The 56,385-nt window shown below is 44.2% G+C and carries 49 protein-coding genes, 2 tRNA genes and 1 pseudogene (1 of these 52 cut by a window edge); 26 read left to right on the plus strand and 26 right to left on the minus strand.

The features are described 5' to 3' along the window. Positions 1 to 979, plus strand: the 3' portion of a protein-coding gene (locus RT422_RS09165; protein WP_313422034.1) for a bifunctional nicotinamide-nucleotide adenylyltransferase/Nudix hydroxylase. The gene continues 125 nt to the left of window position 1, outside the view; 979 of the gene's 1,104 nt are visible here — the last part of the coding sequence; its start codon lies beyond the left edge, outside the window; the stop codon is at positions 977 to 979. 68 nt (positions 980 to 1,047) lie between these two features. Then, the gene (locus tag RT422_RS09170; RefSeq protein ID WP_313422035.1) at positions 1,048 to 2,454 is read left to right on the plus strand and encodes a nicotinate phosphoribosyltransferase; all 1,407 of its coding nucleotides are present in this window, start codon (positions 1,048 to 1,050) and stop codon (positions 2,452 to 2,454) included. Between the two features lie 57 nt (positions 2,455 to 2,511). Here the strand turns inward: RT422_RS09170 and coaE are convergent, their stop codons facing one another. The 4 genes from coaE to pilB are packed head-to-tail and all read right to left on the minus strand — an operon-like array spanning position 2,512 to position 7,030. Further along, positions 2,512 to 3,168, minus strand: a complete 657-nt coding sequence (coaE, locus tag RT422_RS09175) for a dephospho-CoA kinase (RefSeq protein ID WP_313422036.1) — start codon at positions 3,166 to 3,168, stop codon at positions 2,512 to 2,514. Then, on the minus strand, positions 3,165 to 4,040 hold the full coding sequence (locus tag RT422_RS09180; protein WP_313422037.1) for an A24 family peptidase: 876 nt from the start codon (positions 4,038 to 4,040) through the stop codon (positions 3,165 to 3,167). The genes coaE and RT422_RS09180 overlap by 4 nt, the downstream gene beginning before the upstream one ends. A 5-nt stretch (positions 4,041 to 4,045) precedes the next feature. After that, positions 4,046 to 5,269, minus strand: coding sequence for a type II secretion system F family protein (locus RT422_RS09185; RefSeq protein ID WP_160001006.1), 1,224 nt, complete (start codon positions 5,267 to 5,269; stop codon positions 4,046 to 4,048). A 54-nt stretch (positions 5,270 to 5,323) separates the two neighbouring features. Continuing rightward, positions 5,324 to 7,030, minus strand: a complete 1,707-nt coding sequence (gene pilB, locus RT422_RS09190) for a type IV-A pilus assembly ATPase PilB (RefSeq protein WP_313422038.1) — start codon at positions 7,028 to 7,030, stop codon at positions 5,324 to 5,326. A 422-nt stretch (positions 7,031 to 7,452) separates the two neighbouring features. Between pilB and tpiA the strand changes: the two genes are divergently transcribed. The 14 genes from tpiA to pnp all read left to right on the plus strand — a co-directional run bounded on the left by tpiA (position 7,453) and on the right by pnp (position 20,802). Then, the gene (gene tpiA, locus RT422_RS09195; RefSeq protein WP_313422039.1) at positions 7,453 to 8,292 is read left to right on the plus strand and encodes a triose-phosphate isomerase; all 840 of its coding nucleotides are present in this window, start codon (positions 7,453 to 7,455) and stop codon (positions 8,290 to 8,292) included. A 91-nt stretch (positions 8,293 to 8,383) separates the two neighbouring features. Next, positions 8,384 to 8,689: a preprotein translocase subunit SecG gene (gene secG, locus RT422_RS09200; protein ID WP_128680793.1), complete on the plus strand. Its 306-nt coding sequence runs from the start codon at positions 8,384 to 8,386 to the stop codon at positions 8,687 to 8,689. A 110-nt stretch (positions 8,690 to 8,799) separates the two neighbouring features. Continuing rightward, positions 8,800 to 8,884: transfer RNA gene (locus RT422_RS09205), tRNA-Leu, on the plus strand. Positions 8,885 to 8,952: 68 nt separating this feature from the next. Continuing rightward, positions 8,953 to 9,029, plus strand: a tRNA-Met gene (locus RT422_RS09210). Positions 9,030 to 9,254: 225 nt separating this feature from the next. Beyond that, positions 9,255 to 9,764 (plus strand): ribosome maturation factor RimP, encoded by a 510-nt coding sequence (gene rimP, locus RT422_RS09215; RefSeq protein ID WP_313422040.1) that lies wholly within the window; start codon positions 9,255 to 9,257, stop codon positions 9,762 to 9,764. 117 nt (positions 9,765 to 9,881) lie between these two features. Beyond that, complete coding sequence (gene nusA, locus RT422_RS09220) at positions 9,882 to 11,363, plus strand: transcription termination factor NusA (RefSeq protein ID WP_203172425.1); 1,482 nt, start codon at positions 9,882 to 9,884, stop codon at positions 11,361 to 11,363. Between the two features lie 13 nt (positions 11,364 to 11,376). Then, complete coding sequence (gene infB / locus RT422_RS09225) at positions 11,377 to 14,106, plus strand: translation initiation factor IF-2 (protein WP_076775868.1); 2,730 nt, start codon at positions 11,377 to 11,379, stop codon at positions 14,104 to 14,106. Positions 14,107 to 14,211: 105 nt separating this feature from the next. Further along, positions 14,212 to 14,601 carry a ribosome-binding factor A gene (locus RT422_RS09230; RefSeq protein ID WP_007115084.1) on the plus strand — a complete coding sequence of 130 codons (390 nt, stop codon included), beginning with the start codon at positions 14,212 to 14,214 and terminating at the stop codon, positions 14,599 to 14,601. A gap of 58 nt (positions 14,602 to 14,659) precedes the next feature. Then, positions 14,660 to 15,676 (plus strand): DUF4105 domain-containing protein, encoded by a 1,017-nt coding sequence (locus RT422_RS09235; protein ID WP_313422041.1) that lies wholly within the window; start codon positions 14,660 to 14,662, stop codon positions 15,674 to 15,676. A 20-nt stretch (positions 15,677 to 15,696) separates the two neighbouring features. Continuing rightward, positions 15,697 to 16,647, plus strand: coding sequence for a tRNA pseudouridine(55) synthase TruB (gene truB / locus RT422_RS09240; RefSeq protein ID WP_313422042.1), 951 nt, complete (start codon positions 15,697 to 15,699; stop codon positions 16,645 to 16,647). Between the two features lie 388 nt (positions 16,648 to 17,035). Continuing rightward, the gene (locus RT422_RS09245; RefSeq protein ID WP_204155403.1) at positions 17,036 to 17,560 is read left to right on the plus strand and encodes a type 1 glutamine amidotransferase domain-containing protein; all 525 of its coding nucleotides are present in this window, start codon (positions 17,036 to 17,038) and stop codon (positions 17,558 to 17,560) included. Between the two features lie 40 nt (positions 17,561 to 17,600). After that, positions 17,601 to 17,786 (plus strand): hypothetical protein, encoded by a 186-nt coding sequence (locus RT422_RS09250; RefSeq protein ID WP_076775876.1) that lies wholly within the window; start codon positions 17,601 to 17,603, stop codon positions 17,784 to 17,786. A gap of 211 nt (positions 17,787 to 17,997) precedes the next feature. Next, positions 17,998 to 18,264, plus strand: a complete 267-nt coding sequence (gene rpsO, locus RT422_RS09255) for a 30S ribosomal protein S15 (protein ID WP_082168269.1) — start codon at positions 17,998 to 18,000, stop codon at positions 18,262 to 18,264. A gap of 396 nt (positions 18,265 to 18,660) precedes the next feature. Next, positions 18,661 to 20,802: a polyribonucleotide nucleotidyltransferase gene (gene pnp / locus RT422_RS09260; RefSeq protein WP_312276162.1), complete on the plus strand. Its 2,142-nt coding sequence runs from the start codon at positions 18,661 to 18,663 to the stop codon at positions 20,800 to 20,802. 115 nt (positions 20,803 to 20,917) lie between these two features. Here the strand turns inward: pnp and RT422_RS09265 are convergent, their stop codons facing one another. From RT422_RS09265 to RT422_RS09285, 5 genes are all read right to left on the minus strand, one after another. After that, complete coding sequence (locus RT422_RS09265; RefSeq protein ID WP_313422043.1) at positions 20,918 to 21,220, minus strand: hypothetical protein; 303 nt, start codon at positions 21,218 to 21,220, stop codon at positions 20,918 to 20,920. 36 nt (positions 21,221 to 21,256) lie between these two features. Next, positions 21,257 to 21,757: a hypothetical protein gene (locus RT422_RS09270; protein WP_313422044.1), complete on the minus strand. Its 501-nt coding sequence runs from the start codon at positions 21,755 to 21,757 to the stop codon at positions 21,257 to 21,259. Between the two features lie 43 nt (positions 21,758 to 21,800). Then, the gene (locus RT422_RS09275; RefSeq protein ID WP_313422045.1) at positions 21,801 to 23,039 is read right to left on the minus strand and encodes a hypothetical protein; all 1,239 of its coding nucleotides are present in this window, start codon (positions 23,037 to 23,039) and stop codon (positions 21,801 to 21,803) included. Positions 23,040 to 23,295: 256 nt separating this feature from the next. Next, entirely contained in the window at positions 23,296 to 23,547 is a 252-nt protein-coding gene (locus RT422_RS09280) for a YheV family putative metal-binding protein (protein ID WP_007115096.1), read from the minus strand. 39 nt (positions 23,548 to 23,586) lie between these two features. Next, on the minus strand, positions 23,587 to 25,806 hold the full coding sequence (locus tag RT422_RS09285; RefSeq protein WP_313422046.1) for a M3 family metallopeptidase: 2,220 nt from the start codon (positions 25,804 to 25,806) through the stop codon (positions 23,587 to 23,589). A 297-nt stretch (positions 25,807 to 26,103) separates the two neighbouring features. Here RT422_RS09285 and RT422_RS09290 point away from each other — a divergent pair, with 297 nt between their 5' ends. Further along, entirely contained in the window at positions 26,104 to 26,892 is a 789-nt protein-coding gene (locus RT422_RS09290) for an endonuclease/exonuclease/phosphatase family protein (protein ID WP_313422047.1), read from the plus strand. A gap of 182 nt (positions 26,893 to 27,074) precedes the next feature. Further along, on the plus strand, positions 27,075 to 27,347 hold the full coding sequence (locus tag RT422_RS09295) for a hypothetical protein (RefSeq protein ID WP_050324861.1): 273 nt from the start codon (positions 27,075 to 27,077) through the stop codon (positions 27,345 to 27,347). Positions 27,348 to 27,511: 164 nt separating this feature from the next. Here the strand turns inward: RT422_RS09295 and rnr are convergent, their stop codons facing one another. Next, complete coding sequence (rnr, locus tag RT422_RS09300) at positions 27,512 to 29,887, minus strand: ribonuclease R (RefSeq protein ID WP_050324860.1); 2,376 nt, start codon at positions 29,885 to 29,887, stop codon at positions 27,512 to 27,514. A 381-nt stretch (positions 29,888 to 30,268) separates the two neighbouring features. Here rnr and rlmH point away from each other — a divergent pair, with 381 nt between their 5' ends. Further along, entirely contained in the window at positions 30,269 to 30,775 is a 507-nt protein-coding gene (gene rlmH / locus RT422_RS09305) for a 23S rRNA (pseudouridine(1915)-N(3))-methyltransferase RlmH (RefSeq protein ID WP_284035076.1), read from the plus strand. Between the two features lie 157 nt (positions 30,776 to 30,932). Continuing rightward, entirely contained in the window at positions 30,933 to 31,757 is an 825-nt protein-coding gene (locus RT422_RS09310) for a DODA-type extradiol aromatic ring-opening family dioxygenase (RefSeq protein ID WP_284035075.1), read from the plus strand. Between the two features lie 3 nt (positions 31,758 to 31,760). On the opposite strand, the gene RT422_RS09315 is transcribed toward RT422_RS09310, so the two are convergent. Together RT422_RS09315 and asd are read right to left on the minus strand one after the other, a co-directional pair. Then, the gene (locus RT422_RS09315; protein ID WP_128680778.1) at positions 31,761 to 33,002 is read right to left on the minus strand and encodes a multidrug effflux MFS transporter; all 1,242 of its coding nucleotides are present in this window, start codon (positions 33,000 to 33,002) and stop codon (positions 31,761 to 31,763) included. A gap of 197 nt (positions 33,003 to 33,199) precedes the next feature. Next, entirely contained in the window at positions 33,200 to 34,033 is an 834-nt protein-coding gene (gene asd, locus RT422_RS09320) for an archaetidylserine decarboxylase (RefSeq protein WP_313422048.1), read from the minus strand. Between the two features lie 151 nt (positions 34,034 to 34,184). On the opposite strand from asd, the gene dtd reads away from it, so the two are divergent. The 3 genes from dtd (at position 34,185) to phoR (ending at position 36,924) form a co-directional block, all read left to right on the plus strand. Continuing rightward, positions 34,185 to 34,637, plus strand: coding sequence for a D-aminoacyl-tRNA deacylase (gene dtd, locus RT422_RS09325; protein ID WP_284035074.1), 453 nt, complete (start codon positions 34,185 to 34,187; stop codon positions 34,635 to 34,637). 190 nt (positions 34,638 to 34,827) lie between these two features. Next, a complete protein-coding gene (gene phoB, locus RT422_RS09330) occupies positions 34,828 to 35,526 on the plus strand; it encodes a phosphate regulon transcriptional regulator PhoB (protein WP_007115106.1) in 699 nt (232 codons plus the stop codon). 69 nt (positions 35,527 to 35,595) lie between these two features. Further along, complete coding sequence (gene phoR / locus RT422_RS09335) at positions 35,596 to 36,924, plus strand: phosphate regulon sensor histidine kinase PhoR (protein WP_284035073.1); 1,329 nt, start codon at positions 35,596 to 35,598, stop codon at positions 36,922 to 36,924. On the opposite strand, the gene RT422_RS09340 is transcribed toward phoR, so the two are convergent. The 4 genes from RT422_RS09340 to RT422_RS09355 form a co-directional block, all read right to left on the minus strand. Further along, positions 36,899 to 38,248, minus strand: a complete 1,350-nt coding sequence (locus RT422_RS09340) for a D-amino acid dehydrogenase (protein ID WP_284035072.1) — start codon at positions 38,246 to 38,248, stop codon at positions 36,899 to 36,901. The two genes, phoR and RT422_RS09340, sit on opposite strands and share 26 nt — an antisense overlap. A 153-nt stretch (positions 38,249 to 38,401) precedes the next feature. Continuing rightward, a complete protein-coding gene (gene mscL, locus RT422_RS09345) occupies positions 38,402 to 38,833 on the minus strand; it encodes a large conductance mechanosensitive channel protein MscL (protein ID WP_036595296.1) in 432 nt (143 codons plus the stop codon). Between the two features lie 194 nt (positions 38,834 to 39,027). After that, positions 39,028 to 40,866 carry a translational GTPase TypA gene (gene typA, locus RT422_RS09350; protein ID WP_188875403.1) on the minus strand — a complete coding sequence of 613 codons (1,839 nt, stop codon included), beginning with the start codon at positions 40,864 to 40,866 and terminating at the stop codon, positions 39,028 to 39,030. 166 nt (positions 40,867 to 41,032) lie between these two features. After that, positions 41,033 to 42,190, minus strand: a complete 1,158-nt coding sequence (locus tag RT422_RS09355) for an OmpA family protein (RefSeq protein ID WP_313422049.1) — start codon at positions 42,188 to 42,190, stop codon at positions 41,033 to 41,035. A 679-nt stretch (positions 42,191 to 42,869) separates the two neighbouring features. Here RT422_RS09355 and RT422_RS09360 point away from each other — a divergent pair. Continuing rightward, positions 42,870 to 43,433: a GspH/FimT family pseudopilin gene (locus tag RT422_RS09360; RefSeq protein ID WP_188875405.1), complete on the plus strand. Its 564-nt coding sequence runs from the start codon at positions 42,870 to 42,872 to the stop codon at positions 43,431 to 43,433. 3 nt (positions 43,434 to 43,436) lie between these two features. Here RT422_RS09360 and pdxJ read toward each other — a convergent pair whose 3' ends face one another. The 8 genes from pdxJ to RT422_RS09400 all read right to left on the minus strand — a co-directional run bounded on the left by pdxJ (position 43,437) and on the right by RT422_RS09400 (position 50,820). Next, positions 43,437 to 44,186, minus strand: a complete 750-nt coding sequence (gene pdxJ, locus RT422_RS09365; protein ID WP_313422050.1) for a pyridoxine 5'-phosphate synthase — start codon at positions 44,184 to 44,186, stop codon at positions 43,437 to 43,439. Positions 44,187 to 44,225: 39 nt separating this feature from the next. Next, complete coding sequence (locus RT422_RS09370; protein ID WP_313422051.1) at positions 44,226 to 44,981, minus strand: DNA repair protein RecO C-terminal domain-containing protein; 756 nt, start codon at positions 44,979 to 44,981, stop codon at positions 44,226 to 44,228. Between the two features lie 13 nt (positions 44,982 to 44,994). After that, positions 44,995 to 46,044 carry a GTPase Era gene (era, locus tag RT422_RS09375; RefSeq protein WP_313422052.1) on the minus strand — a complete coding sequence of 350 codons (1,050 nt, stop codon included), beginning with the start codon at positions 46,042 to 46,044 and terminating at the stop codon, positions 44,995 to 44,997. A gap of 115 nt (positions 46,045 to 46,159) precedes the next feature. Further along, positions 46,160 to 46,945, minus strand: coding sequence for a ribonuclease III (gene rnc / locus RT422_RS09380; RefSeq protein WP_313422053.1), 786 nt, complete (start codon positions 46,943 to 46,945; stop codon positions 46,160 to 46,162). 100 nt (positions 46,946 to 47,045) lie between these two features. Further along, positions 47,046 to 47,438 carry a DUF4845 domain-containing protein gene (locus tag RT422_RS09385; protein WP_313422054.1) on the minus strand — a complete coding sequence of 131 codons (393 nt, stop codon included), beginning with the start codon at positions 47,436 to 47,438 and terminating at the stop codon, positions 47,046 to 47,048. A 107-nt stretch (positions 47,439 to 47,545) separates the two neighbouring features. After that, positions 47,546 to 48,451: a signal peptidase I gene (lepB, locus tag RT422_RS09390; RefSeq protein ID WP_309596598.1), complete on the minus strand. Its 906-nt coding sequence runs from the start codon at positions 48,449 to 48,451 to the stop codon at positions 47,546 to 47,548. An 8-nt stretch (positions 48,452 to 48,459) separates the two neighbouring features. Next, a complete protein-coding gene (lepA, locus tag RT422_RS09395) occupies positions 48,460 to 50,265 on the minus strand; it encodes a translation elongation factor 4 (RefSeq protein ID WP_076774812.1) in 1,806 nt (601 codons plus the stop codon). Positions 50,266 to 50,454: 189 nt separating this feature from the next. Beyond that, positions 50,455 to 50,820 carry a zinc ribbon domain-containing protein YjdM gene (locus RT422_RS09400; protein WP_100274163.1) on the minus strand — a complete coding sequence of 122 codons (366 nt, stop codon included), beginning with the start codon at positions 50,818 to 50,820 and terminating at the stop codon, positions 50,455 to 50,457. A gap of 227 nt (positions 50,821 to 51,047) precedes the next feature. Between RT422_RS09400 and RT422_RS09405 the strand changes: the two genes are divergently transcribed. Further along, complete coding sequence (locus RT422_RS09405) at positions 51,048 to 51,776, plus strand: folate-binding Fe/S cluster repair protein (RefSeq protein WP_313422055.1); 729 nt, start codon at positions 51,048 to 51,050, stop codon at positions 51,774 to 51,776. A 139-nt stretch (positions 51,777 to 51,915) separates the two neighbouring features. Here the strand turns inward: RT422_RS09405 and RT422_RS09410 are convergent, their stop codons facing one another. Then, entirely contained in the window at positions 51,916 to 53,268 is a 1,353-nt protein-coding gene (locus tag RT422_RS09410) for an NAD(P)/FAD-dependent oxidoreductase (RefSeq protein ID WP_313422056.1), read from the minus strand. Positions 53,269 to 53,644: 376 nt separating this feature from the next. Here RT422_RS09410 and acs point away from each other — a divergent pair, with 376 nt between their 5' ends. After that, positions 53,645 to 55,594, plus strand: a complete 1,950-nt coding sequence (gene acs / locus RT422_RS09415; RefSeq protein WP_282841692.1) for an acetate--CoA ligase — start codon at positions 53,645 to 53,647, stop codon at positions 55,592 to 55,594. Between the two features lie 243 nt (positions 55,595 to 55,837). Here acs and RT422_RS09420 read toward each other — a convergent pair. Continuing rightward, a pseudogene (locus RT422_RS09420) lies at positions 55,838 to 56,385 on the minus strand (transposase); the annotation flags it as partial.

Raw genomic sequence — 56,385 nt, forward strand, 5'->3', positions numbered from 1 at the left:
TTTTCAGCCGTTTCATTTAGGTCATAAATCGGTTGTCGATGAAGCATTAAAGCTTGCTGAAAATGTGATTATGCTCATTGGCTCTGCCAATTTGCCAAGTAGTATCCGCAATAGCTTTAGTGTCGAAGCGCGTAGCCAAATGATTTTGGGCGCCTTTGACAAAAAAGATGCCAAACGCATACATTGTGTCGGTTTGGATGATGCCTTATACAATGACACCAAGTGGCTTCAATACGTGCAGCAGTGCGTTAAGTCGGTTACCGGTGATTTAAACGCCAATATTGGTCTGATTGGACATTCAAAAGACAGCTCATCGTATTACTTGTCACTTTTTCCAAATTGGCAGTCGGTGGCAGTGCCCAATTTTCATGAGTTGTCTGCCACGCCAATCCGTGAAGGCTTTTTGCTGGGTGCCGATCCGTTAACCGATACGGTACCGCAATCGACAACTGATGTCATGAAGGCATTTAAAAAGACCGAAGCATATAAACGCCTACACGAAGAGGCTGGCTTTATCGATAAATACAAAAAACAATGGGAATCAAGCCCCTACCCGCCCACCTTTATGACGGTTGATGCCGTGGTCATTCAATCAGGACACATCTTATTGGTTGAGCGTCGTAGTATGCCAGGTCAAGGGCTATGGGCATTGCCTGGTGGTTTTATTGACCCTAAAGAGACACTATTTGACGCCTGTATTCGTGAGCTACGTGAAGAGACTCGGTTAAAAGTGCCTGAAGCGGTTCTGCGCGGTTCGCGCCATAGTCAACACACCTTTGATGACCCGTATCGCTCGGCTCGTGGTCGTACCATCACCCAAGCGTTTTACTTTATGCTCAAAAACGACCCCAAAGGCTTACCATCAGTGAAAGGTGGCGATGATGCCAAAAAAGCGTTTTGGCTACCCTTGGCTGAATTAAGAGCCGATAAACTGTTTGAAGACCATTATGCCATTATTTGTAAAATGGTCGGTCTCTGATTTTTTCCCGCCAAACTGATAGACGGTTTGGTTTAACCTGCGCAAGCAATCACCAGAGGAGTTCTGTGATGTTTAGTCAAAATTTTGACAATTTTATTTTAAATACCGATAGCTATAAGACGTCGCATTGGCTGCAATATCCGCCAAATACCGAGTACGTATCTAGCTATATTGAAGCGCGTGGCGGCAATAGCAACTTTGAAAATGTGCTGTTTTTTGGACTACAAGCTTTTTTAAAACAGTATCTTACCAAACCGATTACCGACGCTGATATAGAAGAAGCCAAAGTGCTACTTGCGGCTCATGGCGTACCGTTTAATGAAGCAGGCTGGCGACAATTAGTCGCCAAACATGGCGGTCTTTTACCACTTCGCATTCAAGCGATACCCGAAGGCATGGTGGTACCAACGGGTCAAGTATTGTGTCAGGTGGTAAATACCGACCCTGAGTTTTACTGGTTGACGAGCTATATCGAGACCACACTATTGCGCGCTATTTGGTATCCTAGCACTGTGGCAAGCCTTTCTTATTATTGTAAACAAATCATCAAAGCAGGCTTGGAAAAATCGGCTGATAACTTAAATAATCTACCGTTTAAATTGCATGATTTTGGCGCCCGTGGGGTGTCTAGCCTTGAGTCAGCTGCACTCGGCGCTCTTGCGCACTTGGTAAACTTTTCCGGTACGGATACCTTAAGTGCGATTGTGGCTGCCAATCGTTGGTATGGTATGCAAAATGACATGACGGCTTTTTCCATTCCTGCAGCAGAACATAGCACTATGACCACTTGGGGACGTGAGCATGAAGCAGATGCCTATGGCAATATGATTGCCAAATTTGGCGGTGAAGGTAAAACTTTTGCGGTAGTGAGTGATAGCTACGACTTATGGAATGCCATTGATAATATTTGGGGTGGTGAGCTAAAAGAAAAAGTGGCACAAACAGGTGGCACGTTAGTCATTCGCCCTGATAGTGGCGATCCGATTAAAGTGGTGCGTGAAGCCCTGCAGCGCCTTGCAGCAAAATTTGGCACCACCACCAACTCAAAAGGCTACAAATTACTGCCGAGCTATGTGCGACTCATCCAAGGGGATGGTATTAATCCCACCAGCATGGGTAAAATAATTGATGCGGTGATTAAAGCCGGATTTAGTAGTGACAATATCACCTTCGGGATGGGTGGCGGGCTACTGCAACAAGTCAACCGCGATACTTTGAATTTTGCCATGAAGACCAGCAGCGCACGGGTAGACGGTTTTTGGCGAGACGTGTATAAAGACCCAATTACCAGTGTGAGCAAACGCAGCAAACGCGGGCGTTTAGCCTTGGTCAAACATCAGGGTAGTTATATGACGCTGCGTGAAGATGAGCTTGCTGAGCAAAATAATTTGTTGCAAGATGTATTTTTGAACGGTGATTTATTAGTTGATGATACACTGACTGCGATTCGTCAACGCTCGTCCGTAAAATCATAATTTAACTTGTCGCAGTCTCAACAGCCGTCTTTATCAGACGGCTCTTTATCGTTAAAGCTAATTAACCCCTGCCATTGCCAAATATTTTTGGTGCAACTGTTCAAGTTTTAAATACAAATCGTCTAAGCTACCATTGTTGTCAACAATGTCATCGGCTTGTCTGAGCCTGTCATGACGCGACAGTTGATTTGCCATGATATTTTGAATACGTTCAGGTGTTTGACCATCACGTTGACTGGCGCGCTCAATCTGCAAGGACTGATGACTATCGACCACCAATACTCGCTCACACAGATTGGCTAATCCTGCTTCAGAGGCTTCTAACAGTAAGGGTGCTACCAAAATTACATAGGGCGACTGGGCAGTTGCTAGTAATTCTTTGGCACGGCTGCGAATGGCAGGATGGGTAATTTGTTCCAAATCCATTAACGCTTGCGCACTGCCAAACACATGCTCTCGCATGGCACGGCGATTAAGCTCACCTGCCTCATCAATCACCCAGTCACCAAATTTGGCGACAATTTTTTTTAGCGTTGGTGAACCTTTGGCAACGACTTCACGTGCCAATACGTCTGCATCAATAATGACAATTCCATGCTCAGCAAACCAACGGCTCACTTGTGATTTGCCGCTACCGATACCACCTGTAAGCCCCACTACCAACATCGCAACCCCTCCTTGATTCACACATAATTGACCCATAAATGACGTCATGACATTTTGCCTAGATACCACGACATTATTGATTGTCCATACAAGAATGCTATCATGCCTGCAATGGCGATATAGGGTCCAAATGCAAAAGGTTTACTCTCACCTGAGCGCTTCATTAATATCACACCCACAACCGAGCCGACAAACGCAGATAAAAGCACAATTAAGGGTAGCATCAAAGGCCCTAGCCAAGCCCCCAAAGCCGCTAATAATTTAAAATCGCCATGCCCCATCCCGTGCTTGCCCGTAATCAGCAAAAACAGTTGATACACAATCCACAGGCATAAAAACCCAAACACATAGCCAAAAATAGCCGCTGTGGGACTGACAAACAAGCCAAAGGCATTGACGAATAATCCTAATCCCGCTAACGGCAATGTAAATCGGTCAGGCAACAATTGGGTATCAAAATCAATGCCTGTTAAAGCGACTAATGTCCATGTGAGTGCTAATCCTGCCAGCGCTTGCCAAGTAACACCAAATTTCATCACCACCAACACAGACAAAATAGCGGTGATGATTTCTACAAGCGGATAGCGATAACTAATGGCGTTATGACACTCACTACATTTCCCTTTTAGCAGTAGCCAGCTAATAACAGGCATATTTTCAAACCAACGTATTGGATGCCCACAATGCGGGCAACAAGAGGCAGGACGGCTTAAGGTCATGGATTCATGATTGTCAATAACGGTTTCTGGATGGAGCAATAGCTGGCATTCGTTCTTCCACTGCTGCTCCATCATCAAAGGCGTGCGATAAATCACCACATTGAGAAAACTACCCACACACAAGCCCAAGATTGATACCATAATCAACGTCAGCCATTGCGACTGTTGTAGTAACAAAATAAAATCTGAAAAAATCCCCATCGTATTTAGCCCACCACCGAGCCCATTTGGAAAATTGGTAGATACATGGCAATCACCAGACCCCCTACCAGCACCCCCAAAATAGCCATAATCATCGGTTCCATCAGACTTGTTAACCCGTCTACGGCGTTATCCACTTCGTTTTCATAATAAGTCGCCACTTTATCAAGCATCTCCTCTAGACTACCTGACTCTTCACCAATACCAACCATTTGGATCGCCATACTCGGAAAAAGATTGGTAGAACGCATCGAAAACTGCAATTGTTGACCCGTCGCAACATCGCCTTTGATTTTTTGCGTGGCATTATAAAATACCACATTATTGGTTGCCCCAGCGGTTGAATCTAACGCATCAATCAGCGGCACACCTGCGGCAAAAGTGGTAGATAAAGTGCGGGAAAAACGCGCAACCACCGCTTGGTAAGCAATATTGCCAAAGATTGGTAATTTTAAGGTCAGTCGGTCTAAAAAATCATTAAAGGGCTTGCTACGTTTTTTAGCTTCAGAAAAGCCAACAACAGCGCCTGCAATGCTAAATAGCAATAACCACCACCATTTTTGCATCCACTCGGACATACTGACGACCATCCGGGTAAACGCGGGTAACTCTGCACCAAATGAATTGAATAAATCAGCAAACACCGGTACCACTTTGACCAGCAAAATAATGGTAACGATAATCGCAACCACGATAACCGCAATCGGGTATTTCAAGGCTTTTTTAATCTTTGCTTTTAGTAGCTCGCTTTTTTCTTTGTACGTCGCGACACGCTCAAGCATAGTTTCAAGTGCCCCTGATTGCTCACCTGCCTCTACTAATGAACAAAACAAGTCATCAAAATATCTAGGATGTTTGCGCAGCGCAGCAGCAAAGGTGCTCCCTGATTCCACTTCTGATTTGACACTAAGCACCAACTCTTTCATTGAGGGGTTATCAAGCGCATCTGCAACAATTTCAAACGACTGAGTAAGGGGAACGCCCGCTTTCATCATTGTAGCCAACTGCCGCACAAAGATAGCAATATCGATTGCCTTGATGCTTTTTTTCATTTGAAAAATAGGCTTGGGTTTTTTCTTAATCGTCTTGACTTTGATGCCTTGCTTGCGTAGTTGCGCTTTTGCCAGCTCAATATTGCGGCTGGTGGTTTCGCCTTTGACTTTTTCGCCACGGCGATTGACCCCATCATAGACAAAGTCTAATAACATTTCTGTTTGGACTTTTGCCATACCCTTCCCCTTAATATCTCAACTAATCTTCAACAAAGACGGATGAAAAATGCACTATTCGCTAGTAACACGATACATCTCTTGGATACTGGTCGTGCCTTTTAGAACCTTTAAAATGCCAGAGCGCCTTAAATCCCTAAACCCTTGCTTTAAGGCCGCGTCTTTAATCTCAATAGCGTTGCCGTCTTCCATAATAATTCGGGCAATCTCTGGTGTTACTTTCATCACTTCATAAATACCAACACGTCCTTTATAGCCATCGCGGCATTCAGAGCAGCCAACAGGCTCATAAATTACATTGCTGGTATCTGCCAAATCTTCTTCCGTAAAACCCATTTCAAGCAAGCTATTTTTTGGTACATCTGTCGGTTTCTTACAAGCTTTACACAGGCGACGGGCTAAGCGCTGTGCGATTACCAAATTGACTGAGGTGGCAATGTTAAAGGATGCCACCCCCATATTCCGCAGGCGCGTTAAGGTTTCTGGCGCTGAGTTGGTATGTAAGGTTGACAGCACCATATGCCCTGTTTGTGCAGCTTTAACAGCAATTTCCGCCGTTTCCAAGTCACGAATCTCACCGACCATCACAATATCAGGGTCTTGACGCAAGAATGATTTGAGCGCACTGGCAAAGGTCAAGCCAACTTTATTATTCACGTTGACCTGATTGATGCCTTCGAGGTTAATTTCAACGGGATCTTCTGCGGTGGATATATTGGTCTCAACTGTGTTTAAGATATTAAGACCCGTGTACAAGGAGACGGTTTTACCCGAACCAGTAGGGCCGGTAATCAATAACATCCCTTGCGGTTTTGCCAGCGCATCCATAAATAGCTGCTTTTGGTCAGGCTCATAGCCGAGTGCATCAATGCCTAGCATCGCTGATGATGGGTCTAAAATACGCAATACGATTTTTTCACCAAATAAGGTTGGCAGTGAATTGACACGAAAATCAATCGCCTTATCCTTGGAAATTTTTAATTTGATACGACCATCTTGCGGCACGCGGCGTTCAGAGATGTCCATTTGTGACATGACTTTCAGGCGGGCAGCAATTTTACCCGCTAGCTGCGTCGGTGGATTTGCCATTTTTTGTAACACCCCATCAATACGAAAACGCACGCGATAAGATTTTTCATAGGGTTCAAAGTGTAAGTCTGAGGCGCCCATGGTAATGGCTTTGATAAGCATCCCATTAACGAACTTGACGACAGGCGCTTCATCATTGACATCTAAATGACTGGTGGCACTACTGTCGTCATCGGCACGGGTTTCATCAAACTCCACCGCTTCCATATCATCAAAATCAGCTAAATTGGTGGTAGTAAAGATTTTTTCGATGAGTGATTTGATTTTGTGGTGCTCGGCAACGACTGTTTCAACGTTAAACCTTGTACCAAATCGCAGCGCATCTAAAGCATCTACCCTTGTTGGGTCACTCATGGCAACAAATAAGCGGCTACCTCGTTGGAAAATCGGCAGAATATTAAATTCGCGAATAATTTTTTCATCAACCGCTTCTTTTGGAATATAGTTGACATTGATGGCATCCAAATCAATGAGGGGATCGCCAAATTCTCGCGAAATCACCCACGCTACCGCGTCTGGTTGCGCCAATTTATTGTCAACCACATAGGCGATTAAATTTGTTTTTTGTTGCTGCGATTCTGCCAATACTTTTTGCATTGACGCTTCGCTAATTAGTCCTTCATGCACTAATCGCGATGCAATGCCACCAAAACCAGGAAGTGATGCTGCCATTGTTTTTCTCGTTCCCTCAATATTGATTCAAATGGGCTAATGTTTGCTAGTGTAAACTATTCATTTATATATTAACAAATCATTCTCGACAAATCCGTGAATTCAACGATAAATAATTTGTTATCGAATTTTATCTCTATCCATCAACCTTCATAAAACTGTTTTATACTTTATCCCTTCTTTAAACACCTCACTTGCGTGACCCAATAATTTATTCGGCAAATCGCGGCAATTGCTTATATAATACCTACCATTTTACGCCTAGTATTTTAAATATTCCTATTTTCATATCTTGATATCTTTAAATGGTGATGTTTTACATCATGATATGTTAAATAGCGTTACTTATATTTTAATGTTATCTTGACATTTATACGTGACAAATTCATAGATAACCATTTACCTCAATTGACAGGGACATTATGAAAGCATCTGATTATATAGCAAATTGGCAGAATTCTTGGGTGATTGCTAATTGGAAAATGAATCCTAGCACACAGCTGACTGTCACAGCCCTCATGACCGATTTACAGCAGCAGATACCTGCAGATGCACTGCAAAGCTGTAACGTGGTTGTCGCCCCGAGTTTTATACATTTATCGACCACACAACAAGCCATCCAACATGGGTCATGCAACATCGGGTTAGCTGCGCAAAACTTATGCGCACAACACGCTGATAAAGGCGCGTTTACTGGGGAGGTTTCGGGTGCTCAGCTCAAGGACGCTCAGGTAAATTATGTTTTAGTCGGACATTCAGAACGCCGTCAATATTTTAATGAAGATGACGCTTGCTTAATCCAAAAAATTCGCAATGCCTTTGCACACGATTTAACCGTTGTTTTTTGTATCGGTGAAACACAAGACCAGTATGAGCAAAATCAGACCCATGATGTGCTAGCAGCGCAATTAATGGTAGTTAAACAACTAGCCGCCGAATTTGCTAACGCCAAATTTGAAGGCGCCCAATTGGGTAACTTAGCATCGCGATTGATTATTGCTTATGAACCCGTTTGGGCAATTGGTACAGGTAAAATCCCAACCATACAAGAAGTACAAAACATTCATGCCTTTATCAACACCACCTTAACCGACATCGATGCCTCTTTAGCGACCACACCAATATTGTATGGCGGCAGTGTGAAAGCGGATAATGCTGCAGAGATCGCCCAATGCCCAAATGTAAATGGGGTGTTGGTAGGTGGGGCATCACTTGACGCGACTGGCTTTACACAAATTATTCAAGCATTTGCCCAAATTTAAGGTAAAATATCACCCATTTAAAAATTTTTACTTTTGCCACTGACAGCCTTCTTGTTGGGCATCAGTGCTATCAAGTTTTGTAGAGATAAGTATGTATAATGCAATTTTAGTGGTTCATATCATTGTCGCGATTTCAATGATTGGTCTGATTTTGGTCCAACATGGTAAAGGTGCCGATGCCGGGGCTTCATTTGGTGCAGGGGGTTCGGCAACCGTATTTGGTGCGTCTGGCTCTGCCAATTTTTTGACGCGCTTGACGGCGGTTTTAACAGCAATCTTCTTTATTACCAGTATGACACTGGCAGTATTTGCTAAACAGCAATCACTATCTAGTCGTACCCTTGATACTAGCCTAGCGACTAATACTGCGCCTGCAAGCCCTACACCTGCCAAGTAAGTTATTAAAAAAATTGTTGCGTTATTGGTAGTTTTGACCTAGAATACAGCGTCTATTTTAGAGTGTTGTTATTTAAAAAAAACAGCTTGGTTAAAGTAGTTTGGTTTTTTGCGATTGTGGTGGAATTGGTAGACACGCTACCTTGAGGTGGTAGTGCCGCAAGGTGTGAGGGTTCGAGTCCCTCCATTCGCACCAACTAAATTAATTTTAAATAACTGTTGACAAGGTTAATATCTCACTCTATAATACGCTCTCTAAATTGTTGCGGGGTGGAGCAGTCTGGTAGCTCGTCGGGCTCATAACCCGAAGGTCGTTGGTTCAAATCCAGCCCCCGCTACCACTTTTCTAGTAGCATTGCTTTGGTATCATTACTAGAAAAATCAATTTAGACACACTTTTATTGATTTAAAAGCCCACCAATTAGTTTGTGGGTTTTTTTGTATCTGTTGGTTTCGAAAAAACTTAAGTTTTGCTAAATTAGCGGTTGCGTTTTAGTAATGTGCCAATTTTTAAAATTAGCTTTTAAAATCAACAAAGATGTTAATAATCAACTCTAAAGGATATCATGAAACTATCAACGAAAGTTGCTGAACTGACCCAAATCATTGAGCCAGCAGTAACTGCCTGTGATGTGAGCTTGTGGGGTATTGAGTTTGTACCACAAGGTCGACGCTCTCTTCTTCGTATTTATATTGAAGCCCTACCTGAAGACCGTGCCGAAGGCAAACAAGTCACCATTGAAGACTGTGCTGCGGTCACCCACCAAGTCGGTGGTGTGTTAGACTTACACGACCCGATTGCAGGCGAGTATCTACTTGAGGTGTCTTCACCCGGTTTGGACCGCGCGTTTTTTTCTGCTGAGCAGCTGCATGACTATGTGGGGCAAACCCTCAGCTTACGATTGATTCATGCGATTGGACAAGGTAGTGATAAGCGCCGTAAAGTAACAGGCGAATTGGTCAATATTGACGAGCGCCAGTTGACGGTCAAAACCGAAAATGGTCAAGTCAATGACCAACTTTTAACCATCGAGCTTGATAATATTGATAAAGCCAATTTGGTCTACCAATTTTAGCTTTTAAATTTGGGGTTAACGCCTTTTTTACGCTATGTCTTCTAGCTAACTTTTTTCTAGCTAAAAGCAAGATTTTAAAGAATAAAGTCTAGAATGACTTAAATTATAGGTGATTACATGAATCGAGAAATTTTAACGGTCGTTGAAACCGTCAGTAATGAAAAAGGCTTAAATCCTGAAGATATTTTTGAAGCGATTGAGCAAGCCTTGGTGGTATCGACCAAAAAGAAAGTTTATAGTGAGCAGCCTGAAGTTGCCGTGCGCGTGCATATCAATCGCAAAACAGGTGACTATGACACTTACCGTTATTGGACAGTAGTGGCAGATGAAGATCATGAAATGCCTGCCTGTCAGCTAGCGATTAGTGATTTGGATGAAAACGAGTGGAAAATCGGCGACGTCAAAGAAGAACAAATCGAGTCCATTGAATTTGGTCGTATTGCCGCTACCCAAGCCAAACAAGTCATCATTCAAAAAATCCGTGAAGCTGAACGTTCACTGGTGGCAGATGCGTTTGAACATCGTATCGGCGAGATGATTACGGGTGAAGTCAAAAAACCGGCGCGCGATGGTTATATCATTGATTTGGGCGATAATGTCGAAGGCTATCTACCCCGCGATAAAATGTTGCCGCGTGAGCAGTTACGCATTAAAGGTCGTATCAATGCGATTTTAGAGCAAGTCAATCGTGATAACCGTGGTGCTCAGCTCGTATTGTCTCGTACCTCACCACAAATGCTGACAGCACTGATGCAAAAAGAAGTACCAGAGATTGCTGAGCAAATCATTGAAATTCGTGATGTTGCGCGTCAGCCTGGCTTACGTGCTAAGATTTCAGTCAAAACCAATGACCATCGTATCGACCCTGTCGGTGCTTGTATTGGTATGCGCGGCACCCGTATTCAAGCCGTTCAACAAGAGCTTGAGGGCGAGCGTATCGACGTAGTGGTATGGTCGGATGATGCAGTGCAATACATTATCAGCGCATTGGAACCTGCGGATGTTGATCGTATTATTCTTGATGAAGATACCAAAACTGCAGATATCATCTTTGCCACTAACGATCAGTTAGCCCGTGCGATTGGCTCACAAGGTCAAAACGTGCGCCTTGCATCAGAATTAACAGGCTATCGTCTTAACATGATGCTCGAAGAAGAGTACAATGCTCAACAAGAATCAGAAACCAAAGTGTATCGCGACCTATTCTACACACGTCTTGAAGTCGATGAAGATTTGGCACAAGCCTTGGTGGATATAGGATTTACCTCACTTGAAGAAGTTGCGTATGTCCCTGCTGAGACTTTCTATGACATCGATGGGCTAGATGATGACGCTATCGACGCAATCCAAGAACGTGCCAAAGAGGCGGTGATCGCCGATGAATTGGTCAAACAACAAAATATTAAAGAGCCAAGCCAAGAGCTTCTAAACCTTGAAGGCATGACTCAAGCATGGGCCTACAAGCTTGCCGAACGTGATGTCATCACCGTCGACGACCTTGCCGAACAAGCCATCTTTGATATCCAAGATATCGAAGGTCTTGATGAAAAGACCGCTGGTGAGCTCATTATGAAAGCCCGTGAATCATGGTTTAATTAAAAAAGGTGTATGAATGGCAGATAAAACCGTAAAAGAACTTGCAGCAATGACCAAAAAGACCGTTGAAGCAATTAATAATCAACTGGTCAAGGCAGGGCTGTCTGCGCGCGGTGACAATGACATCGTCACCGATAGCGAACAACAAAAACTGGTCAGCTTTTTACAACAAAGTCATGGTCAAAATGACAAACCTCGCATTAGCTTAAAAAGCAAAACCACTTCTACTGCGCGGGTGACAGGCACTTCTGGTAAAGCCAAAAGTGTCAATGTTGAAGTACGCAAAAAAATGGTATTTGATAAACCAAATCCCAATAAAATCGCTGAAGAACTAGCGTTGCGTGAAGCAGCGGCCAAAGAAGCTGAAGAAAAAGCGCGTTTGGCAAAAGAAAAAGCCGCCCAAGAACAAGCTGAAAAAGACAAAGCCAAACAAGCCGCTGAAGCGCGTCAACAAGCCACCCTTGCAGCAATGCGTGCTAACCTAGGTGGCGGTAGTCAAGCTGCCAAAGAGCACACAACCACCAGTGTGGTAGTGAAAAAAGGCAACAAAACCGCGGCAATCGAAGTCAAAAAAGCTGACAAAAAACCTGCGCCGAAAAAAGAATCGGATAGTGAACGCAAAGCGCGTGAAGCAGAAGAAGAACGCTTACGTCAAATCGAATCAGAAAATCGCCGTAAAGCCGCTGAAGAAGCTCAGCAGCGTACCCTTGAGCAAATGCGCCAAATGGCGAGTAAATATAGCGAAACCGATACTGAAACTACGATGGTTGTCAAAAAAGATGAACCATTGGCAGAAGGTTTGGTGGGCGCAGCGCTTGAAGACTCATTTGAACAAGAACGCCGTGAAATTAAACGCGGCACCGCAAGCACTGCCAACAAAAACCGTCGTCGTCGCCGTGACGATGAAGGTGAGCAAGAGATTAAGAACCGTAGTCGCGGCTTAAAATCATCGCAAGCCAATAGACACAAATTTGAAAAACCGGTTGAGAAAATCGTGCATAACGTTGAAATCGGTGAGACCATCGTGGTGTCTGAACTTGCCCAAAAAATGGCAATCAAAGTACGCGAAGTCGTCAAAATGTTAATGAAAATGGGCGAGTTGGTCCGTGAAAACGAATCCATCGACCAAGAAACCGCTGCCCTACTTGTTGAAGAAATGGGTCATAACCCAGTGCTTGTCAGCTCAACGCAAGTTGAAGATTCACTACGTGAAGCGGTTGGCGAGAAAAGTAGCAACGTCCAAGCGCGTCCGCCTGTGGTTACCATCATGGGTCACGTTGACCATGGTAAAACGTCCCTGCTGGATAAAATCCGTTCAAGTAAAGTGGCATCGGGCGAAGCAGGTGGTATTACTCAGCATATCGGTGCTTATCATGTGCAGACTGACCAAGGCGTTATTACTTTCTTAGACACCCCAGGTCACGCCGCATTTACCGCGATGCGTTCTCGTGGTGCCAAAGCGACGGATATCGTGGTGTTAGTGGTCGCAGCCGATGATGGTATGATGCCACAGACCGCTGAGGCGATTGACCATGCGCGTGCCGCAGGTACCCCGATTATCGTGGCTATCAACAAGATGGATAAAGACAGTGCCGATCCAGACCGCGTCCTCAACGAACTGACCACCAAAGAAGTCGTTCCTGAAGAATGGGGCGGTGACACACCGGTAGTCAAAGTCTCTGCGTTAACAGGTCAAGGTATTGATGAACTGCTTGAAGTGATTAACCTACAGGCAGAAGTGATGGAACTTGAAGTCGCTACTGACGGTGCAGCACAAGGTGTGGTGATTGAATCACGTCTTGAAAAAGGACGCGGTGCAGTGGTCAGCCTACTGGTCAAACAAGGTACTTTAAACCAAGGTGATTTGGTACTTGCTGGTGAATATTATGGTCGTGTCCGTGCTATGACCAATGAAAACGGTCAAAAAATTACCTCAGCGGGTCCTTCTATCCCTGTTGAAATCCTAGGTCTGCCTGATACGCCAGCGGCTGGTAGCGAGTTTATGGTGGTCTCAGATGAGAAACGTGCGCGCGAAGTTGCAGAATATCGCGCAGATCGTGAGCGTGAAAAAGTGCTTGAACGTCAAGCCAAATCACGCTTAGAAAACTTGTTTGACCAAATGAGCGATGCCAAACTGCCTTCCGTTAATTTGATTCTCAAAACTGACGTTCGAGGTTCACTAGAAGCCTTGTTAACCGCGCTTGATGAGTTATCTACCGATGAAGTTAAAGTTAAAGTCATCTCATCGGGTGTCGGTCCAATCACCGAATCGGATGTGGTACTCGCCGAATCAAGTGAAGCGGTATTATTAGGCTTCAACGTTCGTGCTGATAGCGCCGCCAAACGCAAAGCGGATGAAGCAGGCCTAGATATTCGCTACTATAGTGTTATCTATGGGTTGATTGATGATGTGAAAGCAGCAATGAGCGGTTTACTTGCGCCAGAACATCGTGAGCAAATCTTGGGTATCGCTGAAGTACGTGAAGTCTTCCACTCTAGTCGCTTTGGTTATGCAGCCGGTTGTATGGTGACAGAAGGTAATATCATCCGTAACAAGCCAATTCGGGTATTGCGTGATGACCAAGTTATTTTCACCGGTCAATTACAATCATTACGTCGCTTCAAAGAGGATGTTAATGAGGTGCGCGCTGGTATGGAGTGTGGTCTAGCGGTGAAAGGTTATGAAGTAAAAGAAGGCGATAAGATTGAAGTCTTCGAAATTCATGAAGTCAAACGTACCTTATAAGTTAAGCTGACAACCTAATACTGCCAGCTTGCTATTAGCAACCTTTCCAGGGGTCTAATTAATCTAGGTTAATTAGACCTTTTTTTACTATAAAAAGGATTACCAATGAATCAACGTTTACAACGTCTTGCCGATCAAATTCAGCGCGACCTAGCGGTTTTGATTCGTGACGAGATTAACGACCCACGCTTGACTGGGTTTGTGACCATTTCTAGTGTCAAAATCAGCCCGGACTTGGGTTATGCTGATATTTATGTCACCATCATGGAAAAGTCGATGGATGATGCCATGGCAAAAGATTATCATACCGAGAGCTTAGAAGTGCTGAACAAAGCATCAGGTTTTTTGCGTACTGAGCTCAGTCATTTGCTAAAAACCCGCACTACCCCACGTCTGCGCTTTCACTATGATGAAGTGACAGCTAACGCTAACTATATGATGAACCTCATTTCTAAAGCGGTACAAAGTAGCGAAGGTCAGCCATCAGACGACTGATGCGTTGCAGGCTATAATAAGCTTATTTGTCACTTTGAGTCATTAACAGGGATGTTGAATGCAGTTACTTTGGGGTATCATTAAGTTTATCGTCATTATTCTCTCAAGCCTGTGGGTCGGGGTATTTGTATGGACGCATCAGCCCTTAGGCAGATATGTCAGTCTGGCACTGATTAGCGTATGGGTATTTTTTACCCTCGCTGTTTTGGTCAGTATCATCAAACCGACCCTATTTTCATCCCTACTTTCTCATCAGTCTTTATTACTGATTTTTTTTGCGGTGGTGGCGATTGCCATTGTCAGTTTTTTTTCGATGTCAGCTAGCAATGAGCGTGATTGGAACCCCGAAGTTGCCCAAATGTTAGACTATCGGCTTGACAGTGATGGCAACACACTCACCATTAGCAATGTTAGAAATTTTGATTGGCAAGATAAAACCCATTTTCAGCCGCGCTGGGAAACTAGGCAATACGACTTGGCAAAGCTGCAAACTGTCGATTTTATTGCCTCTTATTGGATGGGCGATGCCATTGCCCATACGCTAGTGAGTTTTGGGTTTAGTGATGGAAAGCAGCTTGCGTTATCTATCGAGATTCGCAAAGAAGTCAATGAACAATTTAGTACGCTGGGTGGATTTTTTCGCAAGTTTGAATTGGTGATTATCGCTGCGGATGAAAAAGATATTATTTATACCCGTAGTAATATCCGTCATGAAGATGTTTATATTTATCCCATCAATATGCCAAAAGACCATATTCAAGCGCTGCTGCTTGCGTATCTCGCGAAAGCTAAGTCCTTAAAAACGCAGCCGACATGGTATAATTCATTGGTAAATAACTGTACCACGGCAATTTATGAGCTGATTGATGATATCCAACCTTTGCCATTTGATTATCGTATCCTGTTATCGGGCTATATTCCCAGTTATCTGTATGACCAGCAATTGATTGATAACCGCTATAGCTTGCAGCAGTGGCAACAACGCGCACATATTAACCCAAAGTCAAAGCCGTATTCTGTCAACCACCCTATCAGCGCAGCAGATTACTCGCAGCTGATTCGAACCGACTTTTAATGAATTGATAAATCCATAACATGATGACCCAACCAAAAATAGCCAAATCCATCGTCTCTGGTGTTTTACTGATTGATAAACCGCAAGGGATGACCTCCCAGCAAGTGGTATCAAAAGTCAAATACTTGCTCAAATCTGATGTGCACGACAGTAAAAAAGCGGGTCATACCGGTACCCTTGACCCAATGGCAACAGGCTTGCTGCCGATTTGTTTGGGAGAAGCGACCAAGTTTAGCCATTACCAACTCGATGCGGTCAAGTCTTACCAAGCCATTATCAAACTTGGCGAGCAAACCGATACCGGGGATGCTGAAGGTCAGATAATTACCACGAGCCCTGTACCGCATGTGACACAAGCAATGTTACAAAGCGTCACTGAGCAATTTTTGGGTGAGATAATGCAGGTGCCGCCCATGTATTCCGCGCTCAAAAAAGACGGCAAAAAACTGTATGAACTAGCTCGTGAAGGTATTGAGGTGGAGCGAGCAGCACGTCCTCTCATCATTTATGAGCTGTCACTCACTCCCCTATCCGATCAACAATTGCAATTAACCGTTACTTGCTCCAAAGGAACCTATGTGCGCGTGCTGGCTGAAGATATTGCCAAAGCACTGGGCACAGTAGGACATCTGACAGCGCTTAGGCGTGTACAGACGGGTGATTTTGAGATTGCTAATGCCATCACCTTAGCCGATTTTGCCGCGCTCGATATTGCAGCGCGGTTTGATAAGCTATTAGCAGTGGATGCCTGCATTCACTCACTACCAAGCTTACTATTAGACGATAGCCAATCAAAGCGCATCCGACAAGGTCAACGCTTAAATGTCAAGACCACCATGTTAACTCAGCAGCTCATCTTAACCGCCAATCAAATGTTTCGCTTGTTTGACGACCAGCAGCAATTTTTGGGTACCGGACTACTTGAACCCAATGGGCGTTTACAACCGATGAAGCTAGTCAATTTAAATTAGCCACGATAAGTCAAAAAATCTATCCATCTTGCTAATTTTTTGCTGTATTCACATAATTTGCTCAATGAGCGATGCGATGTCACAAAGCGAGTACGTTTTTTATGCATTGATACAAAACGTGACGCTTTGCTAGCAGTTTTTACCCAGCGATTTCTTTATTCTTAGTGATATTGATTCATTTGCTTCTTTGCTTAGCAAGCTTTGCTAATAAAGAACAAACAGCGGTTTATTTAGAGAACTTTATATAATTAATAAATTAAAAATCAAATAGAAAAATCAAATAATAATCTCAAAATAAAGCGCCAACCTTACAGATGAATCAATAAGAACAACAATTTTTTTCTTTAACTATCTTTAACTTAAATAATGAAATAATAGGATAATTACCATGGCTAAGATTGCTATTTTACTTGATACCGACTTTGAACAAGTCGAATATACCCAAACCAATGACCTCCTTAAAGCTAAAGGTCACCAAACCACTTTAATCACCACACAACCACAAAAACAAGTGCGTGGGCTTAATCATACTGACCCTGCTGACACCTTTACCGCTGATTTATTAATTGGTGAAGCCAACGCAGCCGATTATGATGCTATTGTGTTACCAGGTGGCGGTGCCAATGCCGATGTGTTGCGGGCGAATACCGATGCCCAAGCGATGGTAAAAGCGTTCATGAGTGCGGGTAAACCTGTCGCAGCGATTTGTCATGCACCGTGGATTTTTGCGGATACCGAAATTGCGCGTGGTAAAAAATTAACCGCTTATAAAACCATTGCTGTTGACCTAAAAAATGCAGGTGCGCAGTTTGAAGACAAATCAGTGGTGATAGATGGTAATTTGATTACCAGTCGTCAACCTGAAGATATTCCAGATTTTGCTGAAGCGATTGACCAAGCATTGACTAAATAAGTGTGAATAACTATAAGAACCATAAGAAAAGGAGATTTCCATGCAACCAACCACCATGACAGATTTTGAAAAAATGGAAAAGAAAGCGCCCGAAGCGACGTTTGTTGCTGACACAACGCCTAATGATGCGGATGAAGTGACTTCTGATAAACTCACCACCGCGCCACAAGAGCAGCTTGACCGTCTGCATAGCGAAACACCCAAACAACCTACGGGCAACCAGTAAGTTGAAAGCTTGAATTTATTAAAAGCCTTAATAAATTCAACACCCTAATGCAAATTAGGGTTTTTTTATTGGTCAATATTTGCTAAAATAATGCTCCTTTTTGACGGTTAACTACTGAGAAGCGTGGTTATCCTGATTTTTTTACACTAATCGACTCGATTGTTAGCCGATTAGGCTTCTCATTTTATGCTAAAAAAGCTAGGAAAACATTATGTTGACTAACCAAGACCGCGCAGACGTAATCGCAAAATTTCAACGCTCTGAAAATGACACAGGTTCTCCAGAAGTTCAAGTGGCGTTATTAACAGCGCGTATCAATGACTTACAACCACACTTTAAAGCACACAAAGCTGACCATCACAGCCGTCGTGGTTTGATTCGTATGGTTAACTCACGCCGTACGTTACTTGATTACTTAAAACGTAAAGATGCAGACCGTTATACTGCATTGATCAATGAATTAGGCTTACGTCGCTAATTTATCAGCACGTTATGAGCTTTATTCAATCAGCGGCTGCTTTTGGGTAGCCGCTTTTTTATGGGTTCAATATTTTTAGCCAATTTTGTTTTCACTTTTACCCTCGCTGTTAGCTTAGTTATTACCCATCGTTTGCTATTAGGGGTTAAAGCGCAGTTAAAAGGTGGTGATTCGCCACAAAACTAGGTAAAATAGACAACGCATTGTGCCTGCACAATCGCAGTTTACACTTACTTTTTTCAAAGTATTTTTTAATTTAGGCTGATTTAAGGCTGCTATCAAGCGAATTGGTAGATTGCTTCTAACGTTTGTATTTTTTGAAAAGAACACAAACGTTAGGGGCTATTACTAAAACTTAAATCGCCCTATTCATCACACAAAGGATAAAACCGCATTATGTTTAATATCATTACTAAAGAATTCCAATATGGTAATCAACAAGTTACGTTAGAAACGGGTCGTATTGCACGCCAAGCTAATTCAGTGGTCGTCCATATGGGCGGCGTCTCTGTGCTAGTGGCTGTTGTGGTAAAAGACGAGGCGCAAGCGGGTCAAAACTTTTTTCCATTGACCGTCAACTACCAAGAAAAAATGTACGCTGCTGGTAAAATCCCAGGTGGCTATGGCAAACGTGAAGGTCGCCCATCTGAGATGGAAACCTTGACTTCACGCCTCATTGACCGCCCGATTCGTCCATTGTTTCCAGAAGGCTACTTTAACGAAATCCAAGTGACCGCCACGGTGATTTCGTCAGACAAAAAACAAGATGCTGATATCGCAGCGATGATTGGTACTTCAGCGGCATTGGCAATTTCATCAGCGCCATTCAATGGTCCGATTGGTGCGGCACGTGTCGGTTTTATCAATGATGAATATGTGCTAAACCCAAACCATGAAGCGCTAAAACAAAGCTCGCTCGATTTGGTGGTCGCGGGCACGTCGTCTGCGGTATTGATGGTCGAATCTGAAGCCAAAGAATTGTCAGAAGACCAAATGCTTGGCGCGGTACTATACGGTCACGCCCAGCAACAAGTCGTGATTGATGCCATCAATGAATTTGCCAAAGAAGTTGGCGTACAAAAAAACCAATTCGTTGCCCCTGCCGTCAACGAAGCCTTGCAAACTACCCTACAAAATCAATTTGCTGCAGCGATTTCAGAAGCATATACCATCAGCGAAAAAGCCAACCGTTATACTCGCCTTGATGAAATCAAAAACCAAGCCATTGAAGCCTTAGCCGGTGATGCGGAAGCCGAAGGCTATGCCGACAACGTGGCACAAATCAAAGAGCTATTTGAGACCCTAAAATATCGTACGGTCCGTGACAATATTTTGTCTGGCAAACCCCGTATCGATGGTCGTGACTTGCAAACTGTCCGTGCCCTAGACATCCAAGTCGGCGTACTGCCTTACACGCATGGTTCAGCGCTATTTACGCGCGGTGAAACACAAGCGCTCGTTACCACCACGCTTGGCAACAGCCGTGATGTTAACATGATTGACACCCTTGCGGGCACCAAACAAGACCACTTCATGCTGCATTATAACTTCCCAAGTTACTCAGTGGGCGAAACGGGTCGCGACAGCGGTCCAAAACGCCGTGAAATCGGTCATGGTCGCCTAGCACGCCGCGGTGTACAAGCCATGCTGCCAGATAGTGACCGTTTCCCATACGTGATTCGTATTGTATCTGACATCACCGAATCCAATGGTTCATCGTCAATGGCATCTGTCTGTGGCGCATCACTGGCGTTAATGGATGCCGGCGTACCACTAAAAGCGCCTGTTGCTGGTATCGCAATGGGTCTGGTTAAAGAAGGCGAGCGTTTTGCCGTGCTGTCTGACATCTTGGGTGATGAAGACCACCTAGGCGATATGGACTTTAAAGTCGCGGGTTCTGCCAATGGCGTGACTGCACTACAAATGGATATCAAAATTGAAGGTATCACCCCAGAGATTATGGAAAAAGCCCTGCACCAAGCGCATGCGGGTCGTATCCATATTTTAAATGCGATGAATGAAGTGATTTCAACCAGCCGTAAAGAAATCAACGCCCATGCACCAAACTTTGCGGTGATTGATATCGATCCTGAAAAAATCCGTGACGTGATTGGTAAAGGTGGTGCAACCATTCGCCAATTGACTGAAGAAACAGGCGCAGTGATTGATATTGATGACAATGGTACCATTCGTATCTTTGGTGAAAACAAAGCAGCGACCAAAGCCGCGATTGCTAAAATCGAGGCGATTACAGCAGAAGTAGAAGTTGGCAAGACTTATACAGGTAAAGTGGCTCGTATTGTTGAGTTTGGTGCGTTTGTCAATGTATTACCTAACACTGACGGTCTGGTGCATATCTCACAAATCTCTGATGCGCGTATCGAGAATGTGAATGATGTGCTAAAAGAAGGTCAAATGGTGAATGTACTGGTACAAGACATCGACAACCGTGGTCGTATTAAACTTACCATGAAAGGGGTGGATCAAACACTTGCGCCAACTGAATCTGCTGATTCTGAAACGTCTGCAGCTGAATAATCATCTGTTACAAGCAAGAAAACCGTCTTAGTTAAGGCGGTTTTTTATTTTTACAAAGTTTTAGTCAAAATTTATTGGAATAGTCGAAAGTTAGAAATCTTTAAACCCTAACTTATCACAAATTTACATCACTATAATTTGCCAAAAGTCCTATTGAACCACAGTTTCCATAATTACCATAACTTCCGATGCTACCGTAATTTCCATGCATTCCAAAATTTGTACTCTTATACGGTGATGAATTGTTAAAAATTAATCGATTTTTATATAATATTTCGCCCAAATACTTACCATCCATGTCTATAAATATTTGATAAGAATCAAGATAATGTCCTATATTATCGCCTGAAGTATTATAAAGTTGATTGTTGTTAAAATTTGCTATATGGTATCCTTTACTATTAAATAAAGCTTGCATTGAGCGACTCCTTTTTAATTTTCTAGATTAAAAATACTATCTGTATAACACTAAATTCAAATTACTAACAGGCTGAAGGTATTTTTCCATCAACGGTAAAATATCGTCAACAAAATCCATGCCATCAGGCACAAGCAGTTCATCACTTGCCAATATCGCCACACGGCGAATACCTTGATACCGTCCCCAATCAAACACAATTTTCTCTAACTTTTGTAACGCTGACACGATATACTCAACATGCGGCGGATTTTCGGTAAATTCTGTGATTGCCATATCCACGATGAACTGTGGCTTTGACAACGCCCCACCGACTGCCATACCCGCCAAATCACGCTGCGGCGTAAACTTTAACACATCACCGAGTAACAGCTGCGAACGCTCACAGGCTTGCTTGTAAACGGTGTAATGCTCAGGATAAAGCGATTGGTACTTAAGTAAGGCACGATGACGAAAAATACCTGACACCGGGACGGGCATGATGAGCGCTTGATAGCGGTCTTGAAACAAGGTTTTTTTATCGACTTGGGTCAGCACTACTTAACCTGCCAGTTATTTATTGATTATTATTTGTGGGTGGTTATTTGTTAGCGGCTTTTTGCTGTTCAAGCTGTGCAACTTGCTGTTCTAGCAGCTGGATACGCTCTTCTTTTTTACTACTCAGCTCATTCATCATACGCAGCTGGTCTTGCATCATGGCTTCTTGCTCTTTTAGCTGCGCGCTCTGCTCTGACAATCGACTCAGCTCTTCTTTGGCAATCGCCGGATCTTCAGGTAGGGTCGGCGCAAGAATTTCTTCTGGCGTGATTGCCGGTAGCGCTGCGGTCGCATGGGCTAAGCTAGTGGTTGCATCCACTGCGACGGTTGACGCGGCAGGTAAGCTAGCGCTAGCTTGTGGTTTTACTATAGGCGCTGCAGTTTTGGGTGTTGCGTGTGCTTGGGTCTGCGTCTGTGTCTGTTTCTGTGACTGCGCGGTGGATTTGTTCGGCTCGCTTGACTGCCCCATAAAAAACCATGCCAAGGTAGCCAGTACCAACCCTGCACCCACTAGCAACCCAAGTTGATTGCGTTTTTTTAACGTCCGTTTCGCTAGTGTTTTACCTGCCGGCCTTAAAAATGGGTTTGGCGTCTGGGCGATAATCGGTTTAATTTCGGGTTTTGTTTTGGTTAATAGAACGGGTGGCGTCGTCTCGATAGTTTCGATAGTCTCAATAGCCTCGATAATTTTTTTATCACTACTTTCATCACTAATTTGTGGTGCGATGGGCTGTGCTTGCGCGCTATGGGGGTCTGATTCTAGGCTTAGTTTTAGGTCTGGGTCTGGCTTAGCTGCTAGCGGTAGGTTATCAATATCAAATATCGGCGTGTTATCGGTTGTCTGTGACGGTACCGGCTGTGATACTGTCGCTGTATTAGCAGTGTCTTCGATAGTCACAGTGGTGTTGGCTTCAACATCACTGGGTAACTCATCCAAATCAAAATCATCAAAACTGAGCTTTTTGGGTGCGAGGGTATCAGCCGCTTTTGTGTTATCTGCCGTATAGTCCGTTTTGCCATGAAGTAATTCATCTTCTAACTGGTTTAAATCAATGCTATCTAGCGAAAACGCATTTTTGATTGCTGTCGTGTTTGGGGATGTGTTTGGAGGTGTGTCTGGGTAGTTAGCCGCTTGCATCGGTGGCTGATTAGTTGTATCAAGCTGCAACGCATTATCTGACACGCCTATCATTGGATTTTCAGCCAGCTGTGATGATGGATTGGCATCTTCGCTAGTCGGGGCTGTAGAGTCATTGTCTTTTTTTAGGCTAAATAATTTCATGTTGGGTCAATATCCCTATCCATGTCGGGCGGGTCAGATGTCTGTACGATTTCATGCTAGCGATGTATATACCATGCTGGCATGAAAATGATGGTGTACATTCGTTTGCTTGTTACTATAACAAACCGCAATCAAAAATAACAACTTTTGAGACAAAAACCTACTTTGAACGCCATACTTTGACTACCCTAATTGTATCAGGGACGCTTAAACTCGTTAACCTTGCCAAAATTTACCCAAACCGCTTAAACTTAGCTTATTTAAACCTAACAATACCCGCGCCATCGTCGCCATAATGAACAGTTTCCTGATGATTGGACTGCTGAATGTCAATGATATCATCGGGTGTTGGGCGACGCTCGGTATAGCCACATGCCGTACATTCGATATACTCATCATACTCGGGCTGATATAGCTGAATCTGAACAACTTTATCCAGTGCTTTGCAGCTTGGACAAGCCACCCCTGCCAAAAATTGACGTTTGGGGCGATTGGATTGATATCTCATAGTTTCTTCTTTTTACTAGCCTGTATTTTGACAACCGTGTTACCAAGCTTGGGTATTGGCGTTATCGGTGTCATCGCTCAGCAGTTCATCATAGCTGCTGGTTAAAAATCCCGAGTGGCGTAACAGCGCATCAATACGGGCTTCACGACCGCGAAATGCCTCAAAGTTGGCTTTTGCAGATTGGCTACCGCCTTTGGCTAAAATGTTATCGCGGAAAGATTTACCAGCGTTTTTATCAAAAATACTGGTCTCTTCAAACTTGCTAAATGCATCGGCTGACAACAGTTCTGCCCATTTGTAAGAATAATACCCTGCCGCATAGCCACCTGCGAAAATATGGCTAAAACCATTGGCAAAACGGTTATAACTGGCGGTCGGCATAATCGACACATCGGCACGCACGCTATCGAGTAACGCCAATAACTGGGGATAGTCGGGTGCTGGGGTTTTGGCATGCAATAACAAATCAAATAGCGCAAACTCTAGCTGGCGCAGGGTTTGCATGCCGCTTTGGAAATTTTTGGCAGCGAGCATACTTTGTAGCATGCTCTCTGGCAACGTTTCACCGGTATCGACATGACGGCTGATTAATGCAATCCCTTCAGGGTGCCATGCCCAGTTTTCCATAAACTGACTGGGTAGCTCAACTGCATCCCACTCGACCCCATTCACGCCTGCCACATCGCCAACATTCACTTCAGTAAGCAGATGGTGCAGCCCATGTCCAAACTCATGAAAGAGCGTTAACACTTCATCATGGGTTAATAAGCTGGGTTTGCCACGCTGTGTGCCCGTTGGCGCAGGGCTAAAATTTGCCACCATAAAACAAACGGGTAACTGCTTATAACCGCTATCATCGTGTTGATAACGCGCTTGAAAGCCACTCATCCATGCGCCACCGCGTTTGCCAGGGCGAGCATATAAATCAAAATAAAAACCACCGATAAGCTGCTGATGTTCATCAAAAACTTGATAAAAACGCACGTCATCATGCCAGCGCTGCGTGCTTGCAGTTTTATCTTCAATTTGAATGCCATACAGTTTTTGCACAATCTCAAATAAGCCTGCGATGACTGTCGGCACTGGGAAGTAAGGACGCACTTGTTCTTGCGATAGATTAAATTGACGTTGTTTGACTTTTTCTGCCAGATACGCCGTATCCCAAGGTCGCACCTCATCGCCCTCATCACCGATGCCAAACGCCAAACCTTCAACCTGCAGTTGTTTTAAATCCTGCATGGCAAAGGGTCGTGCTTTGTCTGCCAAATCCCGTAAAAACTGCTCTACAGTGTCGACATTGTCCGCCATTTTGGTGGCAAGCGATAACTCAGCAAAATTGTCATAGCCCAATAACTGGGCTTTTTGTGCGCGTTTTGCCAAGATATCCGCCATAATATCGGCATTGTTAAATTCTGGCTGCGCTGACAATTCAGAGGCACGGGTGACATACGCACGATACAAGGTTTCGCGTAACTCGCGGTCATCGGCATAGGTCATCACCGCAAGATAAACTGGGATATCAAGTGTCGCGACATAAGGCGTTGCCAATACTTGCTCAGGGAATTTTTCTGTGTATCGCCTGCCCGCATCTGCCAACATGGCAAGCGCAGATTCCGGCAGTCCTGCCAGTTGCGATTCGCTTAACGGTAAAAAGTAGCTTTGGGTAGCATCGAGCACATTATCGGAGAATTTGGCTGATAGCGTAGATAACTCGCTGGCAAGCGCAGCAAATTGCTGTTTTTGCGCCTCCGCCAAACCCACACCGGATAATTCAAAACTTTGTAGCGCCAATGTCAATGAGCGTTGTCTGGCAGGCTCTAAACGCGCAAAAAATGATTGATCGCTCACCACACGCTGATAGCGTTGATATAGCGGGAGATGTTGACCAACCGCCGTGCCGTAAGCAGAAAGCGCGGGCAATAATGCATGATGCAGCGCACGGATTGGCTCATCGCTGACCACGCTATTTAAGTGCGATAGCAACCCCCAACTGCGGTCTAATGCCAAATTCACATGGTCAAAAGCGATGATATCATTGAGTGCTTGTTGGCTGCTGAGTTTTGTATCGTTAACTTGGCTATTAGCTTGCTCAGCTTTGTTATCGAGGTCATCGAGCCCAGCTTCATCATCGAGCATAGTCAAAAACGCATATCCATTCGCCAACGCCTCATCAATTGCCGTTTTGAGTCGCTCAAGCGCTAATTGATTAAATTCAGCAAGGTGCAAATTTTTTGTCGGATTTTCTACATCGTTGGTCATATTGTTTTCCAATTTTTTATCGCTCATTGATGATTGAGAGTAAAAGTCGTCATTGCCCAAAATTTTAGCATAAAAACCGCAACGCTTGGCAAAGCTACCCCATTTTGCTACGCAGCTTTGCTACATACGTTTGCGACATAAATGTCGACAACCATTATATTGTGACAATTTTTTGTCAAAACAAGCCAGCGGTACAATTTCACGTTAAAATAATGCCATGTCTATCACTGTGATTTTATTATGCGCTTACTAACACCTAAAAAAATAACACCTAACCCAGTAGCATCTAACGAAATAGTGTCTAACCAAGTAGCAGGCGCCCAACAACCAAAAAACAGCCTAATCATCACCAGTTATAACATCCATAAAGGCATGTCACCCCTCAATCGTTTTGTCAAAATCGAAGGCATCGCCGCTGCACTTGACCAAGTGCAATCTGATATTATCTGTTTGCAGGAAGTCCAAGGTCAAAATCTCAAACGGGTGGTGAAATACAATGAATTTCCCGACCAGTCCCAACATGAATGGTTTGGCGAGTATCTACAGCTTGAAAACAGCTATGGCAAAAACGTCGAATATAACCACGGTCATCATGGCAATGCGGTACTAAGTCGCCATCCGCTCGATCCCAAACACAATGTCAATATTACAGTGAGCCGCCTTGAGCAGCGTGGTGTATTGCACTGCGAAATCCAGCCCAAAGGCTGGCATACGCCCATTATCGTGCTTTGCGCGCATCTAAACTTAAGGGAAAATGACCGTGAAAAACAATATGAGGTGATAAGCCAGTATATCAATAACGAAATCGACCAATCCACGCCGCTGATATTGGCAGGCGATTTCAATGACTGGAAAAAGTTATCCTGTCAAAAGCTTGGCTGTGACCTTAATTTACAAGAAGCCGTGCTGACCCACCATGGCAAATTACTGCCCACCTTCCCTGCCAAGCTTCCGGTATTAAGCCTTGACCGTATCTATGTCCGTAACCTACAAGTACACCGTGCTTGGGTGCATAAGGGACAACCTTGGTCAAATCTCTCTGACCATTTGCCGGTTAGTGCCGAAGTCAGTCTGCTGCCAGATTAGACATTAAAAGATTAACAGATTAAACTTGCATGATTTTTGCAGCAAGGTAGCCTAGCAATTTTTATAGACATGACTGTCAATTTTTGTCCTAGCGAAACCCGATTTGACGTTTTAAGCCACAGACTTTAGACGTCAGGCTTTACACGTCGGTTAGCCAAATTGACGCTACACTGGAAATCCTCATGCAGCCAAAATTACTCATTATTTTTGCGATATTAGGCATCACCGCACTCGCCATTTTTAACCTAATATCATCACATCGTACCCAGCAAGTCATTGCATCCAATCAAGCCAATAGTAGTGCCGCCTCGGCGCCCCTAGCCATAGCATCAAACGATACGTCATCGATTGGCGAGCAGCCTAAACAAGTGCTTGATAAAGCAACAACAGATTTGAATCAAGCCGCTCAGACGTCATCCAACAACTTGGCAAGCGCAGAAAAAACCACGCAATAATAATTTGGCGTATTAGCTGCTAGTAACGCCAAGCAAGACTGGTTAAAGGGCATCAAGTGGCTAATATTAAATAGCTAAGATTAAGTAGTCAAAGGTGTTTTTTGTTCTAGCAGGTATTTGTCTGAACGATAAAAAAGGGCAAATTGTATTGCCCCTTTTTTTCATTAACGAGATTTGTTGCGCGCGTTACTTTTATTTTTAGCGCTTTTTGCTTTCCTGACGTTCTCATTTGGCTTAGATGGCGCGTTAGGATTAGATGGCGCGTTGGGATTGGATTGAGCCTTAGAATTAGAGGCCGCTTGTGATTGACCGCGACTTTTGCCTTTACCGCGATTATTAAATGACGATTTTTCCAGCTGTGCCACCAAATCAAAATCAATCTGCTGGGTCTCCATATTGACGGCAGCGACTTTGACACGGATTTTATCACCGAGTCCGAACACCAGTCCTGATTTTTCACCAAATAACTGCTGCGCCTTGTCATCATATACAAAGTAATCTTCGCCCAAATGCGAGATATGAATCAAGCCATCAATGAATAAATCGGTGAGAGTCACGAACAAGCCAAAATTGGTCACTGTGGTAACTACTGCATCAAATGCTTCACCGATATGGTCTTTCATATAATGGGCTTTTAGCCACTGCTCAACAAAACGGCTGGCTTCATCGGCACGGCGCTCTGTCATTGAGGTCTGCTCACCCGCATCTTCTAGTGACCAATCTGGCAGCGGCGCCTTTTTGCCCGTCACTTTGGCTTTGATGGCACGGTGTAGCATCAAGTCAGGATAACGGCGAATCGGTGAGGTAAAGTGGCTGTATTCCTCATACGCAAGCCCAAAGTGTCCAATATTAGTCGGTGCATAGTTAGCTTGCTGCATGGAGCGCAGTAGCACACTATGGATACTAATCGCATCAGGGCGCTCGCGTGTCGCTTCAATGATACGCTGATAATCTGCCTGTGTCGGGTTTTCTTCAGGAAATGACAAACCAAAATGCTTCACAAAGTCACTGACGCGAGCGGCTTTTTCTGCCTCTGGGGTATCATGATTGCGATACAAGACCGGCAATTCATGCTTGAGCGAAAACTCAGCCGCGCAGGTATTGGCAAGTAGCATCATCTCTTCGATGAGCTTATGCGAGTCACCACGCGTCCGTGCCACAATGGCGCTGATTTTGCCTGCTTCATCAAACTTGATATAAGTCTCTTGGGTTTCAAATTCCATCGCATGGCGCTGTTCGCGTTTGACCAATAGCACTTTGTACAAATCATAAAGCACATCAATCGATTTTTTGACCGCTTTATTACCGGTGATAGTGACAGGCACTTCGGCTTTGGGCGTTTCCCCTTGCGCTTGGGCAAAATAATCATTGACTTGGTTATAAGTCAATCGCGCTTGAGAGTGCATCACGCTTGGATAAAACTCATAGCTGGTCACGTTGCCGCTACGCGATAGTATGATGTCGGCTACCATACACAAGCGGTCAACACTTGGGTTTAACGAGCAAAGCCCGTTGGAGAGTTTTTCAGGGAGCATCGGCACCACAAAATGCGGAAAATACACCGATGTACCACGTTCATAGGCTTCTTGGTCAAGTACTGAGTTGGCAGTCACATAATGACTGACATCGGCAATCGCGACCACCAAGCGATAGCCACCGCCGCGACGTTTTTCGGCATAGACGGCATCATCAAAGTCGCGCGAGTCTTCGCCATCAATGGTGACTAGCGGCAACGCACGTAAGTCGATACGGTCTTGATAGTCTTTTTGCGTCGGCTCTTTGTAGGCATCGACTTGCTGCATGACTTTTGGGCTAAACTCATGGGGAATATCGTAATTTAGCAGCGTGGTTTTGATAATCAATTCACGCTCGTTATCATCGACCAAGCTTTCAGTAATTTTCCCCGTCGCGTATTCATGCTGGGTGGGATAGTCGATGATATCGACTTTGACGGGATCACCCATTTTGAGTTGTAACGCTTCGACGTTTTCTTCCGTCACCGTAATCGGTTGATGATTGTTTGGGCTAATGAGTTCTACAAAGTAACCATCGTCATCTTTTGCAAGTTTGCCAATATATTGTAGCTGGGCATGGGATACCACCGACAACACACGACCCATCATACGACCACGGTTGTCGGTGCTAGTAGCGATGGCTTTTACTTTATCGCCATGAAATACCCAGCGCATTTCAGTTTCATTCAAAAACAAATCAGGCATATCCTCAAGCACGACAAAGCCAAAGCCTTTGGCATGGGCAGCGACCACGCCAGCCACAGCATCGTTCTCAGTCAATGGGCGATAAATATAAGGATTGCCACCGTCGGCATCACGGCTTAATTGTCCATCCCGCAGCATGGCTTTTAAGCGGTTGCCCAGTGCGTCGTACTCGTCGTCATCTAAATCAAAAATCGTCGCAAGCTCGTGTTGGGTAGCTTGTCCGCGCTCAAGTAGGGTTTGCAAAATCAGTACACGGCTTGGAATCGGGTTGTCATAGTTGGCTGCTTCAACAGCGGCATTGGGATCTTGCCAATTTTTCATATTGTTGTCGTCTTTTCTTATCATTTAAAATTTGTCATTTAAACTTTGTCATGCAAATTATTTTATCACCTTCGTTAAATGCTAGGGGAAGTATTATCCATCACAGCGATAAAATCATGTTAAAATTTTGTTGCTAAGCTTAGTTTTAGTTCAGGCTTTAGCTCAGCTTAGGTTTTTAGGCTTTATCGCATTGTATATGGGTGCGTTGCAAGCGTTTTTAAATGGTGGGTTTTTAAATGGTTCGTTTTAAGCTTTAATATAGCTGGAATTAAGCCTTAATATAGCTGGCTTCGATAGCGAGTGTTCAATGGCTAACGGTGAATTACCACAGTGATATAGACAGCGACATAGATTGGTCAAAAAAATAACAGAGGGGAACCCATGAAAGCAAGAATTTTAGCCGTTGGACAAAAAATGCCAGCTTGGGTGCAGACGGGATTTGACGACTATTATAAACGTATTCAGCCCATGCTCAGCACCGAAATCGTTGAAATCCCCGCCTGCAAACGTGCCAAAAACCCCTCGCCTGCTGAGCTTGAAAAATATGCTATCACCGAAGGTGGGCTAATTCTGCAAGCGCACCAAGCCAAAAACTCAGCAGGCAAACGCGAGCAGCTGATTTGCCTAGACGTCCGCGGCAAAAATCTATCAACCGAAGATTTAGCGGCTAAAGTTGGCGAAGCCATGCAGCTGGGTGATGACATGGCGTTTGTGATTGGCGGTGCTGATGGCATTTCAAAAGAGGTATTAGCCAATGCGACATTCAAATGGTCGCTGTCCAATCTTACCTTGCCGCATCCGCTCGTGCGCGTGCTACTGATGGAGCAGCTGTACCGCGCTATGACCATTATTCATCATCATCCGTATCACCGCGGTGATTATTTTTAATTTTTTTTAGTTGACCTGTTATGTTTGATTGTGTATGAAATCGCTGACATGGCTTGTTTTTGCGGATTTTTCCCTTATTTAACCTATTAATCCTTTTTAGTTAATCCTTATTAATTCGTTATCATTTCTATTTATCACGGCAACTTTAAGAAAATTGATGGAAAAAACCGAAAAACAACCAATCAGCCTGCAGCCATTTTTACCCAAAACACCGTACCAACTTTATACCTTGCCCAGTTTGTTTATTTCACATGGGGCGCCGACGATTGCCATCGAAAACAACCGTACTACCCAAGCGCTGAACAAATTTGGGCAAAATCTGCCAAAACCACGCTTGATTATCATCATCTCTGCGCATTGGCAAAGCCAGCATCTAGAAATCAATGGCAATGCCGCGCCCGCTACTTGGCATGATTTTAGCGGCTTTCAAAAAGCGCTGTATACCATCGATTATCCTGTCAAAGGCGACAGCCTGATTGCTGAGCAGCTGGCACAGCAGTTGCAGGCTTTGGGCGTTAGCACGTCGGTCAATCGACTGCGTCCGTTTGATCATGGGGTATGGTCGCCACTGGTGCATTTGTATCCGCAGGCCGATGTGCCGATTGTGCAGCTTTCGCTACCGCAGCATTTTGATAGTTATGCGTGTTTTCAGTTGGGGGCTTTATTGGCACCGCTGCGGGCAGAGCAAGTATTACTCATCGGCTCTGGCAGTGTCACCCATAATTTGGCGCAGGTACAGTTTGATAGCGGTGAGGTGGATGCTGAGGCACGTGAATTTAAATATTGGTTGATTCATCAACTCAAACAACATATGCCAACGGCTTTAGATTGGCGGGCGCATCCATTTGCCCATCACAATCACCCCACCCCTGAGCATTTATTGCCGTTATTTTTTGCGGCAGGCGCAGGCACAAAGATGAGCATCGTGCATGAAAGTTTTGCCCATTTTAGTTTGGGTATGGATGTGTATCGGTTTGATTAATCCTTAGTCCACATCCGCCACATCGAGATTTTTGTCGATTTGAAATACCAAAAATGCGCCAATAGTCATGAGCATAAACATGGTAATACCCAGCTTGGCCACGGGATTAAAGGGCAGGATATTTAATACTAATCCGCCAAAAATACCGACGACAAAGTTAAGTGAGCCTTGCAAGGCACTCGCCATGCCAGCGCGGCGTTTTTGAAATGCCAAAGCAATCGCACCTGAATTGGGCTGAGTGAGTCCTAACCCTGCAATACAACAAAAAATGCTGGCGAGCACCAACGGTAGCCAAGCTTGCGTGCCAAAAACTAAGCCTAGCAGCATCAAACACGCCGCCGCGATTACTTGCATCACCGCCCCAAATCGCAGCAAGCTGACTAGACGATAACGGTTCACCAGCCATTGATTGACCTGTGTCAACCCAATAAAACCTGCCGCATTCATGCCAAAAATCCAGCTAAAATGCTGCGGCGTCACCCCATACCCTTCCATAATTAGCTCAGGTGCCGCGCTGATATACACAAACATCGAACCCATCAGCAGCCCTGCACCAATCGCAGGATAATTAAACTGGGTGTCTTTAAGCAAATCCCAGTATTGACTGAGCACGTCATTCATCGGACGGTTGTTGCGAAACTCATCGGTCAAGGTTTCATGCAGAAACAGCCGGGTCAGCACGATATTTAAAATACCAAACCCTGCCAAAAACCAAAAAATCACCCGCCAACTGGCGACTTTTAACAACAACGACCCCAAGCTTGGTGCCAAAATCGGCGCAATCCCCATCACTAGGACCATCAGCGAAAAAGCCTTTGCCATTTGCTTGGGATGCAAGCGGTCACGAATCATCGCCCGCGACACCACCGTTCCCACACACGCGCCCAACGCCTGTAGCGTTCGTGAGACAAACAACACGTATTCATTGGTAGTAGTGGCGCACATCACCGAAGCAATCACATACAGTACCATGCCCACATACAAGGGCTTAATGCGCCCAATCCGATCCGAAATCGGACCATAAAACAACTGCCCGACCACCAATCCCACAAAATAGGCAGGCACCGAATTGGACATAAAAGCCGTTGCCACGCCAAAATCTTGTGCCATACTGGGCAAAGCCGGCAAATACATATCAATCGACAGCGGACCGATGGCAATAATCAACCCCAAAATCATAATCCAAACGGTTGGATAGTCTAAGTCGTGCGATGGTTGGGGGTGCGGTGTTGGCGGTAGGTTCATAGTGATCAATTTAAATAAAAAAGCGCGTCTAAATAAAAAAGCAGGCAAAAATTATAAGTCGGCTATTATAAACAAATTTCCCTAAAATATTTTTCGTTATCGTTTAGTTTATGTGAGCAATCAACCATGCAGATTGGCTAAAACACAGCATAAAAAAGGCAGCCTTTGCTACCTTTTTTAGCCTATACCTTGACAGCTTACTGCAAAAAAGTACCCAGACGTTGACCCATTGTCACTGGCACTGAATTATAAAAACCTGCGCCCCAAGCCATGCCCGCTGATTTTGGTAATACCACAATCGCCGTTGAACCCAAATAAAACCGCCCAAGTTCATCGCCTTTTTTCAATGTCATGTGATGGGTTTGACGCTGCACGCGATCGCTACGTTTGATTTTGCCTGTGGCCACTGTTTCAATCCCTGCTACAATCATCGCCCCGACTAGCACAACGCAAGCTTTACCAAATTCGGTATCAAACACACACACGCAGCGCTCATTACGGGCGAACAAATCGGTAATGTTTTCAGCGGTCTCATTATTGACCGAAAATAACTGTCCTGGCACATAGATGGTTTCTACCAAGGTACCGTCAAACGGCATATGCACGCGGTGATAATTGGTCGGTGCCAAATACACGGTGACAAAACTCCCCTCTTGCATGGCTTTGCCAAGTTCATAATCCGCGAGCAATTGCCCAACTTCATACGATTTGCCTTTGGCTTGCAGGATTTGGTCTTTATCGATTTGTCCCAATTGCGATATCATGCCATCTGCAGGACAGATCAGCGCATCTGGGTCATCGTCAATCTTGCGCGCGCCGTCTTTGAGCTCACGGGTAAAGAAATCATTAAAACTGTCATACTGAGAAAAACTACCGCGCGCATATTCCTCTAGCTTGATGCCATACACCGAAGCAAAGGTACGAATAAAGGTTTTTTTCACCATCGGATGACGGCTTTGGGCAAGACGACCTGCGATTTCACTGATTTTTTGTTGTGGGACAAGCGATTGTAACGTCGTAAACAAGGTCATAAGTTACTCGAGATTGGCATTTTAAAGTTGGCTTATTATAATCAAAATCCCCCTTAGAATCACGGTATATTAAACACTGGGCTACGAGTTAAGCGACAAGCTAGCTTTTCAGTTAATCCGCTTACGCTCAAACTGACGGATAGGAACAATCATGAAAGCAGTACTACAACGGGTGAAATTTGCCAAAGTAGAAGTTGGCCAAGCGCCTCACCAACAACAAATCGTCGGCGAGATTGCACATGGCGTACTTGTTTATCTTGGACTTGGGCATGATGATACGCTCGCGATGGGGCAAAAAATGATTGATAAAATCCTCACCTATCGCGTATTTGAAAATGAGCAAGGCAAAATGGATAAAAACGTGCAACAAGTCAATGGCGGCTTACTGTTAGTGTCGCAGTTTACCCTCCTTGCCAACACCCAATCGGGTAGACGTCCTGATTTTAAGCCTGCGATGGCGCCCGACACTGCCAAAGCTTTGTTTGCGCAGATAGTAGCGTATGCCAAGACGCAATATGCAACTGTGCAGACAGGCGAATTTGGCGCAGATATGCAAGTCAGCAGTTGCAATGATGGTCCGATAAATTTTATTTTTGAACTGTGATGCGACGTGTATTAAGTAATAAAAATTGAGTCAAACACCGAATTTTTTACAACACCACAAATAAAACCATTAAAAACTTATCGTTGTCATTTTTTTGTCATATTCTGAAGTTGTAATATGGGCATTGTAATATTGTTGTCATAAAATTATTTTGACAAACACTTGCCTATTTTTATCGCTTGAGAAATTTATGAAAAATGAAACTATTTTGGTAGTGGAAGATGAGCCTGCCATCCGAGAAATGATCGTGACCACACTAGAGATGGCAGGATTTGATTGTTTGCAAGCCTCAGAAGTCTCTCAAGCCCATCATTTGGTGGTCGATCATCGTCCCAACCTCATCTTATTAGATTGGATGCTACCCAATGGGCTATCAGGCATTGATTTATGCCGCCGCCTGAAGAAAGATGAAATGCTCTCTGAAATTCCTATCATCATGCTCACCGCCAAAGGCGAAGAAGACAACAAAGTTCAAGGACTTGACGCTGGGGCAGATGACTATATCACCAAGCCGTTTTCCACCCGTGAATTGGTTTCCCGTATCAAAGCGGTATTGCGCCGCAGTAGCGCATTGTCAGGCGAAAAACCCATTGACGTAGGCGGCTTGTCGCTAGACCCTGCCAGCCAGCGCGTGAGTGCCAATAACAAAGCGGTGGATATCGGACCGACAGAGTATCGGCTACTTGCTTTCTTTATGAGTCATCCCGAGCGGGCTTATACTCGCACCCAGCTACTCGATCAAGTGTGGGGTGGCAATGTGTATGTCGAAGATCGTACCATTGATGTGCATATCCGCCGCCTGCGTAAAGTGCTTGAGCCATTTGGGTTTGCGGACTATATCCAAACTGTACGTGGCACAGGCTATCGCTTTTCTAATAAAATCGACTAACAATAGCCTTATTAATCGCATTGAAATTTTTGCCAACTTATCCCAACTTCGCTATAGTAAGCTTTCTCAATGGATGCTAGAAAAATTAATATGTGGGCGAGCATTTCACCCGTCGTGACAGCTGGGGTTGCCGGGCTGTTGATTGGCGGGCTATTAGGGTTTTGGGGTTGGGGACTGGCGATAGGGCTTTGCCTGTATCAGCTATATTTTTTATGGTCGATACAACGCTTTAAAGCATGGTATAACAAAAACCCCGATGAGCCGCCGCCTGCATTTGAGCCCAACCTTAATGTCATCGCCAGTAATATCTACCAAGTCAATCGCCAAGAGAAATTGGCGCATCAGCAAACCGTTTCGCTGGTGCAAAAAGTGCGCGACTCGCTGAGCGCATTGCAAGACTCGATTATTCTGATTGATAAAAACGACTGTATCGAATGGTGGAACAACTCTGCCGAGCGGCTTTTTCATTTTAAAGCGCCCGACCAAGGTCGCAATGTGTTGACCATTATTCGCAACCCGCTTTTTCATCAATATTATCACCACATTGAAGACTATCCAGATGGTGTGCGTATCCATAACCCGTCTAATATCGAGCGCTATGTGCAGTGCAAGATTACCAAATTTGGGCAAGAAAAATTACTGCTGATTTATGATGTCACCCGTTTTCAGCATTTAGAACAGATGCGAAAAGACTTTGTGGCCAATGTTTCGCATGAACTTCGCACACCGCTTACCGTCATCATGGGGTATGTGGAGACTTTGAGTGAACAGCCTGATTTAGATCCGCGTATTGCTCGCGCGTTTACTCAGATGATGCAGCAAAGTCAGCGCATGAATAACATCATTAATGACTTACTGTTATTATCTCGACTAGAGAACGATGAAAAGCCCACTGAGCCCAAAGATATTGATATTCCCAAAATGCTAATGCAATTGTTTGACGATGCGCAGATGTACAACAAGTCATACGACCATATGATTCATTTGCATATCGACAGCACGTTACATATTTTGGGCTATGAAGATTATCTGCGAAGTGCGCTCAGTAACTTGATTACCAATGCCATGAAATACACCCCAAAAGGTGGTGAGATTAGTATTAGCTGGCATGAGTGTGACGCAGGGGTATGTTTTAGCGTGACCGACAATGGCATTGGCATCGAGCAGCGCCATATTCAGCGCTTAACCGAGCGTTTTTATCGCGTGGACACGGGTCGAAGCCGTGAGACAGGGGGTACCGGTTTGGGGTTAGCAATTGTCAAGCATGTCTTATATCAGCACCATGCCACCCTTGATATCACCTCCACAGTTGGCAAAGGCTCGACCTTTACTGTGACCTTTCCAAAATCTGCCAGTATTCCAACCCAATCCCTTAATCCTGCAAGCCCACAAAGTTAAAATTTACTTGTGGCGGACGCCCTTGCATGATATCAGCAATCGCTTTTGCTGAGCCGTTCGAGTGCGTCCAGCCCAAAGTGCCATGTCCGGTGTTGAGATATAAATTATCAATACGTCCGTGGCGATTGACCGCGCGACCGATAATCGGCACATTTGACGGTGTCATCGGTCGCAGCCCTGTCCAATAATTTGGCTGAGTCAAATCTACCGCATCCCCAAACACCTCTCTCACCCGCCGCGTAATCGCTTGGCAACGAACAGGATTGAGCTCAAGGTTAAAACCATTAAATTCAGCCGTTCCTGCTACTCGCAAGCGATCGCCTAAGCGCGAGTATACCAGTTTAAACTCATCATCAATCAAGCTTACATAAGGTGTCTCATCGGGTCGCAACACGGGGTACGTGGCTGAATAGCCTTTGGCAGGATAGATGGGTAGATTGATACCCAAATCTTTGACAAAGGCAGGACTATAACTCCCTAACGCCAGTACATACGCATCCGCAGATAGTATCTGTGACTGCGCTGGCAAAGCAGCATTATCTTTACTATCAACGGACATTACTTCCACACCGTCAATGTGTTGGTTATGATAAATAAGTCGTTTGATGGCAGTATTAAATAAAAATGTTACCCCTTGCTGCTGACAAAGTGCTGTCAAGCGATGGGTGAATTTTTGCGCATCCCCTGATTCATCAAGTGCGGTATAAGTCGCCCCAACCAATTCTTTGCCAATACCAGTTAACGCAGGCTCTAATTGTATCGCTTTATCCACACTAATGACTTGCCGATCACAACCCAATTGCTGCATCCGTTTGGTAGGTGCTATCGCTGCTTGAAACTCAGCATGATCGGTATAAAAATGCATAATACCGCGTGTCAGACAGTCATAATCAATGTCCGTTTGCGCCCTAACCTCCCCCAGTACTTGCCGAGAGTATAATCCTAAATTGACCATTTGCACCAAATTAGCATCGGCACTTTTCGCATTGCACTGCTTCAAAAACTGCCAACCCCATCGCCACAGCGCCATATCAGGGGCTGTATCTTGTCCCGCGTTGCCCGGCAAACCCAACAACCGACGCCAGCGAAACAACAATGGCGCATCTTCTCGCAGTAACCATTTTAGCGCTTTATAGGGTGTATCAGGATTTGCCCAAGGCGTAGCATGTGACACAGATATTTGCCCACCATTGGCAAACGATGTTGACAATGCCGAACTACTTTCACGCTCGATTACCGTTACCTCAAATCCTGCTTGTCGAAGCTGCCAAGCAGTGGTGACACCCACCACCCCTGCACCAAGCACGATTACCTGCTTTGTCATAACTTGCCTTACTGTCGTTAGCTGATGAATATATAGATAAAAAATGTAGATTGACTAGCAATCAATAAAAAGCCCCCAGTTATCATGGAGGCTTTTTTTCATTTATAAATAACATGGGCTGAAATTTTAATCTATCAGCTTTTTTACAAACCGTTATTTGCTTAATTTACTGCTGATTTCACGTAGCAATAGTACTTCTTCTGAAGGTTCTGGTGCAGCCGCTTCTTGTGCTTCGCTTTGACGGCGTAGGCGGTTCATAGCTTTCACCAACATAAAAATGATAAATGCCAAAATAATAAAGTTGATTAAGATGGTGACAAAATTACCATAAGCAAACACAGGCACGCCCGCTTTTTTAAGTGCATCATACGTCATGGCGGTGCCTGCAGGTACATCACCTAACACCACAAACATATTGGTAAAGTCGATTCTGCCACCCATAATCGCAGAGATAATCGGCATAATAATATCTTCTACCAATGACGTGGTGATTTTACCAAATGCGCCGCCGATGATGACACCCACTGCCAAATCCATCACGTTGCCTTTGAGGGCAAACTCTTTAAATTCTGACATCATACTCATATAACTTCTCCTACTTTCAAACTAATTGCTACAATCGTTGACTAAAAAGCCCTTATCATCATAAGGAATTGTGTAAAATTTTAAACCTTTACTTTGCCAGTGTGTAGATTAAATTAAAAAAGCTTGTAACAGGTACAAGCTTTTTGTAAATAAATGTTAGGCTTTTTCGCAAGTCTTATAGCGTAAACTCGCTATTATTTACGACCGTTACGTTTACGCTCATTTTCAGTCAAGTATTTTTTGCGTAGACGAATTGATTTTGGTGTCACTTCAACCAGCTCATCATCTTCAATAAATTCAAGCGCTTGTTCAAGGGTAAAAATGATTGGCGGCGTTAAAATAATCGCATCATCGGTACCACTGGCGCGCACGTTCGTCAACTGTTTTGCTTTGGTTGGATTGACTACCATGTCATCGCTACGTGAGTTTTGACCGACAATCATGCCTTCATATACTTCAGTTTGTGGTGATACAAACATGCGACCACGTTCTTGAAGGTTAAATAGCGCATAGCCCAATACAGTACCATTCACCATAGAAATCAACACCCCATTTTGGCGTTTTGCCACATCGCCTGTTTTCACAGGACCATAATGTGAGAAACTTGAGGTCATGATACCGGTACCTGAGGTAATGGTTAAGAACTCAGAGCGAAAACCAATCAAACCACGTGACGGTACCACCGCCTCAATACGGATACGACCTTTACCGTCAACTTCCATATTGGTCAATTCGCCTTTACGGTAGCCCATTTGCTCCATTACTGCGCCTTGGTGCTGTTCTTCAACGTCAAAAATCACATTTTCAAATGGCTCTTGTTTCTCACCCTCGATTTCACGAACAATTACTTCTGGACGTGACACACCCAGCTCAAAACCTTCACGGCGCATATTCTCAATCAATACAGATAAGTGAAGTTCCCCACGACCTGAGACTTTAAATTTATCAGGACTGTCGGTATCTTCTACGCGAAGTGCCACGTTATGAATTAACTCACGTTCTAGACGCTCACGAATATTGCGTGACGTCACGAATTTACCTTCTTTACCCGCGAATGGTGAGTTGTTCACTTGGAAAGTCATCGATACGGTTGGCTCATCGACACTTAGCGCTGGTAAGGCTTCTACGTTTTGTGGATCACAGATAGTATCAGAAATATTTAACGCATCGATACCCGTGATACAGACGATATCACCGGCCTGCGCCATAGGTACTTCGATACGATCAAGACCATGGTAACCCATGATTTGTAGGATACGGCCGTTGCGTTTATTACCTTCTTTATCAACAATCGTTACAGGTGTGTTGGTTTTAACTGAACCACGTTGTATACGACCGATACCAATCAAACCTTTGAAGTTATCATAATCAAGGCTTGAAATCTGCATACGGAATGGACCTTCCGTATCCACCTGTGGTGGCTCAACAACATTAACGATGGTTTCAAACAATGGCTGCATATCTTCTGCAAGCTCGTCAGGCGATAACCCTGCAATACCATTCATGGCAGAGGTATAAACGATTGGAAAATCTAGCTGCTCATCTGTCGCACCCAAATTATCAAACAAATCAAACACCTGATCCATGACCCAGTCTGGACGGGCGCTTGGTTTGTCAATTTTATTAATCACCACGATTGGCTTTAAGCCACGGGCAAATGCTTTTGAGGTCACAAAACGGGTTTGTGGCATAGGACCATCAACGGCATCAACTAACAACAACACACAGTCAACCATCGACATTACCCGTTCAACTTCACCACCAAAATCGGCGTGACCGGGGGTGTCGACGATGTTAATACGGTATTCAACGCCGTCTTTAGGATTGGTCCATTTTATCGCCGTATTTTTGGCTAAAATGGTAATACCACGCTCTTGCTCTAATGCGTTAGAGTCCATGACACGTTCAACTTCTGCGGCACGCTCACCAAAAGTACCAGATTGTTGTAACAGTTTATCGACTAAAGTAGTTTTACCATGGTCAACGTGGGCAATAATCGCAATATTGCGAAGATTTTTGATTGAATCTGACATAAAAAAATAGCTCTTGAAAATTCGGCTAGGAAGGGAAATTAAAACACGCGGTAGTATAACATCTTATCGTTAAAAATAGATTAAATTTATCTAAGTTGAGTTTATAGCTGATAATAAAAATAAAAAAAGCTACCAACGAGGGTAGCTTTTTTTAGTTAATAGCTAATTATTGTACGTTCATATCTTTAGTTTGAACGGTTGTGCTAGATTTGTTACCAGTGATGATAGCATATACACGACGGTTCATTGCACGACCTTCAGCAGTGTTGTTGTCTGCGATTGGGCGGTCATAACCGTAACCCACTGTGCTAATACGTTGTGGTGCAACACCAAATTGGTTAACTAACATTGATTTAACCGCATTTGCACGTGCTTCAGACAAACGTTGGTTGTAACGCGCAGATGGACCAGTTTTTGAAGCATGACCTTCAATTGAAGCTGTTGAATTTGGATATTCACTCATTTTTTCAGCAACTTTTTGGATTTCTGGTTTGTACTGATCTTTGATGACAGTTTTGTCATTGTCAAAGAATACACGTAATTCCATACGTAATGCGTCATCCATTGGGATTTCACGTGGGCAACCATCAGCATCTACAACAACGTTTAATGGAGTGCCTGGGCATTTGTCAACGCTATTTGGTACGCCATCTTGGTCGTCATCACCATCAGTCACAACGATTGGTTCAACAGGGATAGGCTCAACTACTGGTGCTGCTGGTGCTAAGTGACCACCTAGAACCACGTTAAGACCTGCTAATGCTAGACCTTCCCACCAATCGTTATCGAAGTTATAAATCGCACGACCTTCACCACGTAAGCTTAATGCGTCATTGATACGGTAGTAAGCACCAAGACCTAAGTTACCAATTGTGTCTTTAGAAGTTGCTTTGCTGCCATCATCAAATGCCATTGAGGTTTTTGATTGACCTGCACCGATTAACACATATGGCTTGAATGGGCTGTTAGTGTAGCCACTAAAGGTTTCAGTACCGATAGTAAAGTTACCTGAGTATGATTTTTGTTCAAACTCATGTCCGTTAACTTTATCGCCGTTGCCATTTAATGCGTCAGAATCAGTTTCACCGTACTCTAATTCAAGTGCGATAGTAGGTGTCAATTCGATACCAATACCTGCACCAGTGTACAAATCGTTATCTTGGTGAGTACCTGCGAATTGCTCGCCTTGTTTGTCTTCAGTTTTGCTGATACCGTCTACATAATGGTAACCTAGTAGTAAAGGTGTAACAGTAACGCCTGCGTTAGCGGCTACTGGCATAACAGCTGCAGCAACAACTGCTAGAGCGATTTTATTTAGCTTCATAGAAGTCCTCCAAAGGATTGGCTCATTTTAAATTAAAATAACCTGACAGTTAATTCACAAAATAACACATCAAAACACATGTAATTTATGAACTTGTTAAATATAGCTTAACGCCTAAAAATTGTGTTTACAACTCTTTTTTTTACATTGCTACACAATATTACACGAACATCACAATATGTTATATTTTTATTTTTTAGTAGCTAAGCTTATTAATTACGCTCGATACTAAGAATTCCACAACTATCATAATGATTCGACATTACACATCAAAACTATACACTCATCTTGAGAAGGATTTTAATACAGTCTATTTAAATTTACCATATCTTAAATTCATACTTTCACTAAATGATACATTCTAGTGACATTCACTTACTAAATGAGTAAGACATTTACGTTTCAGGCACAACAGTTTTTTCTCAATAATGTTTTAGAACCAGTAACAATAGGTATTTGAACATTTAAACCCATCTGTGCCTATGAAATCCTTACTATGTAGAATAGACATTCCATTCCCTGATAACATCAGTTTTTTAGTCGCTTTCTTCACTTTCTAGCCACCAGCCTTACCTTATAGTTCAATATTTGTTTGTTAATTCTTTTGAACTCTATATAATAATGAACTAAAGTCTTTTATTGTGTTATCCCATCATCACTTAACGGTAGCTTTAATAGAATGAATAATGCAAAAACCAACGTGTTCTCAATAAAAAGACAGGGGTTTACTTTGATTGAAACAGTTGTCGTTGTGGCTGTTTTATCTATCATCGTAGCGATGGCTTCGATTACTATTACCAACAGCTTAAAGCAAATGGAAGCAAAAAGCACCGCTTCAAGCTTAATGAATTTTTTAAGCAGTGCAAAACAAGAGGCGTTGATTTATCAAAACCCTGTGATAGCCTGTGTCGCTAATGATAACTTGGCTTGCGTGACAACTGGCGGTCATCAGCTGATTAGCTTTATCGATAAAAATAACAATAACAGCTATGAGGCAACGGTAGACAAACTCAATCATCAGCTTACGTTAGATTTGTCCTGGGGGGTGCTGACGGCAAATATCTCGCTGAATAACAACTATATTATTTTTAAGCCAGAAAACGCTAGACCCATTGGTTATATGGGTAATATTCAATACTGCCCTTTAGATGGTAAGGTCGATAATCGACTAAAGGTAAGTTTTAGTAAAACAGGCATTATTAAATATAAGCCCTACTCAGTTGAACAATTTAATTGCCCCTAATAGCTAGGCTTTTGCTGTAAATGCTTTTCTCATTGCGCTCACCGCTTCGCTAAGTCCCATAAACACACTGTCTGCAATAATGGCATGACCGATGTTTAGTTCATGGATGCCATCAATATCAGCAATGGGTGCAACGTTGTCACGGGTAAGACCGTGCCCTGCATTGACCAGTAAACTTGCTTTTGCCTCGTGGGCATGAGTCACGGCTGTTTTGATACGGGTGATTTCATGGCTAATTTTAACTTGGTCATGTTGCAAACAATAGTCAGCATAAGCGCCTGTGTGTAGTTCAATGGCATCTGCCCCCAACGCAATGCTTTTATCAATTTGTGCCAACTCTGGATCAATGAATAGTGATACTTGAGTGCCGACCTGATGTAACTGTTGAATCGCACTGGCTATTTTGTCCTGATTGCCAATCACATCAAGTCCGCCTTCGGTGGTCAGTTCTTGGCGTTTTTCAGGGACAAAGCACACCCAAGCTGGCTTAACATCACAGGCTATCGCTACCATCTCGTCAGTGACTGCCATTTCAAGGTTCATACGAGTCGTTATGACTTTGGCAAGCCGATAAACATCATCATCTTGAATATGACGACGATCTTCACGCAAATGCAGCGTGATACCATCCGCCCCTGCCTGCTCACAAATTAACGCACCTGCCACAGGGTCGGGATACGCCACGCCGCGAGCTTGACGCAGGGTTGCAATATGGTCGATATTCACACCGAGTAAGGGTTGATTGCTGGTCATGACGTTCCCTATTTTGTCTATGATTGATACTGAGTAAGCTTATTGATATTGGGTAAGCTGCTGCCAAAGTTCTCGGCTTTGCAGGGTTTGATAATTGAGTAAATTATCCATCAAATGACGGTGCATGGCACTGATGCTATTGACCAATTGTTTGGCTAAATCAAAATCTTGTTGCATCATTTGGTTAAAGCTCGTTTCATCTTGCAAACATTGATACCAAATTAGCAGCTGCTCACCTGTTATTAACATATCAGGTTTATCCAAGGGTAAAACTGGCATAAACCCTTGCTGTAGCTGGTATTGATAACGCTGCGATGGGACTATTAAATCCCCTAACGCATCTTTAGCAAAATCGAACCCATAGCCTAATTGTTCAAACAATACATTTTCAAAGCGCCTTAAATGCCACTTTAAATGGGTCATGTCATGTGACGATTGCGCTGGCTCGACAAACAGCGTTGCCATGTTTACAACGCACTGCTGATATGCTTGCCATATCTCAGCAAACGGCTCTTCAACAGGCAATAGTTTTTGCAAAATCTCATTGAGATACATGCCTGCATACAGGCTTTGTCCTGTGAGGGTAATGTGATTTTGCAAAATTTGGCTTTGACTAAAGGTTTTTAGGCTGTTTTTACCATTGCTAAAAAATTGTATGGGGACAAATAGCGGTAAGTTTTTTTTACCAATTCCATGTACTACCCCCCATTCTTCACTAAACAGGTAAATTAAACTACGGCTTTCACCATACGGCTTTTGGTGCAGAATATAACCTGTTAGCAGTTGATTGCGCATAGTAGCCTATAGCCTAGTAGCCCAAGCTCGTTAGCGCACGCTCATCATCTGACCAGCCTTTTTTGACTTTCACCCACAGTGTTAGCATCACTTTTTTATCAAACATTTTTTCCATGTCTTGGCGCGCTTCGATGCCGATTTGTTTGATTTTTTCGCCTTTATCACCGATGACAATCACCTTTTGACCTTGACGCTCGACAAAAATCGTGGCATCGATGAAGGTCACGGCTTTACGCCATTTGCCTGTTTTTGGGTCTTGATGCGCGGGCTCATCCTTAAAGGTATCAATTTGCACCGTTAAATCGTAAGGAATCTCATCGCCCGATGCGCGCATCACTTTTTCACGAATGATTTCACTGGCTAAAAAGCGTTCTGAACGGTCAGTGACTTGCTCTGCATCATAGATTGGTGCTGCAATTGGTAAGTGCTTACCGATGACTCGTATTAGCTCATCTAAGTTATGCGCCCGTAATGCAGATACGGGCACGATATCACTAAATACTTGGGTGTCATGCAGTTTTTGTAGTAGCGCGAACAGCTGAGCTTCGTCCTTAATGGTGTCGCTTTTATTAATCACTGCAATCACAGGGACACCCAAATTTTGCACTTTGGCAAATACCAGCTCATCATCTTCCACCCATTTTAGGCTATCAATCACAAACAATACCGCGTCAACGTCTGCCAAAGCCGAAGTTGCTGCCTTATTCATGCGCTCATTGATAGCGCGCACTTCGCGGCTATGGATACCTGGGGTGTCAACAAAAATCGCTTGTAATTGCTCGTTGGTCAAAATTCCCATAATACGATGGCGGGTGGTTTGGGGTTTTCGCGAGGTAATCGACAATTTTTGACCCAACACATGATTCATCAATGTTGATTTACCCACGTTTGGACGTCCGACAATGGCTACATATCCCGTGCGAAAATCCACCGCACGCGCGGGCGCTGATTCACTTTGCCCACTAAAGAATTGACTGATGACATCATGGTTGTTGTCCGCTGATGGATTGTCGACAGCTGGGTCAGTGGTGGTTTGTTGGGTAGCGTCTGTTTGGTTAGACATAAAGTGGGATCTCAACATTGGTTTAAAGGGTACAAATTATTGTAGAAGAGTTTTGAGCAAATTTCAGTAAGCATTTCATCAAATTTAGGTGTTGACGGTATAGCAGGTTGGCAAATTAGCGCAGCGGCGGCAACAAGTCACTGATTTTAGTCAGCATGGCTTCGGCGCAGCGCTGCTCGGCAATACGGCGACTTTCCCCTTGGGCGGTGACTGAAGCTTGGGTTGGCGCTATGGGTTTGGCGGTTTTATTGTCAAAAACAATGTCGACTTGGCAGCTGACCACAAAAATTTGATTGGGGGCATTGCCAATGGTTTCGGTCACCTCATAGCGTGGCAGCGCAAGTTGGTGTGCCTGCAACAGCTCTTGTAAACGGCTTTTGGCATCTTTTAGCACTTTTTGTTCTTTCACTTTTTCGAACAAATCTTCAAACCACACCAGCACACAAGCTTTAACCGTGTCAAAATTTTGACTATCAAGATAAATGGCGCCAATCAAAGCTTCAACGCTATCTGCCAATATTGAGGCACGCTGACGACCACCGCCTTTACGCTCGCCCACCCCTAAAATCAAATAATCCGACAAATTGAGCTGCTTTGCAATAATCACCAAAGTTTCTTCGCGCACAAGCGATGCACGTAAGCGACTGAGCCGACCTTCATTATAGTCGGGATAGCGCAAAAATAAGGCTTCTGCGATGATCACACCGAGCAATGCATCTCCCAAGAACTCTAATCGCTCATAATTGTGTTCGCTATCAAATGAGCGATGCATGAGTGCCATAATGGGTAAATTCACATTATCGAACTGATAACCCATTTGATAAAACAGTGCGGTTAATTGACGCACTTGTGGCGGTAGTTTTTTGAGATTAAAGGTAGGGATAGGGATTGGTAAATTCATCTGCTTCAAATTGTTAGAAAAGTATTCGCCATTAAATCATAACATGGCTAGCATTTACTTAAGATTGGGGCTATAAGCTCAATAGCTACTAACTATTTAACTATGGCTTAGCAACTTTGGCATCTTCTGCGCTAATGGTATCTTCAAAGCGATTGACGATATCGACGTTACCAAAAAAGTTGTTTGCTTCATCGTATGTCAGTTTCACTGACATCGCACCTGGCGTATTATCCACCACTTCCACGACGTCCTCTGCCTTTTGGCTGAGACCGTTGATATGCCATTGGGAATTGACATTAGCTAAAAAATCTTTGACACTTTCTTTATTGTCATTGGACTTTTTGAGTTCAAAAGCCAACGATTTTTTGAGTTGGTAGTGACCGACTTGGGCAGGGATAATAGCTAAACCGAGTTTGGCACACACGACGATGAGTACAATCATAATCACGATACCCGTTACGCTGGCGCCGCGCTGATGACTTGGTAGGTTCATGCCGTATTCTCCTTTTATCATCGCTCAAGATAGGTTAATGTAAGCTTTAGTTAATTAAATATTCTCAACAACAAAGGCTTTGATATCCAATTTTTTAAAGCAAGCGGTTAGTGTATTGCGCCATTGCGATTAAAGGTGGGTAGACTTAATCCACTGGCTTTGTGCGTCCACACATACACGGCTTTACCCGCTAGGTTCTCATCGGGTACAAACCCCCAAAAACGACCATCAGCACTGCGATCACGGTTATCGCCCATCACAAAATAGTGTCCTTCAGGCACTGTTAGTTGCCATTGTTGACCTTGGCTTACCATCAATTGAGGTGAGGCTTGCTGCAAAAAGCTGGCATATTGAAACCAATTTTTGTCACCCAAATAGCGCACCAAATGTTGATGATTACTGCTGGGCGATTCTTGCACATACTGGGCTGTTTGTTCTTCTTGATTGCCCAGTTGCGCTGCTTGTTCAGCTGTTACAAGCTCACCAGTCTCGGTTTTACCTGGCGGATATAGCTGCGCTGTCATCTTAGGGTCAGGGGTAAAGTTTGCTGGCGTGGTCGCAATCGCTTTGCCATTGACGCTTAACTGCCCGTTGTTAAAACTCACCGTATCACCACCCACGCCAATCACCCGCTTGATATAATAAATTTTTGGGTTCTCAGGATAGCGAAATACCACCACATCACCATGCTGTGGCGCGCCCAAATCAAGCACCTTGGTATTGACCAGTGGCAAGCGGATACCATACGCGTATTTATTGACCGCAATAAAGTCACCCGTATACAGGGTTGGCACCATCGACGATGAGGGAATATTAAATGGCTCAATCAAAAACGAGCGCACCACCAAGACGATGGCTAAAATCGGAAAAAAATCATAAGCCCATCGCACCGGCGCAGTCGATTTCTCCAATCCTTTGCTTTGCTTTTGCTTTAGTACCAATTTATCCAGTAGCCAAATAGCGCCCAAAATCAAGGTCGCAGGGACAAGAATCAAATTAAAATCAAAATCCATACTTGCCTCTACGACTGGTTATCCACTTTTAACACCGCCAAAAACGCTTCTTGTGGAATCTCAACACGTCCCACTTGCTTCATGCGTTTTTTACCTTCTTTTTGCTTTGACAGTAGTTTTTTCTTGCGTGACACGTCACCGCCATAACATTTGGCAAGTACGTCTTTACGCATGGCTTTGACGGTACTACGGGCAATGATTTGGCTACCAATCGCCGCTTGAATTGCCACGTCAAACATTTGGCGCGGAATCAATTCTTTCATTTTTTCAACCAGCTGATTACCGCGATAGCGCGCTTGCTCAGCATGACAAATCATCGCCAATGCATCAACTTTTTCGCCATTAATCAGCACATCTACCCGCACCAGTTTATCTGTTTCAAAGCGCTCAAAACCGTAATCAAGTGACGCAAAGCCACGTGACACCGATTTTAGACGGTCAAAAAAGTCCATGACCACTTCGCCCATCGGAATATCAAAGGTCAACTGCACTTGCTGTCCCATAAACTTCATATCAACTTGGATACCACGACGCTCGATACATAATGTCATCACGTTACCCAGATAATCGGGTGGTACCAGAATGTGACAGCGCGCAATCGGCTCACGAAACTCATCAATCAGACCTGGGTCAGGCATTTTTGATGGGTTATCGATTTGGATAATCTCGCCACTCCGTTTTTTGATTTCGTAGATAACGGTCGGGGCGGTGGTAATCAAATCTAAATCGTATTCACGCTCAAGACGTTCTTGGATGATTTCCATATGGAGCATCCCCAAGAAACCACAGCGAAAACCAAACCCAAGTGCGTCAGAGGTATCAGGCTCAAAAAACAACGCAGCGTCATTGACTTGCAGTTTTTGTAGCGCTTCACGAAACGCCTCAAAGTCACTCGAATCAACAGGGAACATGCCTGCATAGACTTGCGGCTTGACCTTTTTAAACCCTGGTATGCTATCTACATCTGGGGTTTTGGCAAGGGTAATTGTATCGCCCACAGGCGCGCCGCCAATGTCTTTGATACCGGCAATCACAAACCCCACTTCGCCGGCTTCTAAGATATTGGTCTCAAACGATTTTGGGGTAAATACCCCAATCGATGTCACAATATGCGTGCCTTTGGTGGATTTGATATGGATTTTATCGTCTTTTTTGAGTGTGCCTTGACGCACACGTACCAGTGACACAACCCCAAGATAATTGTCAAACCATGAGTCAATAATTAACGCTTGCAAAGGGGCATCACGGTCGCCTTCAGGGGCAGGAATACGCTCAACAATCGCTTGTAGCAAATCATCCACGCCCACCCCTGTCTTGGCAGAAACGCGCGGTGCATCCATCGCTTCAATCCCGATAATGTCTTCAATTTCTTGAATCACCCGCTCGGGATCCACTTGCGGTAAGTCAATTTTGTTGAGTACCGGTAATACTTCAAGCCCCTGCTCAATCGCGGTATAACAGTTGGCAACCGACTGCGCTTCTACGCCTTGTGCGGCATCAACCACCAGCAAAGCGCCTTCACAAGCCGCTAGTGAACGCGACACTTCATACGAAAAATCGACGTGCCCTGGGGTATCAATAAAGTTAAATTGGTATTTGTCACCGTTTGGGTGGTTATAATACAGCGTGACAGATTGAGCTTTAATGGTAATACCGCGCTCGCGCTCAATATCCATCGAGTCAAGTACTTGCGCCTGCATTTCACGTGCTTGTAGACCACCACACATTTGGATAATGCGGTCGGCAAGCGTGGATTTACCGTGGTCAATATGGGCAATAATAGAAAAATTACGAATATGAGATAAGGCGGTCACAATTACCTACTAACAAAAAAGTATATGATTAAATTTGTAGAAAAATAGCCTTATTGTAACGTATTTTTCTACAATCACCTACTGAATTTATTGTGACAGCTTTTGGGATGTCATAAAAAAAGATAAGCTTTGGGTGTCAATTTCTGTTGCAAACCCAAAGCCCCAAACAAAGCCCAAACCCTTCCCAAGCTAGGCTTTTTTGACGACGCTGGATTTGAGTTTCATGGCGCCAAAACCGTCAATTTTACAATCAATATCATGATCATCGGGCGCATCATGGAGCAGGCGAATGGATTTGACTTTGGTACCAACTTTAATGGGCGTGCTTGCGCCTTTGACTTTTAAGTCTTTAATAACCGTCACACTATCCCCATCTTGTAACACATTGCCGACGGCATCTTTAATAACTTGTTCGCTGGCTGCTTCGGTTTCGCCCGCTTGCCATGCCTGCTGTTCTGCTTCAAAGCCACACATCGGGCAAATCAGTAAATCACCATCTTGGTACGTATAATTTTCTTTACACTTGGGGCATGGGGGACAGGCAGGTAAACTCATAGCACGCGCTCAATTATCTTAGAAAAAATTTAACAGTCGTTAAATGATGTATTGTACGCGATAAGTCACCCCAATAATAGTAATCAGCCAGCACAGACAAACCCTCTGACAAATGACCTAGTAACAGTACTTAGTCAAGCATAAGCTAGTAAAGCATGATTGCAGTCCGAGCCCAATTGTGCAAAACTTTGATCATAATTTTTTTAGCAAATAAAAAGAGAACCATCATGACAGATTTCGTCGTCTTTGATATAACCGGTGCCGATGCCCAAAAATTCTTGCAAGGACAATTAACCTGCAACGTCACCAAACTCAGCGACCAATTCCAAGCGACCGCGATTAGTAATCTCAAAGGGCGTGTTGCGTTGGGTATTTGGATTAGAAAAATAGCGGATGACGCTTACCAAATCGTCATCAGTCAAGACTGTGCCGATGAGTTTGCCAAGCATATCAAAAAATATGCCGCGTTCTCAAAACTCACCCTATCAAACCCGCGTGATATTTTTACGGTTGTTAACAATGGGTTACCTAGTTTTAGCGAGTCAGAGAATGGCACTGACACCGATGTTGACCGCAAAGCATGGCAAAAAGCGAGTATCGCTACAGGCAATTACTGGATTGTCAAAGCCACCGCAGGCTTGTGGCAACCCCAAGAGTTACGTCTACATCAACAAGGCGGTGTTGACTACGATAAAGGCTGTTATTTAGGTCAAGAAATCATTGCGCGGTTATATTTTAAAGCCAGCCCAAAAGCTTGGCTCCACCGCGTAGCAGGTACCGGTGATATACCTAACGCAGGTGAAAAAATTGGCAACGTGGATGTGGTCAATAGCATTGCTACTGACACAGGTTTTGAAGCCTTGGTGGTGGCACGTCCCGATGATATTGCCGCCAGTAATCTGACCATTCTTGAGTTGCCTCAAGCACTGCAACAACCGGTTGCTCGCCAGCACTAAACACCTACCAAACTTGATTAACGTAAATGCGTTAGAAGAAATCGGTTAAACTAAAAAAGGCATTTCACTGATGCCTTTTTTAACCATTTTTTTAGGTTCATTCATACCTAACCCCCTTCAAACCTAAACCATTTTATACCTAAACCACTTCGCCAGCCACGAACCCGCTTGCCCAAGCCCACTGGAAATTGTAGCCACCTAGCCAACCAGTAACATCGAGCACCTCGCCGATAAAATACAAATTCGGTTGTAACTGACTTTGCATGGTTTTTGAGGAGACTTTATCAGTAGCAACGCCGCCACGGGTGACTTCAGCTGTACGATAGCCTTCAGTGCCCGATGGCGTCAAACGCCAAGCATTGAGCTGCTCACCAAGCTGCGCTAACTTCTCGTCTTTGATATTGGCAAGCTCAGTCTCAGCCATGTCTTGCCACAATAGATTTTGCAAAGTAGCAATCACTTTTTTAGGTAACGCCGCCGCGCCTATCTGGTCATTTAGCACGGTTCTGATCAGCTGTTTTGGGTGCTGTTTTTTTTGCTCGGCTAAAAATACTGCCATATCAAGGCTTGGGAATAAATTGATAAAAATCGGCTCGCCCACGTGCCAATAATTCGATAGCTGTAACATCGCAGGTCCGGATAAACCGCGATGGGTAAATAGCACGGGTAACCTAAAACTGATGCGCTCATTAAACGCAATGACCTCAAAACTAACCCCCGATAACGATTTAATCGCATCGCCAATCTTATCGGTAAAGGTAAAGGGTACTAGTCCTGCCGATGTTGGCACAATGGTATGCCCAAATTGCTGCGCTACTTGGTAACCAAATCCTGTCGCACCCATGGTCGGAATTGACAGTCCGCCTGTGGCGACTACCAAGGAGTGACAAGTTAAGGTTTGCTCGATACTTTTTTGATTGGCTGGTTGATTAGCCTGTTGATGAGGCTGTTGACTAGCTGGTTGATTGACAGTTAACACAAACCCCGTATTGTCGGGTAACGCTTGGATTTGCTGGATGGCGGCTTTTAGTTGAATAGTCACTTGATTGGCGCGACACTCAGTCAGTAGCATTTGCAAAATATCATTGGCAGAGGTATCACAAAACAGTTGCCCATGCTCACGCTCATGATAGGGAATCTGATACTGGCTAACCATACCAATAAAATCCCAATTTAGATAACGTGACAATGCTGATTTGCAAAAGTGCGGATTGCTACTTAAATAATGCTTGGGCTCAATGTCATAGTTGGTAAAATTACAGCGCCCACCGCCACTCATAAGGATTTTCTTGCCCGCTTTATTGGCATGATCTAGCACCAGTACCCGCCGTCCGCGCTTGCCCGCTGTCAATGCACAAAATAGTCCTGATGCCCCTGCCCCGATGATGATAACATCATACGCCAACGTGGACGGTGCGTTTGTTGACCCAGCGTGATTTTGAACCGTGTCAATCTTTGGTGAAGTATTTGGTGAAATATGTTGTTGCTGCATGATGACCGCTATTTATCAAGTAAAAGACCAAATGAGAATCTGCTTACAATAAAGATATTTGCCCAAGATCGGAAAAAATATCCTTAAAAATATCCTGAGTAACATTGCAAAATTTGTGATTTTTTGCCAAACTAAGGAAAAGGCACTCTAGAATCAAGGATTAGATTGTATTGCATTTTCATAGTGAGCGGACGTTTATTGATGGCTCGTTTTATCGCTCTGTTGCTAGCCCGTGTTACTGCCAACTTGTCAATGTTAGCTTATCAACGTGAAAATGTTGTTTTTTAAGTTAAGCCCGCTACCTATTTGAGCCGTTTGTCAGTTCGTAGCCATTTAGAGTATTACCCCACCCCCCTGTCATAACAAGGAATGTTTTATGAAGAGCTACCCTCATAGCGCTGAATTTGCCGCTAAAGCCAACACCACTCCCCAAAAATACGCCGAGACCTATCAAGAATCTGTGGAAAATAACGAAGCGTTTTGGGCAAAACGCGCTGAATGGATTGATTGGATAAAAAAACCCACCAAAATCAAAAACGTCAATTATGACCTAAACAATTTTAGCATTAAATGGTTTGAAGATGGTGAGCTTAATCTATCGGTCAACTGTCTTGACCGTCACGTTGCTGAAAACCCTTACAAGCCTGCGATTATTTGGGAAGGCGATCACCCCTCACTTCACAAAATCATCTCATACAAAGAGCTACATTCAGAAGTATGCCGCCTTGGTAGCGCACTGCGTCGTAAAGGCGTCAAAAAAGGCGACCGGGTCACCATTTATTTACCCATGATTCCTGAAGCGGCGGTTGCGATGCTGGCTTGTGCGCGGATTGGCGCGGTTCACTCATTGGTATTTGGCGGGTTTTCAGCAGACAGTCTAGCTAGCCGTATCATCGATAGCCAATCAAAAATTGTCATCACTGCTGATGAATCTGTGCGTGGCGGTAAACATACGCCGCTTAAACAAAATGTGGATCGTGCGCTAGACCATGACGGCACCGAATGTGTTGAAAATGTCATTGTGGTGTACCGTACCGGTGAATCCATCCCCATGAGCGGACGCCGCGATATTTGGTATCACAACTTAATCGACAATGCCTCTGAAGACTGTCCACCAGAGCCAATGAATGCCGAAGACCCGTTATTTTTGCTTTACACTTCAGGCTCAACTGGCAAGCCTAAAGGCGTGTTACACACCACCGGTGGTTATTTGACCTATGCGCTATCCACCTTCCGTGACGTGTTTGATATCAAAGACAATGACGTATTTTGGTGTACTGCCGATGTGGGCTGGGTCACCGGTCACACCTATGTGGTGTATGGGCCGCTTGCCAATGGTACAACAACCGTGATGTTTGAAGGGGTGCCACAGTACCCAGATTGGGCGCGTATCGGTCATATTGTTGACAAGCATGACGTTACCATCTTGTATACTGCGCCAACCGCCATTCGCGCGATGATGAAAGAAGGCGATGATTACGTCCGTAAATCAAACCGTTCCAGCTTACGTCTGTTGGGCTCGGTGGGTGAACCTATCAATCCTGAAGCTTGGAACTGGTACTATAACGTGGTGGGCGAAGGACGTTGTCCGATTGTCGATACTTGGTGGCAAACTGAAACCGGGGGTATTTTGATGACGCCAATCCCCAATACGGTTGATCTTAAACCAGGCTCTGCGATGAATCCGCTGTATGGCGTCATGCCAGCGATTGTCGATGCCGAAGGTGCTGAATTAACGGGTGCTGCCGAAGGCAACTTAATCATCAAAGACAGTTGGCCAGGTCAAATGCGTACCATTTGGGGAGACCATAAACGCTTCTTAGAAACTTACTTTAGCACCTATCCAGGCGCTTACTTCACAGGCGATGGTGCCCTGCGTGATGAAGACGGTCATTATTGGATCACAGGTCGTGTGGATGATGTCTTAAACGTCTCTGGTCACCGCCTAGGTACGGCAGAGATTGAAAGTGCGTTAGTATCGCATCCTTCCGTCGCTGAAGCGGCTATTGTCGGTATGCCGCATGAGCTTAAAGGTCAAGGCGTTGCCGCTTACGTCATCTTAAAATCGGGCGAAGAGCCAAGCGAAATGCTTAAAGGTGAAATCAACCGTCATGTCCGTGGTGAGATTGGTCCAATCGCCAACTTAGACTCGCTCTACTTGGTCGAAGCATTACCAAAAACGCGCTCCGGTAAAATCATGCGCCGTATTCTGCGTAAACTTGCCGCGCATGAATTTGAAGGTTTAGGCGATACTTCAACCTTGGCAGAACCAGAGGTGGTTGATAACCTTATCAATGTGGTTAAAGCTGATAAACAGCCTGCTTAGCTTAATGGCTTACCAAAATTGAAAAAACGTCTGTAGTTACAGGCATTTTTTCATGGTTTTTTAATTGTTAGAGACCTTTGCACAAACCAGCGACTATCTCTCGACACCAATTTCAAACTCAACTAAAAACTGGAATTGGTGTTAAAAAAGCGAAAAAAGTCACCGAATTGGCATAAAAGTCTCCTAAATTGCAGTAAATTAACGTCTATTGGCTAGTTTTGCCAACCAACAGACACAATAATCCTAAGATAGTCCGTATTTTCGCTTCAAACCTAGGGCAGTTTTTAAATTATGCACAATGCTAGCAAGCAATGTACGGGTATGAAATTGCATTAAGCCAAGATGACGAGCCTTGCTCATCCCATAATTTAAAATGACCGAATACCCGTTCTACCGTATTTCTGGTTTGGCTCTTTTGGGTATTGGTACGTTTCTGTTGTTCGGTAAGTGGTGTATTACGCCATGCCCTATCATGGATATGATTGTTGATAGGCGGTTCATGCTCGGCAAGATAGTTGTCATGGGCTTGGCTTTTATACGCACTGTCGGCGTAAACGGCTGATTCATCACCTGTTAAAAGCGTGGTAAAACATTGTGAATCATGGACATTGGCTGGGGTAGTTTGAATCTTTTTGACAAAGCTGTCTTCATCACAATTAAGATGGATTTTAAAGCCGTAGGTGGTTTTTACTTTGCCTGTGCTGTCTTTTTTACTGACGTATGCAGCTTCGTTATCTTGGGTATTGTCGGTATGTTTGCCTTTTTTAGCTCGTTTGTTTTTGGCTTCAACG

Source organism: Moraxella sp. CTOTU49803 (assembly GCF_032097965.1).
GTDB classification, from domain to species: domain Bacteria; phylum Pseudomonadota; class Gammaproteobacteria; order Pseudomonadales; family Moraxellaceae; genus Faucicola; species Faucicola tetraodonis.

Coding starts and splice junctions, on each gene's coding strand:
- RT422_RS09170 (WP_313422035.1), top strand. CDS start 1,048: ATGTTTAGTCAAAATTTTGACAATTTTATTTTAAATACCGATAGCTAT.
- coaE (WP_313422036.1), bottom strand. CDS start 3,168: ATGACGTCATTTATGGGTCAATTATGTGTGAATCAAGGAGGGGTTGCG.
- RT422_RS09180 (WP_313422037.1), bottom strand. CDS start 4,040: ATGGGGATTTTTTCAGATTTTATTTTGTTACTACAACAGTCGCAATGG.
- RT422_RS09185 (WP_160001006.1), bottom strand. CDS start 5,269: ATGGCAAAAGTCCAAACAGAAATGTTATTAGACTTTGTCTATGATGGG.
- pilB (WP_313422038.1), bottom strand. CDS start 7,030: ATGGCAGCATCACTTCCTGGTTTTGGTGGCATTGCATCGCGATTAGTG.
- tpiA (WP_313422039.1), top strand. CDS start 7,453: ATGAAAGCATCTGATTATATAGCAAATTGGCAGAATTCTTGGGTGATT.
- secG (WP_128680793.1), top strand. CDS start 8,384: ATGTATAATGCAATTTTAGTGGTTCATATCATTGTCGCGATTTCAATG.
- rimP (WP_313422040.1), top strand. CDS start 9,255: ATGAAACTATCAACGAAAGTTGCTGAACTGACCCAAATCATTGAGCCA.
- nusA (WP_203172425.1), top strand. CDS start 9,882: ATGAATCGAGAAATTTTAACGGTCGTTGAAACCGTCAGTAATGAAAAA.
- infB (WP_076775868.1), top strand. CDS start 11,377: ATGGCAGATAAAACCGTAAAAGAACTTGCAGCAATGACCAAAAAGACC.
- RT422_RS09230 (WP_007115084.1), top strand. CDS start 14,212: ATGAATCAACGTTTACAACGTCTTGCCGATCAAATTCAGCGCGACCTA.
- RT422_RS09235 (WP_313422041.1), top strand. CDS start 14,660: ATGCAGTTACTTTGGGGTATCATTAAGTTTATCGTCATTATTCTCTCA.
- truB (WP_313422042.1), top strand. CDS start 15,697: ATGATGACCCAACCAAAAATAGCCAAATCCATCGTCTCTGGTGTTTTA.
- RT422_RS09245 (WP_204155403.1), top strand. CDS start 17,036: ATGGCTAAGATTGCTATTTTACTTGATACCGACTTTGAACAAGTCGAA.
- RT422_RS09250 (WP_076775876.1), top strand. CDS start 17,601: ATGCAACCAACCACCATGACAGATTTTGAAAAAATGGAAAAGAAAGCG.
- rpsO (WP_082168269.1), top strand. CDS start 17,998: ATGTTGACTAACCAAGACCGCGCAGACGTAATCGCAAAATTTCAACGC.
- pnp (WP_312276162.1), top strand. CDS start 18,661: ATGTTTAATATCATTACTAAAGAATTCCAATATGGTAATCAACAAGTT.
- RT422_RS09265 (WP_313422043.1), bottom strand. CDS start 21,220: ATGCAAGCTTTATTTAATAGTAAAGGATACCATATAGCAAATTTTAAC.
- RT422_RS09275 (WP_313422045.1), bottom strand. CDS start 23,039: ATGAAATTATTTAGCCTAAAAAAAGACAATGACTCTACAGCCCCGACT.
- RT422_RS09280 (WP_007115096.1), bottom strand. CDS start 23,547: ATGAGATATCAATCCAATCGCCCCAAACGTCAATTTTTGGCAGGGGTG.
- RT422_RS09285 (WP_313422046.1), bottom strand. CDS start 25,806: ATGACCAACGATGTAGAAAATCCGACAAAAAATTTGCACCTTGCTGAA.
- RT422_RS09295 (WP_050324861.1), top strand. CDS start 27,075: ATGCAGCCAAAATTACTCATTATTTTTGCGATATTAGGCATCACCGCA.
- rnr (WP_050324860.1), bottom strand. CDS start 29,887: ATGAAAAATTGGCAAGATCCCAATGCCGCTGTTGAAGCAGCCAACTAT.
- rlmH (WP_284035076.1), top strand. CDS start 30,269: ATGAAAGCAAGAATTTTAGCCGTTGGACAAAAAATGCCAGCTTGGGTG.
- RT422_RS09310 (WP_284035075.1), top strand. CDS start 30,933: ATGGAAAAAACCGAAAAACAACCAATCAGCCTGCAGCCATTTTTACCC.
- RT422_RS09315 (WP_128680778.1), bottom strand. CDS start 33,002: ATGAACCTACCGCCAACACCGCACCCCCAACCATCGCACGACTTAGAC.
- asd (WP_313422048.1), bottom strand. CDS start 34,033: ATGACCTTGTTTACGACGTTACAATCGCTTGTCCCACAACAAAAAATC.
- dtd (WP_284035074.1), top strand. CDS start 34,185: ATGAAAGCAGTACTACAACGGGTGAAATTTGCCAAAGTAGAAGTTGGC.
- phoB (WP_007115106.1), top strand. CDS start 34,828: ATGAAAAATGAAACTATTTTGGTAGTGGAAGATGAGCCTGCCATCCGA.
- phoR (WP_284035073.1), top strand. CDS start 35,596: ATGGATGCTAGAAAAATTAATATGTGGGCGAGCATTTCACCCGTCGTG.
- RT422_RS09340 (WP_284035072.1), bottom strand. CDS start 38,248: ATGACAAAGCAGGTAATCGTGCTTGGTGCAGGGGTGGTGGGTGTCACC.
- mscL (WP_036595296.1), bottom strand. CDS start 38,833: ATGAGTATGATGTCAGAATTTAAAGAGTTTGCCCTCAAAGGCAACGTG.
- typA (WP_188875403.1), bottom strand. CDS start 40,866: ATGTCAGATTCAATCAAAAATCTTCGCAATATTGCGATTATTGCCCAC.
- RT422_RS09355 (WP_313422049.1), bottom strand. CDS start 42,190: ATGAAGCTAAATAAAATCGCTCTAGCAGTTGTTGCTGCAGCTGTTATG.
- RT422_RS09360 (WP_188875405.1), top strand. CDS start 42,870: ATGAATAATGCAAAAACCAACGTGTTCTCAATAAAAAGACAGGGGTTT.
- pdxJ (WP_313422050.1), bottom strand. CDS start 44,186: ATGACCAGCAATCAACCCTTACTCGGTGTGAATATCGACCATATTGCA.
- RT422_RS09370 (WP_313422051.1), bottom strand. CDS start 44,981: ATGCGCAATCAACTGCTAACAGGTTATATTCTGCACCAAAAGCCGTAT.
- era (WP_313422052.1), bottom strand. CDS start 46,044: ATGTCTAACCAAACAGACGCTACCCAACAAACCACCACTGACCCAGCT.
- rnc (WP_313422053.1), bottom strand. CDS start 46,945: ATGAATTTACCAATCCCTATCCCTACCTTTAATCTCAAAAAACTACCG.
- RT422_RS09385 (WP_313422054.1), bottom strand. CDS start 47,438: ATGAACCTACCAAGTCATCAGCGCGGCGCCAGCGTAACGGGTATCGTG.
- lepB (WP_309596598.1), bottom strand. CDS start 48,451: ATGGATTTTGATTTTAATTTGATTCTTGTCCCTGCGACCTTGATTTTG.
- RT422_RS09400 (WP_100274163.1), bottom strand. CDS start 50,820: ATGAGTTTACCTGCCTGTCCCCCATGCCCCAAGTGTAAAGAAAATTAT.
- RT422_RS09405 (WP_313422055.1), top strand. CDS start 51,048: ATGACAGATTTCGTCGTCTTTGATATAACCGGTGCCGATGCCCAAAAA.
- RT422_RS09410 (WP_313422056.1), bottom strand. CDS start 53,268: ATGCAGCAACAACATATTTCACCAAATACTTCACCAAAGATTGACACG.
- acs (WP_282841692.1), top strand. CDS start 53,645: ATGAAGAGCTACCCTCATAGCGCTGAATTTGCCGCTAAAGCCAACACC.